Origin of the sequence: Brevundimonas sp. UBA7506 (genome assembly GCF_002479495.1) — a bacterium.
Lineage (GTDB): Bacteria > Pseudomonadota > Alphaproteobacteria > Caulobacterales > Caulobacteraceae > Brevundimonas.
In genome coordinates this window covers 137,776-193,926 of record NZ_DLNQ01000010.1, presented here as the reverse complement: position 1 = coordinate 193,926, position 56,151 = coordinate 137,776, and the positions used below count along the sequence as shown (strand labels likewise).

The following is a 56,151-nucleotide window of genomic DNA, read 5'->3' as shown; positions in this document are numbered from 1 at the left end:
ACTGGTCGTCTTCCGGTTCACCCCCCAGGTTACGCACTTCGGATTGGAGTTGACGGCTCAGCTCTTCGCGTCTGTCCGCACGATCCTCGAACATGATCTTGAGTTCGGGATTGCTCGCGCCGTCTGCGGCGTGTCGATAACCATGAACACTGTCCAGGGTCGTTTCGATCAGATCATTCAAGGTTTTGACGGCTTGTCCATTGTCGACGTGCATTGAGGCGATATCCTTTGCGTAACGGCCAGATAGAACCTTTCATGTTGCGTCATGTTCCGTGATTTCTTCTGGAGCGGCGCCTGGAATGCGGTCTGGCGAGGAAACGACCGGCAAGGTTCGCATTGCTCGTGGGCGGAGGTCCGTTACGCCTTGGCCCAGCTTGGCGGGGGACGCCGGACTCGCTGCGCGAGCGGACCGAACATGCAGCTCGCATCTGCGTGCACTCCTGGTCACAAGGAACCCAAGGTAAAGCCTGTGGTTCTCTCTGTCGGGTTGGCGAAGGGGCGGTCGTGCGAAGACGCTTGACGATATTGGTGTTGAGCGTGGCCGTCCCCGCGGCTGCGGCCCTCGGTCTCCTGGTCGGCCTCAATGTGCTCGAGGCGCGTCGCGCTCATGAACGCGCGCTTCTGGCGACGGCTCGATCAGTATCGACCGCCATAGATATGGATGTGGTGCGAAAGCTTGACGCCGTCGACGCGATCGCGAGTTCGGACGCCTTGGCCGCCGGGGACTGGAGGCGCCTCGGAGAGCGGACGAGTCGGCTCGGGTTGGGGGAGGGCATAGAGCTGTCCGTGGTTGACCCGGGAGCGGCCCACGCCCTCCATATGCCGGTCGGCGAGACGCCGGCCGAGCAAGCGGTCCCGATGACGATCCGCCCGGAATATGAAATCCGGTTCGGGGCGCAAGGACGGGCCAGAGTGTCCGATCTGCATGGGGCTTTCCGATCCGAGGCTCCTGGCATTGCGATCGGGTCCGCCCAGCAAGCCCCGGAGACCAAACCGGCGGTTGTCCTGATCGTCCCTCCAACCCGGTTTCTGGACGTGATCACTCGCCAACCGGTTTCAGAATCCGCCCTGGTCACCCTCGTCGACGCCCGGCGCCGCGTGATTGCACGGTCTCGAGACCACGCCGTTCATCTGGGGGCGTCCGCCACGCCGGCGATGATCGCTGCAATGGCGGCCGCGCCGGAAGGCGTGGTGGCCAGTCGTTCGTTGGACGGCGATCCGACTGTCGTAGCCTACACCCGATCAGAGCTGTCCGGTTGGACAACCATGGTCGTGGTGCCGCGCTGGTCGTTGGAAGCGCCCATCTGGACCAACGTCCTGGGAGTCGGCGCGGTGTTTCTCCTTCTCGGCGGGTTGAGTCTGGTGGCGGTGCATAACCAGTCCAACGCCATTTCGCGTGAACTGGAAGCTCTGGAAAAGGACGCGGCTGCGCTGGGAGGCGGAGGGATCGTGCCGCCTCGCCAAGGGCGCATCGCGACCATGGCCAAGGTTCAGAAGGCGCTCAGCTGCGCCTCGGTCGAATTGAGCCGACGTGACGAAAGACAAACCCTCCTGATCAACGAGCTCAATCATCGGGTCAAGAACACCTTGGCGACCGTCCAGGCGCTTGCGGCGCAGACCTTTAGAGGGGCGGAGCACGAAGCTTGCCGCAAGTTCGAGCGAAGGCTCTCCGCCCTGGGTCGGGCTCATGATCTGCTGACGCAGGCGGCCTGGACGGAAGTCGAGATGCAGGATGTTTTCGCGCGTTGCGGGGAAAACCATGAGGGACGAATTCGCGCCCGCGGCCCTTCCGTCATGTTGCGGCCCGAGGCGGCGCTGGCCCTTTACATGTGCGCCCACGAGCTCACCACCAACAGCCTCAAGTACGGCGCGCTGGGCTCGGAAACCGGCAGCGTAGAGATCGGGTGGTCGCGTGAGGAGGATGGGGTCGTCCAGCTTGTCTGGCGCGAACGCGGAGGGCCTGTCGTGAGCCCGCCTACGCGCGAAGGGTTCGGCACGAAGCTGATGGACAGATTGGCGCGGCATGAACTGAACGGCAGGCTGGAAAGGGAATACCGACCGGCTGGACTGGTGGCGCGTGGACGATTCCGCCTGTCCTCGGACAGCCGGTTTCGTTCCGACCTCTGACCGCCAGGACTTCGGCGCGCGCAGCGACGCTCATCTTCCTAACCTATGTTGAGGACGCCTGGCCCTTTACGTGATCATGAAGACCGATCCCTCCCCGGGTCTTGCGTCGAATGTATTGCAGCGACGTTTGATGATCTGTTGATGGAGAGGCGATCAAGTGGCTACGGCGATCATTCTTCGCTGCCGACGCAAGCAGCCCGGCTGTGGCCTTCGCATCTGGTACGAGTACGCGCCGATCGTCGACGGCAGCGCTAGGAGGCGGCCCAATCACATGATGGCGTCAGCGGATAGCGCCGCAGATCTGGCTCGACGTTCCGGGTTCAGCGTCGACGGCGATGTCATGGATGTTCAGGTCTGAGCTGGGGCGCTGATGGAACGCTTGCGACGCGGTCTGCTGATCTTCGTGGTTCTGGCGACCACATTCTTCATTGGCGTGAGCATCAGCGTTCTCATCTGGAGCTTGCAGGCGATCTGATGAGGCGGCCCAGGCCATAGCTTGACTGTTTTGGCCGTTCGACCGACGGCGCGATGCAGGAGCGAAGGTTCGTGTCATTCTGTGGTGAGGATGAGGCTGAACGTCGCGAGAATCTGGAGCGATCCGGCGGCCCACAAAATTCCAGGCAGGCGCGCGGCGTCGGCCTCACTTTCTGATCCGTCTGTTCTCCGGCACGCGGGAGATCGAATTGCTATAGGTGCGCGGAGGAGCCGCGCGCCGCGTCGGCCCGCAGTATCGAGTGCGCCCATGACCATTCCGACAGATCTGACAGACGCCCAGCCGGCCCCTAATATGGCGACCTCGCCGCGGTTTCTGATCGGGATCGTCGGCGCCGTGGCCTTCGCCCACCTCCTCAACGACCTCATTCAGGCGGTCCTGCCGGCCATCTATCCGATGCTGAAGACGAAGTTCGCCCTGAGCTTCACCCAGATCGGCGTTGTCGCCCTGGTCTATCAATTCACGGCTTCGCTGCTTCAACCGTGGATCGGCTTCTATACGGACAAGCATCCCAAGCCCTATCTACTGCCCTGCGGGATGTTCGCCACCCTGATCGGGATCGGCTTGCTGGCGACCGCCGGCGGCTTCACCATGCTCCTGGTCGCCTCGGCGGTGATCGGGGTGGGGTCCGCCACCTTCCACCCGGAAGCCTCGCGTGTCGCCCGTCTCGCCTCCGGCGGACGGTTCGGCACAGCGCAATCGACCTTCCAGGTCGGCGGCAACACCGGGTCCGCCATCGGGCCTCTGGCGGCCTCGCTGATTATCCTGCCCCTGGGCCTCACCGCCGTGGGGTGGCTGGCGGTCGCTGCGGTGACGGCGATCTGGGTGCTCTTTGGCGTCACGCGCTGGCGTATCCGCAACCCTCACGCCATGGTCGCGGCCAAGACCCTGAGCGAAGGCCCCCAGCTAAGCCGGGGCCGGATCATCGGCGCCCTGGCGGTTATCGCCGTGCTGATGTTCGCCAAATTCATCTACATCGGCGCCTTCACCAACTACTTCACCTTCTACCTGATCGAGCGTTTCGCCCTCTCGGTTCAGGATTCCCAGTTCCACCTGTTCGCCTTCCTGGCGGCCGTGGCGGCGGGGACCTTCGCCGGCGGCCCGATCGGCGACCGGATCGGCCGCAAGGCCGTGATCTGGCTGTCCTTCCTCGGCGCGGCGCCCTTCGCCCTGCTGTTGCCCTACGTGGATATGGGGTGGACGACCGTCCTCTCGATCGCCATCGGCTTCATCATGTCCTCCGCCTTCGCGGCCCTGGTCGTCTATGCGCAGGAACTCGTGCCGGGCCGTGTGGGCCTGGTGTCGGGCCTGATGTTCGGCCTCATGTTCGGCATCGGCGGGATCGGCGCGGCGGGCCTCGGCCTGCTCGCGGACGCCAACGGCATCGTCTGGGTCTACAAGCTGTGCGCCGTACTGCCGCTTCTGGGCCTGGTCACCGCCCTGCTTCCTGACGTGAAGACGTCGGGGGCGGTGGGTTAGGCCTTGCCCGCAGAGGCGGCCGGGCGGGAACTGGAAGTCATAGGTCCAGGGGGACGCGTCTTTCCCTCTATCGTGTCCGATGCCGTGCGCCCCGCGCTTCCACCCATGGCGTTCAGGGCCCCCTGCGCCTCGGCGCAGCGAGGACGGCCTCGCTTGTTAAGGGCGGTCGCCGGGCTGGGGCGTGGTGGTCGTGACGACGGCCGTGCTGCTGGACGGGGGCGTCACCACCGTCTGACGCTCGACGACGACCGGCTCGGAAGCCCGCGCTTCGGCTGCGCGCGCCTCAGCCTGGGCGCGGATCGCTTCAGCGCGAGCCGTCGCGCTTTGGGCCTGTGCGATCGCCACGCTGTCCCGAGTGCTGCTGAGCTGGTTCTGAGCCAGAGCGGCCTCTGCCGTTTGCCTCGCATTGTCCGCCGCTGCTTCTGCCTGGATGACGCGCAATTCGGCGTCAGTGGGCGCAGTTGCTGGACGCGTCAGGAAATAGATAAGGCCGAAGACGACTGCGGCGAGAAGAATGCCGACAACCCACCACAGAGCTATATTGGTTTCACGTTCGACGATGATGGTCTCCGGCGCGCGGCGGATCGTGCTGCCGATAGGCGCGATCACATTCGGGTCGTCACGTTTGAAATCGTCCACGGCTTTCCTCCTGATTGCTGCGATCAAATGGCGCCGCGGGACCTATGGTTCCGCTTGTTTTCCAAAAGTCCCAACGACCGGCCTCTGTCCTGAGAGAATCCCGGTCAGCACGCCGTCTCATGGTCGGGCCAGTGTCCGCGATTTTTTGTGAGAAAACTCGCCCAGCCTGTGATGAGTTCGCTTCCGAACTCTGGAACCTCAGGCGTTCACGAGCCGTTCGAGCCAGACAGCGCCGGCTGTTCGAGCGGCCTGCCGGCGATAAGCGCCGCTCGTCCCCTATCGAGTTGAACCCATCCTTCCCCCTCGCCCTGATCGGCGAGGGGCTTTTTTTGTCAGTTCGCGCCAGTCAAAATCCATGAGGACCTGGCCCTTAGGGAGACGGCGACTTCCCGGGCAAAGGCCCGGTGGGCCTCATTCTCGTCGAGTATCACCCGACCGGACCTGTTCCGACCGCTGGTCACCCGGTAGCAGGTCTGTTTCCGTTGGCCGTCAGCCATGCGTTTGACACGCGTCAGCTTCACACCGGCCTGGGCGCGGATCAGCTTCTTCATAGGAACCTCCTCTCCCTGGAGTCAGGCCAGGGCGGCGGCTTTGGTTCCCGCCCTGGCGGACGAGCAATCCTGACATCAATCGGGCCTGAAGGGCGCGTGGCGAGCGCCAAGGGAAGACATCTGGACGGTTGCGGCGCTTCGCAAGGGAACAAGCCTTCCATCCTGCGGTTACCCCTTCGCACTTCCCCAGAGGAATGCAGGTCGGTCCGGCGTCGTGCTCAGCCAAACCCCGTACGCACCGGACCGACTAATTCTTCTTCCCTCGCTCATTGTCCGACCAAAGTTTGGATCACAGCCATTCTTGAAGGCGGCTGGGGCGCAGCTCCCGCGCCGGTCCGTCGTGCGGTGAAGGCCGAAGCGGTTTTTGTGCAACCGCCTCGGCCTTGACCGGAAAAGACCGGTCCTTTCGGATTAGGCTCGGCGTTCAGGACGGACTCTGCTGGCCCTTGCCGCGCTGTTGTTCCTGAAGATCGCCTTCCGGCACGGCGCCGGCCGGTATCTTCGTCAGGTTTCCGTTTTCGTCCGAAAGACAGTCGGCGGCCCTCTTGTAGCCGCTCTGATCCAGGGTGGTTTCGCGAGCCGCCTGTTTCTGAAGGCTGTCTTCACCTTGGCCGAGGCCGCTGTCGTCGGCTTTCCCGGGCTGGGGACGGGTCGGGTCGCGGTCGGGATCAGGCCTGGATTCAGTCACCTTCCATCTCCTCAGTCCGGGTTTGCAATGGGCGGGGTCATGGGCGATCGACGATCCTCATCGGGGTCTTCGCCCTCCGCCTTGGACGTCTCCCGCCGCGCCTGAGATTGAAGGCTGTCGTGATCCTGAGGGTCGTCGTTCGGACCGGCGTCGGCCGGCGCGCTTTCATTGGGTCGGGTATCGGTCACAACGGCGCTCCTTCAGCTTCCAGAGCCAAAGCCGTCAGGGCCGCCAGCGCCGGCGGCGCCTTCGCCGCCCGATGCGGGCGCCGGGTCGTCCTTGCCCGGCTGGCGCTGGGCCTGATCGCGGAGATGCTCGCGCTGTTGCGGGTTTTCATCCGGCTGGGGCGTATTGGTTTCCGGATCCTGTTCGCGGTCCGCGTTGGGTTGGACGTCGGTCATGTCGTTACTCCTTCTGGGTTGCAGGAAGGGAAGCGGCTGCGGAAACGGGCGTTCCTGCACTGGCGTTTCACGATAAGTTTGGACGTGGCCGGGAACCCGGCGAGGCGGAGGTCTGCGCGGCTGCGCGGCGGACAAGAAAAAGGCCCCGGCGACGACCGGGGCCTCTTCGGCGGCGTGACTGAAGCGCGTCAGAGTCGCGGACCGCGCCCGCGCAGGCCGCCGACGACCAGGGAGACCACGAACAGGATGACGGCGATGACGGCGATGAACTTGGCGATCTCGAACGACATGCCGGAGATGCCGCCGAAGCCGAGCACGGCCGCGACCAGGGCGATGATGAAGAAGATGATGGCCCAACGAAGCATGGAACGGTCCTCCGGAGTCTGTTGATGGAGGTCAAGCTCGACACCTCCCTGCCGATCATTCGACGTGCGACCAACGCGCCCTGGATTTGACTGTTCCATCCTGGCGGATGCGCCGGCCCGCCGCGCAAGCCTGCGCAAATGCGACGCGGGCTTGACGCATGGCCGCGGGCAGGGACCTATGGGTCCCCATCGCGGCGAGCTCCATGCGTCACGGAATTCGTCTACGAGCGAGGAGGACCGACCCTCATGGCCGTCCCCTGTCCTCGGAGGATGGAGTGGCTCCAATGGAGAAGCGCCCGGCCCCGGAGTACTCGGCCCATGTAGACGACTGGGTGGTGCGGCGGATTCGACCCGCAAGGATTGAGGAGAGCCCGAAGTCGATTGATCGGCGGGCGGCCGCCTATCTCAGGGTCTCGACGCTGCGACAGCCTACGTCTCTGGCGCTCCAGCGGCGGGAGCTCCAAGGCTACGCCCGGAGCGAGGGCTTCGACATCGTCGCGGTGTACGAAGATGTCGGGAAGAGCGGCATGACCTTGGAGAAACGGTCAGGCTTGAGCCGTCTTCTCTTCGACGTGGTCACGAAAAGGGCGAACTATGCCCACGTTCTGGTCCTCGACATCAGCCGATGGGGCCGCTTTCAGGACCCTGACGAGGCGGCGCACTACGAGTTCGTCTGCCGAAGTCACGGCGTCTCTGTAACCTACTGTCGCGACCTGGTGGGGGGCGGCCCTCCGGCCCAACTCGCCAAGCAGGTCAGGCGCGTGATGGCGGCGGACTATGTCCGGCAGATTTCGGACAGGACGCGCAGAGGAAAGCGGGGGGCTGCGGAGGCGGGCCGCGCGCCGGGCGCGTGGCCCCGGTACCTTGTGGACCGGCAGATTATCGAAGCTGACGGGACGTGCGGACCTGTTCTGAGGTGCGGCGGCTTTCGCTCTCATCCGCTTCAGTCCTTGCGCCTGGTTCCCGCGACCGGGGAGCGGTCCCAGACTGTACGGCGCATTTTCCAGATGTTCGTCGAAGGCGGCAGGTCGATGGCGGATATCGCATCGATCCTGTCGGAAGAAGGGATCTTCTGGACGGACGGATCGCGTTGGACGCGTCGCCGGGTCGCCAGAATCCTTCGCGACCCGCTGTCGAAGGGACTGCAACACTATGGCCGTTCCCGAACCGTACTGGGCGTCCGCGGACCGGAGTTGGACAGCGGCCGTTGGGGAGAAATCCAGGTCTTCGAGGGGATCGTGTCGGAGGAGATGTTCGAGGCGGCGCAGGCGCGATTTAGAGCGCTCGACGGCCGATATGCCCATACCCGGGAGGAACTGGTTTCCGGGCTGAAAGCGCTCCTTGACAAGGAAGGAAGACTTACCGCCGCCCTGATCGACACCTGCCCCGAAATTCCAAGTGCGAGACGCTACATGTCGCGTTTCGGCACCCTTGCGGAGGCGGAACGATTGGCCGGCTACGTCAAGCCGCGGGTTTCGCGGGGTGCGGCGCCGGATGGAAAGCCCCTTTCGCGGGCCGCCATCCTCGAGGGGCTGCGTCGACTGCATCAAGACAGGGGGAGGGTGAATGTCTCCCTGATACAGGCGGATCGTCGTCTTCCATCAATCGGTTTGATCCGAAAGACCTTCGGCACGGTTACGGCCGCCTATCGCGCGGCAGGCCTGTGATGGAGGAAGATCCGTCTTGCGGCATGGATGATCTTCCGGCCAGGCTGAGACGCCATTTCGGGCGGGACGCCGACGGCGCGGTCGTCCTGTCTCCAGATACGTCCCGGCCTGAGCGAAAACCGGCCCTCGCTGCGCAATACCTGCGTATGTCCACAGACCATCAGCGCTACTCCCTGGGAAATCAGCGCGCCTTCATCGCGGGCTTCGCGGAAAGCCGTGGGATCGAGATCGTCCGCACCTATGAGGATGCAGGAAGAAGCGGCGTGACCGTCGACAAACGCCCCGGCCTCCAGCGCCTCCTGTCGGAGGTTCTGTCAGGGAAGGCTCCCTTCTCGACCATTCTCGTTTTCGACGTCAGTCGTTGGGGCCGGTTTCAGGACGCCGACGAGGCGGCGCACTATGAGTTCCTGTGCCGAGAGGCCGGCCTCTCCGTCATCTACTGCGCGGAGCTCTTCGCTGACGACAGCTTTGGCTCGGTCTTCAAGCAACTCAAACGGGTCATGGCTGGAGAGTACAGTCGGGACCTGTCTGCCAAGGTTCGCGCCGGGCGCCGGGCGAAGGCGGCTCGAGGCCGCGCCCTGGGCGGCGGCGCCGTATACGGCTTTCGGCGCCAGGTGGTGAACGCGGACGGGAGCGCGGGACCCATCCTTCAGGAGGGACAATGGAAGTCGCGGCCCGACCAGGAGGTCCGCTACATCTGGGGGCCGCCGGAAGAACTCGCAGTCATACAGCGAATTTTTGAGTGGTTCGTGCATGAGGCCCGCAGTCAGGCGGGGATCGCGAGACTTCTCACACAGCAGGGCGTCATGTGGCGTGATGGAACCCCCTGGAACGGTGATCGCGTACAGAAGATACTCAGACGGGAACTGGTTGTCGGCTTCCAGGCCTACGGGAAGTCCAGGGTTGAGCTGGGAAAGCGCACGATTGCTGTCGATCGCTCGCAATGGACCTACGTCCGGGTTCTTGAACCCATTGTGGACGTGGATACCTTTGTCGCGGCCCAGGAGCGGATGGGCGCGCTGAAGCGAGGTCACGGCAAGACTGAAGAAGAGATGGTCCGCGAACTGGCTTGTCTTCTGGCGCGTCAGCGACCCACGCTTGAGGCGATAGCCAAGGCTGAGAACATGGCCTCGCCCACGGTCTACCGCAGCCGCTTCGGCTCCATGAAAGCAGCCTATGAGCGCGTCGGCTTTCGCTACACGGGGTATCGTCGCGGGCTGAACCCGGACGGGACGCCGCTTGATCGCGACCAGACCATCGAGGCCTTGCGCGCTCTCCACAAGCAGCACGGGCGGATCTCTCTCAAGCTGATCAAGGCGTCGCCGGGGATTCCAGGCGATAACCGGATAAGGACGATATTCGGGTCCATCGCCGAAGCCTATGAAGCGGCAGGTCTCCCCGTGGGGCCTCGTGTAGGACGCCGTCGCGCCCCCAAGTGAGCGATGGGAAGGCGATCCGCACAGGGCGAGGCTTGACGGGTGAGATCTCCTCGCCGCATCCTCCTTTATGCAGCCCGAGGTGTGCGGCGAGCCTTCCCGTCAATGACGGCGCAACAGGGATCGACCTGACCCTGCAGACATGTTTCGCCAGGCCGGTCGCGCCTCGTCTTCGGGAAATTCCGTGACCAGAGGCGACCATGCTCCGCCTCGGCCCGGCTGGCAGGGCGACTGCGGAACCGACGGAACGCCCGCCCGAAGAGGCGAAGGGCGCTAAGGGCTCCGCCCTCGCGCGGGCCAGGGTGAAGCGGCTGCGCCGCCGGATCGGCCGGTCTCCCCAGCCTTCCGCGCGGCCAGCGTCGCCAGGGATGTCACACCTGTGAGCTTGTGCAGGCCGGGTGATCCCCCTCCGCCCGATCCGCCCTGGCCCTTGCTACCCCGGTCTCGCCGACGGGCAGGGTTTCAGGCGCGCCTTTCGCGTGCCTGCAACCCTTGCCCAGAGGAGGCAGACATGACTGCTCATTCCATCCAGACGCTCGCCATGGCGGCGACTGACGTCGCCGCCCCGGACCTGCGCGATCCGGCGGTTCAGGAACCGGCGCACGGCGCGGAGATCGTGGTTCCGCTGAACCGGTTGAAGGCCTCGCCGAGGAACGCCCGGAAGGTGAAGCATTCCGAAGCGGCGATTGAGGCGCTGGCGGCGTCGATCAGGGCCAAGGGGGTGTTGCAGCCGCCCGTGGTCGAGATCGAACGCTCGGCGAACGGCGCCGGGACAGGAAACTATCTCGTGACCATCGGGGAGGGGCGGCGGCAGGCTCTGCGGCTTCTGTCCAGGAGAAAGGCGATCAAGCGCACCCATCCGGTCAGGGTGACGGTCGATACCGACAATGACGCCCACGAGATCAGCCTCGATGAAAACATCACGCGCGAAGCCATGCACCCGGCCGATCAGTTCGAAGCCTTCCGCAAGCTGGCGGAAGACAGGGGTTACGGCCCGGAGGAGATCGGCGCGCGTTTCGGGGTCTCCGCTCAGGTGGTGCGACAGCGCCTGCGGCTGGGCGCGGCGGCGCCGGAACTGATGGACGCCTATCGCGAGGGAAGGATCACCCTCGACATTCTCACCGCCTTCTGCGTCAGCGAGGATCAGGACCGCCAGCGTCAGGTGATGGCGCAGATGGGACCCTATCCCTCCATCTACGCCATTCGTCGCGCCATGACCGAGGCCAAGGTCCGCGCCGACGACCGGCGCGTCGGTTTCGTGGGGCTCGAGGCCTATGAGGCCGAAGGCGGCGCTGTGCTGCGCGACCTCTTCACTGAGGACGGAGGCGGCTGGCCGGAAGACCCGGTCCTGCTGGATCGGCTGGTCGGCGAGAAGCTGACGGCGCTCGTCGAGGACGCTCGCCAGCGCGAAGGCTGGAAATGGGGCGGGGTCTGCGCCGAGTTTTCGGAAGCGGCGGGCTTGGGGCGGGTCTATCCGGCGGCGGTGGTCAGGTCCGAGACGGAGGTCGCGGAGATGGCGGCGCTGTCGGAGGAGTATGACCGGCTCATCTCGCAGGCCGATGCGGTGGAGCTTCTGCCGCCCGAGACGGACGCCCGACTGGAGGTCATCGACAGGGCCTTGCAGGCCTATGGTCCCGACTACGATTATACGCCCGAGGCCAGGGCGCGGTCCGGGATCATGGTCATGCTCGGCCATGACGGTCTCGCCCGCTTCGAGCGCGGTCTGGTTCGGGCCGAGGCCGCTGCTTCGGCGCCGCCTCCGCCGTGGGAAGAAGAGGCCGGGAAAGACGAGACCGGCGACGCCCGCGACGATCCCGAGGACGACCGCCCGGGTTCCAGAAACGATGGGGTGGAACGGGACCCAGAACGGGCGCCCCTTTCCGATCGCCTGCTCATGGACCTGACGGCCCACAAGACCATGGGTCTCAGGGATGCGGTTCAGGCCGATGTCGCCGCCGCCCTGGCGACGGTGGTTCACGCCATGGCCTTGCAGGTCTTCTATCCCGGTTACGGCGACTTCACGCCCCTGCAGTTGCGCCTGTCCGTCGGAGGGCTGGAGCGCTATGCGCCGGGGGTGGGCGACGGTCCGGCGGGGCGGCGCGTGGCCGACCGTCTCGAGGCTTGGGGCGCGCGGCTGCCGGAGAGGGCCGCTGAGCTCTGGGCCGTGATGGCGCCGATGAACCGCTCCGAGCTTCTCGACCTTCTCGCCTGCTGTGCGGGCGCCGGTCTCCACGCGGTGCGCGATCCGCATGATCGTCGACCCGGCGCATGGGCTCAGGCCGAGACGCTGGCGACGGCGGTCGGATTGGACATGACGGCGACATGGTCGGCCACCGCCGCCAGTTATTTCTCCCGCGTCAGCAAGTCACGGGTGGTGGAAGCCGTTTCGGAGGCGGCAGGTGCGGAAGAGGCCGGGCGTATCCTCGGCCTCAAGAAGGCCGACATGGCCGACGCCGCCGAACGACTGGTGGAAGGACGCGGCTGGTTGCCGGTCGTCCTGCGCGCTTCCCCGCCCGCCGTCCTTTCGGAAGCAAAGGAGCCGGCCCCGGTCGATACCCGTACCTCGGATTTCGAGGAAAGGCAGGGCGGCTGCGCCTTTGCAGCGGAATAGGCGAAGACGGGAAATGGCCGCGCGTCGGATGGGCGCGCGGCCGACCGCCGGGGCGAGCAACTGCGCCCGATGGCCGCCGGGACCGCGAGTTCACGCCGCGAGATGCTTCGCTCGCAAAAGCGCGGCCTTGCCCCGCCATCGAAACAGCCGCGCCGGGACCGAAAGCAGGTCCGGGGTGACGGGGCGGCGGATTAGTTCGCCGCCGGGACCGCCGACTGAGCCGCCTCGCCGACGTTCTCCGCAGCGGCGCCAACGCTCTCGGCAGCGCCCGCGATAGCGTTGGATTCAACCCTCTCGCTCTGGCTCATATTGAGCAGGAAGTAGGCGATGACGCCGACCACCAGCAGGCCGAGAATGAGAGCGACGACCGCGCCCATGCCGCCGCTCCTTCTTTCCGAGACGACGGTCGGGCCGTCGGTCGTCGTGGTCCGTTCGACGGAGCCGTCCGGGTGTTGAACAGTGCGTTCGGTAGGCATGCTTCTGTCTCCTCCGTGAACCTGTTCAAGCGGAGCAAGACCTGACGAGTTCCTTAAAGCCAAGCCGCCGAGGATCATGAAGGGCGCTCCGACGTCAGGTGAAAGCCGACGGGGCATGCCTGGCGGCGGTGGACGGTCGCGGCGTCGCTCCTCGACGAGGCGACCGCCCCGCCCTCGCTCAGGGTGATCGGAGGCGACGTATCGGAAGTCCGTCTCGGCCGACGGCCGCCCCGGCTGTGTCGGGAACCGAACACTGGGGGTGGGGTTAGTTCAACACCCTGTGAATCCAACCCCTGTTCGGAGGCGCCCGTGCCGAGGGATACGGCCAACCCGCTGCTTGAAAAGATCGATGCCTTCCTGACAGAGGCCCTGGCGGAGCGCGACCCAGGCGCGCGCGCGCGGCTGTTGGGCAAGGCCGGCTACTGGAACGAGATCCTGGCCAAGGCTGAAGGGCGACCCTGCCGCAGTCGTCCCTGAGCGCGCCCGCTTCAAGCGGTCGCCGGAGCCCGCCCGCCGCCACGCGTGCTTGCCGGTTCGGAGACGGGACGCCTTCATCCGGGTCCGCGGTCTTGTCGCGACGTCCCTGATCAGGCCTGAAAACGCCTTGCCGAGAAGGGACCTCATCTGCGTCCATGCAGGTTGAGCCGTCGGCTAGACGAGACGTCCTGACGCCTTGTCTTTGCGATCCACGCGCGGCCGCGGCGCCCCGATGTTCGACCGCATTGCGATGGCTCCCCCCGTCAGGCGGCCTGATCAAGATCGCACGGGAGGGCCAGACCATCCCGGGGAAAGCCGAGCGCCGGATTGCTGAGCACCTTGATGAAGCGCTCGCCTTGGTAAAGACAGATGGTGTCAAAGCCGATCCAGAGGGCTTCGACAGCATCGAGGGCCTTGATCGCAGAAGCATCGTCTGCGGCGTCCAGGACGCAAATCTCCCGCGCCGGAACCCCGGGCATGTTAACGATGCAGAAGTATGAATTCACGCCACTTTCCTCGAACTGGCGCATCAAACGAGACAGGGGCTCCGCGGTTCCGGCCGATTCTTCTGATCTCTCGTTTTTCGCTGCGGACCGTCGGCCGTTCGACGGGGCCGGGGGCGAACGGCGTCGGATAGGGGCGAACCTTCCCTTTTGATCGTCCCGCCTCGATCATCTCGGTCACCTTGACCGCGACTTCACCTTGACGGCGTCCAGGGACAGGTCGGGAATGTAGATGTCCCGGGCCCTGGGCCTGCGCGCATCCGGGGCGCCGCCGCGGCGGACTTCGTCGCCGCGTCCATGGGGCAGGGGGAAGGCGTCGCCGTGATCGCCGACCGAGGCCAGGAGGTCGGCGCCGTCGTAGAGCCTCGTGGCGACGATGTGGACCACCTCTCCCTCCTTCTGCACCTTGCCGTCGACGATCAGCAGGCTGGAGCCGAGGACGATCCGCCTCTGTTCTTCATAGAGACGGGGCCAGATCACCAGGTTGGCGATGCCGGTCTCGTCCTCGATGGTGATGAACATCACCCCTTTGGCGCTGCCCGGCTTCTGACGGACCAGGACCAGGCCCGCGACGCGGGTCAGACGCCGGTCCCGCATGGCCGTGCCGTCCGCGCAGGTCATGACGTGACGCCTCTCCAGCGCGTGGCGCAGGAAGGTCAGCGGGTGGTCACGCAAGGTCAGGCCGATATGGTTGTAATCCTCCACGACATCCCGGCCGGGCGTCATGGCGCGAAGCGAAGGGGGCGGCTCGGGGACCTCGGGTCGATGGGTCTGGTCTCTTTCATCGGCGGCGGCGAACAGGGGCAAGGGGTTGTCGCGCAGGGCCTTCAGCGCCCACAGGGCCTCGCGGCGCTCCAGGGCGAGCGACGGCCGAAAGGCGTCGGCCTCGGCCAGTTTCACCAGGCTCGAGACCGGGACGCCGGCGCGACGCCATATATCGTCAGGCGAGGTGAAGGCGCGATCCTCCCGTGCGGCGACGAGCCGGGCGGCCTCGCCATTGGAGAGGCCTCGGACCATCCGCAGGCCGAGCCGGACGGCGAAGCCCTCGCGGGTCGGCTCCAGGCTGCAATCCCAGCGGCTGGCGTTGACGCAGACCGGTCGGACCTCCACACCGTGCTCGCGCGCGTCGCGGACGATCTGGGCCGGGGCGTAGAAGCCCATCGGCTGTGCGTTGAGCAGGGCGGCGCAGAAGACGTCCGGGTGGTGGCATTTGAGCCAGGAGGAGGCGTAGGCGATCAGGGCGAAGGAGGCCGCATGGCTCTCCGGGAAGCCATAGGAGCCGAAGCCCTCCAGCTGGCTGAAGGTCCTGTCGGCGAAGTCGGGGGCGTAGCCGCGCTCGACCATGCCCCTGATCAGCTTGTCCTTGAAATGGCTGACCCCGCCGGTGAACTTGAAGGTGGCCATGGCGCGCCGCAGCTGGTCAGCCTCCGAGGCGGTGAAGCCGGCGCATTCTATGGCGACCCGCATGGCCTGTTCCTGAAACAGGGGAACGCCCAGGGTCTTGCCCAGAACCTTCTCGAGCTCCGGCCTGGGATAGACGACGGGCTCCCGACCCTCCCTGCGGCGCAGATAGGGATGGACCATGTCGCCCTGGATGGGACCGGGGCGGACGATGGCCACCTCGATGACCAGGTCATAGAAGGTGCGCGGCTTGATGCGGGGCAGCATGGCCATCTGGGCCCGGCTCTCGATCTGGAAGACCCCCAGGGTGTCCGCCTTGCGGATCATGGCGTAGGTGCGGGGGTCCTCGGCCGGGATGGACGCCAGATCGAGATGGACGCCCTTGTGCTCGGCCAGGAGGTCGAAGCCGCGCTTCATGCAGCTGAGCATGCCCAGAGCCAGGACATCGACCTTCATGAACTTCAGGGCGTCGATGTCGTCCTTGTCCCATTCGATCACCTGGCGATCCTTCATCGCCGCCGGTTCGATGGGAACCAGGTCGTCCAGGCGGTCATGGGTGAGGACGAAGCCTCCCGGGTGCTGGCTCAGGTGACGGGGAAAGCCGATCAGCTGTCGCGACAGGTCGAGGGCGAGGCGCAGCCGACGGTCCTGAAGGTTGAGGTTGAGTTCCTCCGCGTGCCGATCCTCGACGCCGTCGCTTGAATAGCTCCAGACCTGGGAGGACAGCGACCTGATCAGGTCTTCGCTCAGCCCGAGGGCCTTGCCCACGTCGCGCAGGGCGCCGCGCGAGCGGTAGCGGATCACGGTCGAGCACAGGGCGGCGTGGTCGCGGCCATAGGTCTCGAAGATCCACTGCATGACGATCTCGCGCCGCTCGTGCTCGAAATCGACATCGATGTCCGGCGGCTCCTTGCGCTCCTGACTGATGAAACGCTCGAACAGCAGGTCGCTGCGCTCCGGGTCGATGGAGGTGACGCCCAGGACAAAGCAGACGGCGGAGTTGGCGGCCGATCCCCGGCCCTGACACAGGATCTCACGGCTGCGCGCGAAGCGGACAATGGAATGAACCGTCAGGAAGTAGGGCGCATAACCCAGGTCGGCGATCAGTCGGAGCTCATGCTCCAGGAGCTTGCGGACCTTGTCCGGCAGGCCTTCGGGGTAGCGGCCCGCGGCCCCCTGCCAGGTCAGACGCTCCAGGGCCTGTTGCGGCGTCAAACCGGGCAGCCCGGCCTCATGCGGATACTGATAGGCCAGTTCGTCCAGGGAGAAACGGCAGCGATCGGCGATCTCGAGGCTTCTGGCCAGGGCTTCGGGGTGGCGATGAAACAGGCGGTGCATCTCCCGGGCCGGTTTCAGATGCCGGTCCGCAGATCGCTCTCGGCGGAACCCGAGGCTGTCGATCGTGCAGCCTTCCCGAATGCAGGTGAGCACGTCCTGGAGGATGCGCCGGTCCGGATGATGAAACAGGACGTCATTGGTGACGACCGTCTTCACCCCTGCGCCCTCCGCCATCATTGACAGCTCATGCAGCCGCATCTGGTCCCGGGGACGGCGTTGCAGGGTCAGGGCGAGATGGGCCTCCGCCGCGAAGACGGCCCGCAGCCGCTCAAGTCGGCGCCGCGTGACGTCGTCCGCGTGGTCGGAGACCAGGATGGCGATCAGGCCCTCGGCATAGGCCTCCAGGTCCTCCCAGCCCAGAAGGCACCGGGCCTTGCCCCCGCGCCGCTTCCCCAGCGACAGCAGGCGGCAGAGGCGGGCATAGGCCGGCCGATCCATGGGATAGACGAGGATGGCGCTTCCGTCGGTCAGCTCCAGTCGGCAGCCGACGATGAGCCGGACTCCCGCAGCCTTGGCGGCCTCGTGGGCGCGAACCATGCCGGCCAGGCTGTTGCGGTCAGTGACGGCCAGGGCCTCGATGCCGCAGACCGCCGCCTGATGGAACAGCTCCTCACAGGCGCTGGCGCCGCGAAGAAAGGAGAAGTGCGAGGCGCACTGGAGCTCGACGTAGCGGTGGTCGGTCATGCCCGATCGCGCCGAGCCGGAGGAAGGCGGACGGTTCTCGCTGCTGCGCGGGGAGGAGCGAGTCGCGTTGCAACATCCGCCGGCCGGGGGCGTTGGCCACAGGCATGCGGATCGCGACCTATAATGTGAACGGCGTCCGGGGACGGCTCGGGGTCCTGCTGCGCTGGCTCGCCCTGCGCCAGCCGGACATTGTCTGTCTGCAGGAGCTCAAGGCTCCGCAGGAGGCCTTTCCGATCGCCGCCCTGGAAGCGGCGGGCTATGGCGCCGTCTGGCAGGGACAGAAGAGCTGGAACGGCGTGGCCATCCTCTCGCGGGGCGACACCCCGGTCGAGACCCGACGCGGCCTGGCCGGAGAGGCCGACGACCTGCAGAGCCGCTATATCGAGGCGGCGGTGAAGGGGGTGATCGTGGGCTGCCTCTACCTGCCTAACGGCAATCCCGCGCCCGGTCCCAGATTCGACTACAAGCTGCGCTGGTTTGAACGACTTGCAGCGCGGGCGGAGGCCTTGATGGACAGCGACGCGCCCGTGGTTCTGGCGGGCGACTATAACGTCATGCCGACCGATCTGGACGTCTACGCCCCCGAACGTTGGCGCGACGACGCCCTGTTCAGGATCGAGGTGCGCGAGGCCTATGCCCGCCTGCTGGATCAGGGCTGGTGCGACGCCTTGCGCGCCCTGCATCCGGATGAGGTCGTCTACACCTTCTGGGACTATCTGCGAAACCGGTTCGCCCGCAACAGCGGCCTGCGTATCGACCACCTCCTGCTGAGCCCGGCGCTCCAGCCTCGTCTGCGCCGCGCCGAGGTTGATCGGGAGGTGCGCGGCTGGGAGAAGACGAGCGATCATGCGCCCGTTTGGATCGAGGTCGCCGACGAGACTGTCCGGCCCAGGGCGAAACCCTGACGCTGCTGCGGGGTTGGTCGGGAGGCCTTCTTCTTGCGGAACCCCCATATGAACATTTCCGACTTCACGGGCACGACCCCCGAATACCGCCCCGAGACCTTTCTCAGCGCCCGCCTCGAGGGCTGGGGCGTGCTGGAGCGCATGACCGGCGGTCTGCAGCAGCGCTTCACCGTGGCGGCGCGCGGACACTTCGATGGAAGCGAACTGGTCTTCACCGAGACCTGGACCTTCTATGACGGTCATGTCGATACGCTGAACTGGTGCATCCGGCCGCTCGGCGATGGTCGCTATAGCGGGCGCGAGGATCGCGTCGACGGCGAAGCCGAAGGCGACCAGGCCGGCTGCGCCTTTCATTGGCGCTACAGTCGCGACGTGCCTCAGAAGGACGGGACCTCGACCAGACTGAATTTCGACGACTGGTTCTATCGCATCGACGAAACCGCGGTGATGGTGAAAGGCGTCGCGGGCCGCATGGGCCTGCCGTTCGCCACCGCCCATGTCCTCTATCGTCGCCTGGAGGGCTGAAGGATTCATCCGAACTTCCCGTGGATGAACCAGGTCTGGGGACCGGTCCGGGCGTCCTCGCCGTCGCCCGCGCGGAACAGCCAGAACCGGTCGCCTCCGTCGTCCTCCACCTGGAAATAGTCGCGCACGGCCCACATCTCGGCGTCGCTGCGGCCCCATTCCCCATGGATGCGTTCGGGACCGTCCGCACGGCGGATGCGGCGGCGGACGCCGCGCCAGGTGAACCAGGCCGGGGGATTGTCCGGGAGCAGGGCCAGGGTCTCGACCGGTTCAGGGGTGGGGAACAACCGGATCGGGCGAGGCCAGTCCGTGCGCCAGCTGGACGCCTCTGTCCCGCCGAGCGGCGCGGCGCGGCGCACCGAGCGCTCGGGGACGTCGCTCTCGACCGACGCCACGCTGTAGAGGCGGCGGGCGCCGACGCGGTTGGCCAGGACATCGACCAGACCCGCCACGTCAGGGTTCTCGCTGTCGCTCAGGCCGGTTGAGCCGGGTCGCCAGTCCAGCGGCAGGGTGATGGAAGCCGCGAGCGTCATGCGCTCGATGCCGAATCCCGGGTTTATGGTCTCTATCTTGTCTCGCAGCAGGCGTGACAGCCGATCCCGGTCACGCACCGGGCGGGCCAGCCCCACCCGCACCGCCTCGACGCGATGGTCGACCCTGTGGCACAGCCAGTCGAGCCGGCGGGCGCCCAGACCGCACCGCTCGAGTTGGAGACAGAGATCCTCGACCATCAGGCCGACTTGATGTGAGAGGGTTTCGGCCGCCCCGATGGGCTCGGCGAAGCGGCGCTCGGCGCGCGGCTGCTCCGCTTCGATCACGGGGATGATCGGCTCGAAGACCCGGCCCAGGGCCTGGTCGAGCCTTAGCCCGGCCTCGGGTCCGAACCGCAGGGTCAAGGGGCCGCGGGGCTGCCGTTCCAGATCCAGAACGGTCTCGAAGCCCATGCGGCGCAGTCCATCGACCAGGTCCGGATCCAGACGCAGGCAGGCCAGGGGCAGGGGGCCGAGCCTTCGACCGACCTGGCCTTCGGCCACGACGGCGGGTCCGGAGGAATAGCGGGCGACCGCCCAGGCCGCCCCGTAGGCGGGGGCGATCACGCCCCGGGCCTGTACGCCTGCCGCCGCCAGTCGCGCCTCCATGTCGGCGATGAGCTCGGCCTCCCCGCCCTTGAGATGGGCCGCCCCCGTGGCGTCGATCGCCAGACCGTCGGGGCCGTCCGCGGCGCAGACCGGGGCGTAGAGGCGAAGCGCCCAACAGGCGAGGCGTTCAAGGGCTGCGGCGTCGCCCAGGGGATCGGCTGCGAAGGACGAAAGTCCGGGCGCGAGCGCGTGAGCCTGGGTCGCCGCCATGCCGGGCCGCAGGCCCAGGGCTCGCGCGATAGGGTTGCAGGCGGTGAGAAGGCGTCGGCGCCGATCCCGTCCGATCAGAACGATCGGCGCCTCAGGCGGCGGCGCGGCCTCGCCCAGCCGCCGGCGCAACCGATCGATGGGCCAGTTCGGCAGGTAGAGAGAGACGACCCTTTTCATCACAGGCTTCCAGAGAGAAATCGGCGCAGCCGCCTGACCGGCAGCGGAGCAGTTCCACGAGCCAGCGCGGCCGACCGACGCCGGGCGCAGGCAGGGGCGAGGAGGGTTGGGGCGTGATCCGCCAGCGGGTCGCAGCCGCCGTAGGCTGGCCGAAATCCGCCGCTTCGGCGGCCCGTCGCCATCGACGAATGGCCAGGCCCGTCACCCCCGAAATCTCGGCGGCCAGTTGCAGACGCCGCGATGCGGTCATTGACAGCCTGGCCGTCTCGGCGACCACGGCGGCGAGCCCCCCGTGGCGCAGTCCTTCCTCGAAACAGGCCAGCAGACTCGTCTCGTCCGCGGCCTCAAGACAGATCAGACGCCCCGGGTCGAGGCCGGCTTGTTGAAGGGCCGGGGCGAAGAGGTCGGCCCGGGTGACGCACCACAGGACCGGACCTGACAGGCGGGCCGCGATTCCCGCAGCGAAAAGGGCCGCGGCCGCGCCGTCGACCGCCCCGTCTCCGCCCCCGGCCACCTCGTGAAGGGCCCCCAGGATCAGCCCGCCCTGGGGCAGGGCGGCGTCGAGAGGGGCGACCCCGAAAGGCAGGACGCCGGCGGATCGGCGATCCCCGGTTTCCAGATTCTGGATACGGGCGCGCAGTTCGGCGAGCTCGGCTGCAGGCCGGATTGACATGAGGGCCTCCTTTCCGAGGTCTGAAGTTCCTGTTTTGTTCTGGTTCTCAATTCGGTCCGGAGTCAACGGTCCCTTGCGGCGCCGCTTTGCGAATCCCTGTGAATCCTTTGCGGCTCTCCCGCGCCGCCGGGCGGAACAGGGCGTCAAACCGGGTCAGAGGAAGCCGAACGGGGTTTGGGGCGTTGGAACGGGACCATGTGCAACAACTATCGCCTGCATGTTCCCGTCAACCAGTTGGCGGCGCCCTTCAGCGATAGCGGCCGGACGCTCGCCATGCCCGAGGGTTCGCCGAACCTTGAGCCGAAAGACTACCGGATCGGCGATCGCGCGCCCGTCGTCCTCGCCGGGGAGGGCGGCCTTCGGCTGGTGACGACGCCCTGGGCCTGGAAGGGGCCGACCGGAAAGCCGGTCTTCAACTTCCGGTCCGAGGGCCGGTCCTTCGCCGGATCGACCCGCTGCCTCATCCCCGCCGACGGCTTCTACGAATTCACCGAGCCGAAGGTGGCGGGCAAGAAGACCAGGTGGTGTTTCACCCTGATCGACCAGCCCTGGTTCTGGATCGCCGGGGTAATGAAAGACGGCGCCTTCGCCATGCTGACGACAGAGCCCGGCCCGGACGTGGCCCATTATCACGACCGTCAGATCGTCGTCCTGCCGCCAGGGGCCGGCTTGCCCTGGCTCGACCTTTCCGCGCCGGACGAACGGATCCTCAGACCAGGTCCCGCGGGCTCGCTCTTCGTCGAGCGGGTTTATCCATAGGAGCAAGGCTTGGCGGCGACCCGACTCAGATTAACCGCTGCACATGACCCCTGATCAGCTGACCGCCGCCCTCGACGCCATGCAGCAGGCCGCCGGGGACGACGCCCAACGGATGCCTGGATTGATCGCCGTGAACAGCGCGGAATGGTGCGACAGCCTCCATGCGGTTGAGCACGTCGCCAGGACCCTGGACGAAGGCATTCGGCATCGAGGGATCAAGATCGTGGTCTCATCCCTGTTCGAAACCAAGGTCCTGACCCGCGCCGAAGCCGCTGATCGCGGCGAGCCCTATTTTGGCCTCACCTCCGCGGACTGAGGCTCGACGACCGGCCAGGCCTGGCCGGGTCCCGCGGTCAGGCCGGTTCAAGAGCGATCAGGTCATCGCCGCGGACCTGCACGCAGACTGGCTGCGCCTTTGAAGGATGGAGTGAAGGGATGCGGCGGCGAGGCGGCGTCGCCATGCGCTGGACGGCTCCGCAGTTCAGCCGTCGCTCAGTCCTTCTCGCTTCTGCAGCCATAGCCGGGAGCGAAGAGGACCGCCGCAAATTCGATGGGTCCTGACGTTGCCGAGGGCGCCCGCGTCAGGCTCGGCGGGCCGCCATTCCGAGCTTTCACCTAGCGGCGCCCGCATCTGAAGTCCGGCAGGATTGGACGTCGATTCTCAAAACGGCCAGGTCGGAGCCTTGCTTCCGAGGGGCAGGGAAAGACCGAAACCTGCTGGGCGCCTGGCCAGGTGCTTCCGTCCAGCGGCCGGTCTTCCGTCCTTCGCGCCATCCGGCGCGGCCTCTCCGTGAGGCGGATCTGACCGGGACCGGTCGGCTGGCGCAACCGTCAGGACGACTTTCTTCCCCGGCCTGCGGCCTTCCTCGCGAAGCAAGAAAGACGGTCCCTCCGGTCCTCCGCTGCGCTGCGGGGTCTCGCTGCGCTCGCCCTGCGCGCCTTCCGGCCCCGGCCTCCCGATCGCCATCGAGGCCGCGACAGGCGTGGCCCGAAGCAAAGGAGAGACTGACATGGCCGCTATCGGATCCTTCATCGCCCAGGGCGACGGCTACACCGGTTCGATCAAGACCCTGACGCTCAATGTTAAACGTATTCCACATCAGTGATCTCCACTTCACAAGCGAAGTAAGCGGTCAGCTCCGTGACGCTGCGGTAGCGTCGGTGCGCTCAATCTTGGACCTAGCGTCAGCGCTTAAGGCCAACGGGACCCTGGGTGGAAAGCCCTGTGTAGTCATCACTGGCGATATCGTTCAGAGCGGGGGTGTCAGCCCGGCGAGAGAGGTCTCAGATTTCGACGCGGTTCAAAGTGAACTGTTGGAACCGCTGCTCAAGGTGCTTGGGATCGACCCAGACCGCGTGTTCTTGGTGCCAGGCAATCATGAGCTGGACCGCGAGGCCGTCGCAGAAGATGAGCGTCTCGTGCAAGGTCAGTACGTTGCGCAGAAAATCTGTGAAGCTGATATCGAGCGTGATCTTGGCAAGAAGCTTTCCGCGTACTTGGCATTTGTCGATCGACACGGCTATCAGTCAGTAACAGCCGCCCAGCCTAGGTTGGCGACTTTCGAGTGCGACGGCCAACAGATCGTTTGCCTCAATGGTTTGGCGGGCGCGTACAGTCGCAAAGGAAGCGGCGATAAGGGGGAGCTGTTTGTGTTGGCTTCCGAGCTAGCTGGTAGCTTCTCTGCGATCAAAAAGCATGCGGTCGTCCTCACCCATCACCCACTCTCGTGGTTTGCCGACAACTGCGGAAACGACCTGAAAGAGTTTCTCTCCGCTCGCCAGTGCCGACTGTTCACTGGTCACATTCACGACCGCGGGGTGGAGTGGACTGAGACCTCGAAAGGCGACTTCGCAACAGTTCAAGCTGGAGCTTCGGCGGAAGTCGGAGTCCCATATCAAGTGGCAGTTGCTTGGCTAACCTCCTCCAATAGCGTTGCTGTCAGGCACTACTCTCTTGATCCACGGGTTGGAGGCTTCGATCTTACTCCAGCCTCATCGACCAATGTAGCGCCCGCAAAGGCGCGTCAGTTCTGGGAACGAACGGAGGCGTTCTTCGAGCCTAGCGTCATTGATCAGGCTGCGGAGGCGGCCAGGGAACGGGCCAACGAAGAGCTATTCGCTGCATCCGGCCGACGAGAGACCAGCTTCGTCCCACCAGACGTCACCCGTTTCCCCGCGGATCAATTCAGCAGCAAGCGCACGAACGTGTCCGCTTTTGAGGCGGACGTAAACAATCGGGTGATCAGTGGTGACGAATTGAGCGGGAAGAGCTCATTTCTCTATTATCTGTGCGCTCGTCGTAATGGCACCGACTTCGAGGACGGGCGTAAAATTGCGCTCGTCGTCGACTACAGGCTCATTGAGGCCCACCAAGATCTTGGGGAAACCATCTACCGCCGATTGGTCGCGCTTGGGCTTTCTCGTAATCAAGCCGAATATCTCGTCTCTGTTGGGAAGGTCGAACTATTCTTCGACAATTTTGATCCCAATATATCGTTGGCGCTCAGCATTTTTCAGCGGTTTTTTAAAGACCATGCCGGTTTGCGTTGGACCATCGCCACGCGCGGCGGCCAGAAATATATGCCGTCACGCGCTCCGGCTGCTTTCAGCAAGGACGGGGTAACCTACTACCAACTCATCGACACCACCCTTCCGACCGTTCTGCGCATGATTGAAAATCACGAGAGCGGTCGCGCGGTTGAACGGCCGCGAGCCGTCGTTGAGCAAGTCTTTAGGTCTATCAACAACCTGCGCGCCCCGAGAACCATATTCTACGTAAATAGTATGGTTGACGTGTTTCTGTCGGATGCCTCTGTTGAGCCGCTAAACCGTTATCTACTGATTGAGAACTTACTTTCGGAACGGATCCGCGCGGCACACAAAGAGATAATGCCGCACCAGCCCGTAGACATGGAGATGCTGGAGACGTTCATCGGACTGATCGCGTATGAGCTTATGCAGCGGGAGGACGCATATTTAACTAAAGCAAGATTCTACGGGCTCGTGGCGGATTTCGTTGAGCGTAAAGGCATCCAGACGAAGAGGTTCGATCCCGATGTCATTCTCAACATCCTCATCAAGAGTTTCGTTCTACGAGATTACGACGTTGGGTATGGCTTTATGATGCTTAGTATCGAGGATTATTTCCTCGCCAAGCATATGGGGAAAGATGCGGCGTTCAGATCCTCGATTATGTCGACTGACGGGCTTTTGACCTACCCATCGGTCGCTGAGTTCTACGTTGCGCAAAACCCCAGCGATCGCCCCCGCATTGACGAGATCCTGACGCTCATTGACGATTTCCAAGCCGAAGTAGCTCCCATTGTCGATGAAATCCGGGAAAGCGCTACGTTGGCCGTGCGTGAGGCACATCCTGGAAGCTCGCTCGCCATCCAGGACGGTATCATGGAGCGGCTGGGCGAGATTCAGAACGCAGATGATCCTACGTCCTTACGGTTTGAGGAGCCGAAATCCGTCGGCCGCACCAAGCGGGTTCGGTTCGCTGTCGAAGAGCGTGGGGCCGTCTTTCTGCAGCTTTGTGCATCCATTCTCGGGGTCACAAGGACGTTGGATCAGTCCGAACGGATAGAGATCTTCGGCAGGTTGAGGGGCGTCCTGCTGACCAGCCTACACAGCCTTCCTATGATCGCTCAGCACTTGGCAGATGGTGGTGAGATCGCGTTTAGAGGCAACTCGCTCAAAGCGGACTATGTCGGTGACTTAGCGGTGCCTGAGAACCGATTTTATTTGATCCTGCGAAGCATGATGTACAGCCTTTACAAGAATTTTGCGACGTGGTCGGGAAGTCCTAGTTTCTTCAATGCAGCTCATGCTCTTAGAACGCAGGAGGAGAGCGAGCTGGTTAGGTCGGCGCTGTTTGCACAGAACATCGAAGCGGATCTGTCGGAGGCCCTCGCCTTTATTCCGGACATCACGTCTGACGTTGACAGCCTGCTCTTGAAGGAAGTTCTGGTGCGGCTGTACGTCGATGCGATGACGCTGGTTCCCTTGGAAAGGGCAGATGAAGCGCGAGCGATAGACCGGTTGGTTGATGTTACAGTTGAGCTAAATCCACCGAAGGCGAGGGATGAGGCAGGGATTCTCAATTACAAGACAAAGCTGAGAAAGAACTACAGCGAGCGTATAGGATTCAACGCATACGTTGGACGGCTGGTGAAGCCTCCAAGGTAACTGATTGGTTTGCTAGGCGGGGTGCGGAGATAGAAAGAGTCGCTTCGTAGGACAGATGCGTACGGCCGTTCATGGCGCAGTCCAGACAAGGGCCTCTTGACCCTATAGCCGCTACAGGGTGCATGACGCGCACATGGCGAATTGCTGTGGTGACACCCTGTGCGAAACGGATCGGCCTCCCGAGGGACGCTGGCGATTGGCCCTGTGGCTGGCGCTGGCGATCAACGCCGGGATGTTCGCGGTCGAGGGCGTGGCGGGCCTGCTGTCGGGATCGGCGGCGCTTCAGGCGGACGCGCTCGACTTTCTGGGCGACGCCGCCAACTACGGCATCAGTCTGGGCGTCGTGGGTCTGGCCTTGGTCTGGCGAGCGCGTGCGGCTCTGGTGAAGGGCGCGACCATGCTGATCTTCGGCGGTTGGGTGGCGGGCGCGACCCTGTGGGGCGTCTGGCGCGGCGAGACGCCGGCGGCCGAGGTGATGGGCGTCATCGGTCTGGCGGCCCTGATCGCCAATGTCGTGACCGCCGTCATGCTGTTCGGCTTCCGCAAGGGCGACGCCAACATGCGTTCGGTGTGGATCTGCTCACGCAACGACGCCATCGGCAATCTGGCGGTCATGCTGGCGGCAGGGGGCGTTTTCGGCACCGGCACGCGCTGGCCGGACCTGGTGGTCGCCGCTGTCATGGCGGGGCTGGCGTTGCAAGGCGGCTGGCAGGTGATCCGCCACGCTCGCGCTGAACTGAAGCTAGTGCGTACGACGCCAGCGCGCCGTCCCTTCGAGGTCGAATCTCGGCACAAGCCGGTCGCCTGATCCTCAATTCCTTTCCTGCTTCCTGATCGCTTCGGAGCCTGCGTGTCCTCTTCCTTCGTCTCACTTCGTGGCCGTCACCTGATCCTTGCGGCGGTCGCCGCCATTATGTCTGGCGCCGCATCTCCGGTTCTGGCGCAGGAGACCCACGACGACGACCATCACGACGAGGCGACCGAGGTCGAGGACGTCATCGTCCAGGCGACCCGCTCCGGCCGACGCATCCAGGATGAGCCGATCCGCGTCGAGGTCATCGGCCGCGAGGAGATCGAGGAAAAGCTGCTGATGACGCCCGGCAACATCGCCATGCTGGTCAACGAGACCGGCGGGGTGCGGGTGCAGACGACTTCGCCCGCCCTGGGCGCCGCCAACATCCGCATGCAGGGGATGAGCGGGCGCTACACCCAGCTTCTGGCCGACGGACTACCTCTGTATGGCGGGCAGGCGTCGTCGCTGGGCGTGTTGCAGATTCCGCCGACCGACCTTGGTCAGGTCGAGGTGATCAAGGGCGCGGCCTCGGCCCTTTACGGCCCCTCGGCGCTCGGCGGGGTCATCAATCTGGTGTCGCGTCGTCCGGGCGACGAGGCCGAGACGGAAATCCTGGCCAACATCACCAGCCGCGACGGGCAGGACCTGACGGCCTACGCCTCGGCGCCCTTCAAGGGCGCCTGGGGTCAGTCGCTGGTCGGCGGCTATCATCGTCAGAGCCGTCAGGACCTCGACGGCGACGGCTGGAGCGACATCGCCGCCTATGAGCGCTGGTCCCTGCGCCCGCGTCTGTTCTGGCAGGGCGAGAACGGCGGCGAGGCCTTTGTCACCGTCGGCGCCATGACCGAAACCCGCAGCGGCGGCACCGAGCCGGGTCGCGTCGCGCCCGACGGCCGCCCGTTTGTTCAGGCCCAGGACACCGACCGCTTCGACGCCGGTCTGGTCGCCAGCCTGCCGGTCGCGTCAGGCACGCTTCACCTGCGCGCCTCGGCCATGACCCAAGCGCACGACCATCAGTTCGGCGACGTCTTCGAGAAGGACCGTCACGATACCGGTTTCATGGAAGCGGCCTATGGGTCCGAGATCGGCGCCACGACCTGGCTGGCCGGGGTGGCAGTTCAGGCCGACGGCTATGACAGCCAGACCTTCTCGGACTTCGACTACACCTACACGGTCCCCGGCGTCTTCGCCCAGGTCGAGCATGAGGTGACGCCTGAACTGACGCTCGCCGGCAGCGCCCGGTTCGATCAGCACAGCGAATACGGCGGCCAGTTCAGCCCGCGCCTGTCGGTCCTCTATCGCCCCAATCGCTGGACCGTGCGCGCCTCGGCGGGTCAGGGCTTCTTCGCCCCGACGCCCTTCGTTGACGTGACCGAGGCGAACGGCCTGTCGCGACTGGAACCGCTGCGCGGGCTGAAGGAGGAGGTCGCCCGGACCGCCTCGCTGGACGTTGGCTATCGCCACGGACCGATCGAGGCCAACCTGACCCTGTTCGGCTCCGACCTGGACGACGCCGTCCGCGCCGTGGACGAAGGGCCGGAGCGCATCCGCCTGATCAATGTCGACGGCGTGACCCGCACGCGCGGGCTGGAGGCCCTGCTGCGCTATCGCCGCGCGCCCTTCACCCTGACCGGCAGCTATGTCTTCGTCGATGCGACCGAGCCGGAAGACGACGGCCTGTCGCGTCGTGACACCTTCGTCACGCCACGCCACACGGCTGGATTCGTCGCCATGTGGGAAGAACACGACCGGGGCCGTCTGGGGCTGGAAATCTACTACACCGGCAAGCAGGCCCTGGAGGACAATCCCTGGCGCAGCGAAAGCCCCTCCTATCTGGAGGTCGGCCTGCTGGGCGAGATCATCCTGGGCCGCTACAGCCTGTTCCTGAACGCCGAGAACCTGTTGAATGAACGCGTGACCAAGCATCATCCCCTGCTGCTGCCGCAGCGCGCCAACGACGGCCTCTGGACGACCAAGGCCTGGGGGCCGACCGACGGCTTCACCGTCAATGGCGGTGTGCGCATCCGCTTTGGCGGCGGCCACTGACAGAACCGGAGGCGGGCGTGACGCTGAGCATCGGCGAACTAGGGCGGCGGACCGGGACCAAGGTCGAAACCATCCGCTACTACGAGCGTATTGGCTTGCTGACCGCGCCCGCCCGCACCGAAGGCAACTACCGCGCCTATGGCGAGGAGGAACTAAACCGCCTCTCCTTCATCCGCCGCGCCCGCGACCTGGGCTTCTCCATCGAGCAGGTGCGCGATCTTCTCGCTCTATCGGATCGCCGCGATCAGTCCTGCGCCACGGTGGACGAGTTGACGCGCGCCCATCTGGTCGAGGTCGAGCGCAAGATCGCGGATCTGGAGGCCCTGCGCCGCGAACTGTCGGCCCTGCTGTCGCAGTGTCGGAAGGGGACGATCTCGACCTGTCTGATCATCGAGGCCCTGGGGCCAGTGCAGGCCGAATAGATGTCGGCATTCAGGCGGAGCGCCAATGTCCGCAAATGGCGCAGGAGCGACTCCGGAGATGGCTCACTCGCTTGCGATAATTCTCAAAGGCATGGCGCGCGTTTCAAGCAGATAGGTCTCCGCGCCGGCGAGCAGATGAAGACCCTCCTCGCCAACTGCCCTGCGCGATAGGCCGGGCTGTACAATTTTCACGTCGTATTCGTACCGGTAGTCCTGCCAACCTGACTTTAGCTTCTTTAGGGAGGCGGCCGTGCCCTGTTCGAAGCGCGACGGCACCCCTCGCTCCAAGCGGAGCCTTTCGCGCTTCAGCATGTGCTGGAACATGCGATTGGGGCGGTCCCGCCAGCGAGCGGATTTCTGCGCCTGGCCGCAGACCTCATAGAGATCCTTCACGCGCGCCCCGGGAGCATCGTTGCTGGAGTATTTGCAGTGGTAAAGCGTGACGTAGACGACACTCTCAGTCACCCGGATGGCGACGACGTCCGCGATCTCACCCGCGCCGTCGTCATCAAAGATGATGTCGTAGGGCGTTTCGTCCGCGATAAGGGTTTCAATCACCAGCCGCTGGACAGAGTCTGCCCGCTTGGAGGGGCCTTGGGATTCCGCGCGAATGTCGGTCTTGCTCCAGTCCCAGGTGTCGATCTTCTCAGGTGGATACGGTGCAGGAGTCTGGCCTTCGGGCAGCACGTAGAGGTGGCTGTAGATCAATAGGGACCCGTCCCCAAAATCGATCTGCGGCGAGTCGTCTGCGAAGGCCTCCGACAGCGTTTGCAGCTTGCTACCGATCTTGATCGTCGCGCGCGGTCCCTTCGTTTGCGGGTAGCGAGCCCCTCCCTCGCTGAAGACCAGATCAAATTCCGCAGCCTGCGTGTCGTTGCGAACGATGAAGCGCAAGGGACCGGACCGGCTATGGTCTGCCAGCTCGATATCGCACTCCGTGAGAAGAGCGATTTGGTCGCCAAAGGCGATTTCGACCCTGTCTTCGAGCTGGGTGAGCAGTGACTCCGGCCAGTGGATTGCGACCGGCGGAACCGCCGGGCGTTCGCTGATCTGCCGGGGGCGCATTGCGCTCCTGAACACGCCGTCCGTGGTAATCCCAGCGTCGGTGACCGAGCGACCGATGTCCTGACACCAGTCCACCCAATCGGTCAGGTCCCTGACGCGGGAGATTGACCAGAATTTTCCCTTGGCCGAACAGCCACGAGCTGCCGGCGCGCCGTCCAGGAAACCCGTCCCGAAAACGTTGTTCTTGATGCGGGCTTGTGACTTCGCGTTGTCGAGGCCCTCGGCAACGTCGACCCCCATGTACATTGAATAACGAACGCCGCGTCCTTGGTGGTGGGTCAAACCGAGATTGCGGAGGATAAGCCGCTTGAAGCCGGCGAGGCTGCGGAAGACGTCCTCGCCTTCGATCCGCCGCGCATCCTCGCCGCAGACGGCCTTCGCGAGGCGGTCGAAAGTCCCTTTAACGGAGCTGCTTACGTAAAGCAGACGAGTCGACGCGTCCCAGTGCATCATGTGGAGGTCCCACGTTACGTCGATCGCGTGCTGAGCGCTTGTCCAAGGCGCCTGTTCTTCCGCGCGGGTGACGAAGATAGCTACGCCCTGATGGGGATTCACCTTCATGCCGAGGAACACGCCGGCGTCGTGGAGATCCTCGGCGCGGAAGGGATCCCAGTTGACGCACGAAGTCCTATAGACCACCGCGTTCATCTTGGGCTCGAGGGTCTGCAAGGGGATGTCGTTCAATGTGCCGACGAAACCCCTGAACATCTCGGCCCGACGGACCTGACGCTCAATGCGTGCTGAGCTCAGCGCCTCGACCAACGCGTTCCAGTCGGCATCTTCGGCATAGAGTTTAGCGAGGGAGCGATCGATGTCGTCGACGCCGGTATTGGCGATGACTGTGGCGTCGCCAAGGGTGGGGTCCTGCCGCGTGAACCGGCCGACAAACTGGATCGTCACTGCGACACTCTTGTGGTGATCGTGCAGCGCAGCGATCTTTAATTCGGGGAGGTCGAAGCCCTCGCCCAGCATGTCGACGCAGACGATGATTCTGCTGTTGAAACTGCGAAGCGCGGCGAGATTTTCCGACCGCTCACGCATCGACTGTTGGCTGTGGACGATCACCGGCCGGTGCTGCGGATAGATATCCGAGTAGAGACGGTGCAGCTGCTTCGCGCGATCGATCGTGTTGCAGCGTGCCATCGCGAGATGGTTCAGCCCGGCACCGAGATCGGCTTCCAAGGTGCCGCCGACCTTTTGCGCGATAGCTAGGTCCGCGTCATCACGCTCAAGCCCGAACACGGCCTCAAAGCGGATGGGTTTGAAGTAGCCTTCCTCTTGCGCCTTCTTCAGCGGGTACGTGTAGATGAACTCACCATCCACGCGCCGACCGTCCTCACGGAAGGGTGTGGCTGTGAACTGGACGACCGGGATTGGGGGGCTTCGGTCAGCGAACAGCCGACGAAACTCAGTCCAGGTCCGCGCACCAATGTGGTGCGCTTCGTCGATGAACAATGCGTCCGCTCGTGCTGCCATCCGCTCTTGGACGTCCGCATCCGCTCGACCCGCGACGTGCATAGTGGTCACCATGACGTTCGCCCGATTAAAGATCGCGTCGACCTCTGCAACGGAGCTTGGAATATGGGACAGGCGCAACACCACCGGGTGGATGGCAGCGTCGTCCAGGCAAGCTTGGGCCTTAAGCACGCCGAAGGACTCGAACTTGCGGCCGATTTGGTCCCTAAGCGCGTCGGTGGGCACCACGACAAGAAGACGCTCGAATCGCTGCCGGGCGTTGAGCGCCAGCATCGTTTCCGTCTTGCCGGTGCCAGTCGGCATCACGACTGTCGCAGGTTGCGTAGATCGCGTCGCGTGCGCCAAAGCGGCGTGGAGGGCGCCAATCTGGGGTCGCCTGAGGCCGGGAGCCGCCGGCCGTCCGACAGCCGCGGGTCGACTCTCTCGCAGATGAACTGCGTCTTCCCATGAGAGTGTGACTGCGCCGAGACGCGCCTGCATCTCTTCGTCACTCAAGGAAGAAGGGTCCACGGGTAATGGAAAAAGCCACCGACCGTCGCCCCGTTCGAGGATCGCTGCGACGTCGCCGGCGTGAACAGCGCCTGGCGCTAACAGGACGAGATCGGCTTCGAACTTGGTGGATGTCTTGGAACCGACGACGACCAGTGTTTCGCCTGAAGAAAGGTTGGCCTTGAATCCGCTGGTGCGGCGAAAGGTGAATGGCTTAAGCCGGCAGTCGATCTTCGTCTGGGGGCGTGCTTGTTGGCGAATGGGGCTGCCCAGCAACCTACCCTCAAGTGCGAAGACCGGGGGAAGGTCGAGAGTGACGTCCTCCGCAAAGAGATCGTCCTGCTCGATCGGATCAGCGCTGATCGGCCGTCCCATGGGTAGCGCGTGGCAAGAGTGAATCCGACATCGAAGGTGGCACGTGCATCGAGCGTAGCGTCACTGGAGTCGTTTACCTGCTCAAGCGAGCTTTTTTCGCCAAATAGCGATTAGCGCGAGGAGACCCGCTTAGTCGCAGGCTAATGTCGGCTTCTGGCCGAGACGCGAGTGTCCGCACATGGCGCGAGGCGGAGCTAGCAGAATTGTCGACCAAAACGTCTACCAAGGGCGGTGCCCGTACTCTCCTTCCAGATGCGTCGAAAAGGCAGCATCGGTGAGTCTGGCCTTACGGTGAAAGTGCTTCTTGCACTCCTCGAGCAAACCTAACGTGAGCCGTGCCTGTCCTGTAGAGTTCTTGATCCAAGGCATGTTGTTCGGGAGATCGAACCCATGCGCGATCGTGTGCCGGATTCTAAGCCAATCATCCGTCCGCGTAGCGTAGGCAGCCGCGTTCCAATCGCGAGTGGAGACCTGCCACACCCAGCAACTGCGGGGGTCAAAACCAAACGATGACTCGAACAACCTCCGCACATTCTGCGTGTTGGGCGTGTTCAAATCTCCAATGGCCTTTCGGACGGCTGGTTTCCGGAATGCGAAACTCGCGCGTGCCCAGTGTGGGGGCGGAGGGGCACCTTGCACTGGACCCGCGACTTGGTTCTCGATCCAGTCGAGCGCGTCAACGGAGACCTTTTCAACGTATGCCTGCCAAGCCGCCACGGTCAGGACGACGCCGGATCGGTGCAGGGCGTCCTGCCTGTGGCGGCGGCCAGCGCCAGTCTGCAATCGACCATGGATTTCGATAAGCTGATCTACTGATCCGAGTAATGTTTCGAAGCTGCCAAAAGCGTTTGACGCCATCTTCCCCGCCCTGTCAGAAACTGGCGTTCTTCAATAGTCCGCTTTTGGGCTGCATGCCAACGTCCGGTGTTGGCGCGTCGGCGACGTAGAACGGGCTCGTGTCGAAGCGTCTTTTACTGGTCGATTTGGAGCGTCCGCACCGAAAGGGACAATCGTCCGGTGGTAATCCTTGGTGACGCCACCGCGTTCGGCGTGCACAACCTCAAGCTGGGAGGTGCCGATGTCAGATGTTCAGACTGGAGAAGTGCGGGTGCCCTTAGGCCGGCACGCGGAAGTGTCGTTTCGGTCGTGGCGACAAGTTGCCAAGTGGCTGGAGGAAACCGAAACCGCCTGGCGATGGCTCTCTGGGGCACATGGGCCAGATCCTGCAAACTTGGCGCACTACCTTCCCACGCGACTAGCCTCCGCCAAACAGGAGGTCACGAACGCCATGGAGGGGAAGGCCCTCCTCCAGGAGGCCGCCTCTATCTTCGCCCGCCACCTGAACGACAACTACGCGCCGCCCCACCCCGGCACGGATGCCGCCAGGCAAATTTTTGAGATCAGAGACTTGGCCGGCGAAGAGGCTGCCAAGTTTGCTTTCGCCTTGAGCCAAGAGCTGGTTTCATTTGCGAACATAGGCACCAACCAACAGTGGCGAGGTGCCTCTCTGGTCCTGAACCCCGAAGTCCTGTTCGCGGCGGGCGAGGCGGAAAGGTTCAAGCGGGAGCGGACCAGTTACCGAAATGCCGCCGCCAAACTATTCGACGACGTCAGAGAACGGGAGAGCCTTCGATCAGAGGAATGGAAGGGGGCCGTTGAGACCGCCGCCAGCACCGCGGCGACTTGGTCGAAAACATTGACCCGGCGGTGGCTCCGCACCTCTTTGAAAGCTCGCGCGCGAGAGCGGTCGGCGATGGCTAAGCTCCACGCGACTGACGTGACGTTCACGGAAAAAATGGCGCTCAAAGCTCCAGTGGAATACTGGGAAAAGAAAGCAGCTAAGCATAAGGCCTCGGAAGGCGTCATGCAGGGTTGGCTTTGGGTGTACTTCCCATTGGCGTTCATCTGTCTAGTGGGGATGTTCGGGGGCGTCGGCTTCTACCTTCTGACGACTCCGACGACCTCTCTTCCGCCGGGTCTGACGGTTGTTGCCTCAGCGGGCCTAGCCACGTCTGCAGGGATGCTTTTCTGGATCGGGAGGCTCCTGACCAAGCTGTACCTGAGCCAGCATCACCTCAGGCAGGATGCCGAAGAACGCGCCACGATGACGACGACGTACTTGGCTCTGACCGAGGTTTCAGCACCTGGCGATTCTGACCGACAGATCGTATTGAACGCGCTCTTTAGGAGCACTCCGGACGGAATCGTGAAGGAAGAGGGTGGCTTAGACCCTAACCTTGCCTCAGCCCTCGGTCGTTTCCTGGCACGTTAAGAGGCGTTCATCGGAGCCCCCCCCCTGAACATCCGCGACGGGTCGGGATCGGGCTTTCAGCGTAGCGCGCACGAACGTCCGCTAACTAGGCAGGCCTCAATGTCTGCATCTGGCGCGTTTCAGCCTCTTCTCGGCTAGCCTGTAGTCACGTGCGTCAGCTTGTCTGGGTTGCGGACGATGTAGATGGCGCGGATCCGTCCATCCTCGAGATCCAGCGCGGTCGTCTGGAGACGGCCGTCCGGGTTGTAGCTGACGTAGCCGGGCAGGCCGTCGATGACGGCCGTGCGGACCAGGGTCGGCCGTTGTCGCGGATTGCTTGAAACATGGCTGAACAGCCGGAGGACGTTGTCGATGCCGCGCACGATGTTGCGGAACGCCGACACCTTGCCGCCGCCGTCAGCGTGAATCTCGACGTCCCGAGCGAGGAGACCCGCCAAGCTCGCCGTATCGCCGCCGTGCGCGGCCTCGAAGAAGGCGCGCGCGATCCGGTCAGCTTCCGCGGCCCCGAGCGAATAGCGGCTCCGCTCGGCTTTGACGTTTCTGCGGGCGCGGGACGCCAGCTGCCGAACCGCGGCTGGCTCTCGATCGAGCGTGGCGGCGACATCCTTGAGCGGCACCTCGAAGATGTCGTGCAGAAGGAAGGCCGCGCGTTCGAGCGGCGACAGACGCTCCATGGCCAGCATAAGGGTCACCGTGACGTCGTCGGCGATCGTCTCCGCCGGATCGAGCGCCTCCACCAAGGGGTCGGGGAGCCACGGCCCGACATAGGTCTCTCGGCGCGCCCGGGCCGACTTCAGGCGGTCGAGGCACAGGCGGGTGATGATGCGCGTGAGATAGGCAGCGGGCGCTTCGACACTCAGGCTGACGCCTGTCCACCGGAGCCAGCCATCCTGAACGACATCCTCGGCCTCGCTCAGCGAGCCGAGCATCCGGTACGCAAGACGAAGCAGACGCGGGCGTTCCGCTTCGAAAGTTTCGGTTTTCGAGTCCGTCGGCGTCATCGCGCAGCATTCCTGGTGGTCGTGTAAGGATGACGATCGAACGGCCTGAGATGTGACGTGCCCGCAGTGCGGCCGTCCGGATGTCACATCCCGCCGGCCTGCCTCGTCAAGTCTTCACCGCGCCGATGGACGGCGCAGAATGGAGACCTCCCATGACGACGATGACCCGCCTGACTTGGCATTCCGTGGCGCCGGAGGGCGCGAAGGCCCTCTACGGCGTCCACCACTACCTCATGACCGGGACCAACCTTCCGGAAGAACTGATCCACCTCGTGTTCCTTCGGGTGTCGCAGATCAACGGCTGCGCTCATTGTATCGACCTCCACACGCGGGACCTTCTGAAGACGATGCCAATCGACAAGGTCGTCCTGGTCCCTGTGTGGGAGGAGGTCCCGCACCTATTCCCCGAAACCTATCGGGCCGCGCTGGCCTGGGCGGAGGAGGTGACCCGAGTCAGCGAGACCCACGCGTCGGACGAGGCCTATGCCGCTGCCAGTGCGACGTTCGAGCCGAAGGACCTGGTGGACCTCACCATCGCCATCGCAGCCATGAACGCGTTCAACCGCTTGGGCGCGCCGTTCCGTTTGCCGGTGAAAGCGCAACCCTGATTGCGAACGCGGCGTCCCTGCTCAGGGGCGCCGCGACCTTCCCGAGAGTCCGATGACCGGCTTGACGCCAATGTCCGCTCCTGGCGCTTGTCTGACGTCAGGGTGCCTGCTCAAACGCGAGCAAGCAGGCACCGTCCCAAGCTGATAATGCTGTCTGCCGCATCAAACGACGGGGTGATTAGTCGTGCCTATTTAGAGAAGATCGCTGGTCTTTGGGGATGGTGCGAGATTCAGATCAGCCCCATCCTGGGGATGATCTCTCAAGCCGTCTTCGTCCAGTTCATCGAGTTCAGCAGCTTCAACGAAAATGATGGTCTCGCCTGGACGAAGGTGGCTCTGAACGGCGTCTCGTGCGTCATCGGCGCTGAGGGCTTCTGTCCGGATCAGCCGCGAGGAGCCGTCCTCCGCGCCGAGGGTCACTTCAAAAACCGCCGCCATGATGACTCCGTATCTTAGTGGTCTTGATCTGCAACGCTTCTAAGATGGCCGGCGTTGCGCTCGTGACGATCTGTCGCCCTATTCCGGCGGTGCAGCCTTATCGCCCTCGACGCGGTCGCGATAGACGGCGGCGCGGGCCAGCAGGATCAGGGTCACGGGCGTCGTGACGGTCAGGAAGACCCCGATGAGCAGGTCGCGGAGCGCAAGCCGCCCCTCGGTCAGTGACCAGAAGGCGACCGAGGCCACGACGATCAGCGCCATGCCCAGGGTGGCTCCCAGAGTGGGCGCATGAACCCGCTCATAGAAGCGTTTCAGAACCACAAGGCCGACGGAGCCGATCAGCGCCAGCAGGCTGCCGAAAACCGTGACGGCGACGATGGTCCAGGCCGCCCACAGCGGTAGGTCGGAAGGGGTCATTCGATCACCTCGCCACGCATCAGGAACTTGGCCAGGGCGACGGTGGCGGTGAAGCCCAGCATGCCGATGATCAGGGCCGCCTCGAAGTAGAGGCTGACCCCGCTGCGCATTCCCTGAACCAGGATCAGCAGCATGGCGTTCAGATAGAGGGTGTCGAGACCCAGGACGCGGTCCTGCGCGCGCGGCCCGCGCATCATGTGCAAGGCGGCCAGCAGCATGGCCAGCAAAAGCATGGCCTGGGCCGCGCCCAACCCCCAATAGAGAACGGCGGAGGCGGTCATGGGAAGATCTCCAACAGCAGGCGCTCATAACGACCCTTGATCAGGTCGATCCAGTCTTGCTCCTCGACCAGGTCGAGGACGTGCAGCAGCAGGCGCCCCGATGGCCGGTCATATTGGACCCACAGGGTGCCGGGCGTGCTGGTCACGATGATGGCGAGCACCGCCAGGCCGTAACGGTTGCGCAGGTCCAGCGGCACATGGATGAAGCCGGAAACACGCTGACGTCTGCGCCGCCCCATGATGATGATGGCCACGGCGTAGTTGGAGCGCACGACATCGACGGCGACATAGCCGGCCAACCGCAGGATGGCGCCCGGCGAGCGGACTCCGGATCGGTCGGGCTCCAGCCGTCGCATGACCTGGGGTATGGCCAGAGCGGCGATCAGGGCGACAAGGACGTCGCCCGCCGAAATGGGCCCGCTCAGCACAAGCCAGCTGGCAAACAGCCCCAGGGCCAACAGGGGGTGGGGCAGGAGGGCGCGGATCATGCGGCGTCTCCCAACACGGCGCTGATATAGGCCTTGGGCGAAGCCAGCCATTCGCCGGTCTTCTCGGCATAGGTCAGTCCGGCGGCGGCCCCGGCGCTCAACCACAGACAGCACAGGACCAGGCCGCCGATGGCCAGGAACTCGGGACTGCGGACCTTCGGCGCCACGGCGTCCTCGCGCCAGAAGCCCGCAACGCCGAACCGCGTCAGGGCGATCAGGGCGGCGAAACTGGATAGGGTCAGCACCCCGACCAGGGCCCAGCTGGCGGGCGACAGGGCGCCGTCGCCGGACAAGAGGGCGACGAAGATGCCCAGCTTGCCCGCGAAACCGGCAAGGGGCGGCAGGCTGACGGTCACCAGGGCGGCTAGGATGAAGGCCCCGCCGAGGAAGGCGGTCGAGGCCGGCAGGACACGCCCGACCTCTTGCACGTCGTCGGCGGCGAAGGGGTCGTCATATTCGTCGTCGAAGACCGCATCCTGGGGCGACGCCGCCACGTCCTCGCCGCGCGCAAGAATCTCGGCGATCAGGAACAGGGTCCCAGCCGCCAGGGTGGAGGCCGCCATGTAGAAGAGCGCGCCGCCGACCGCGTCGGGCACAGCCGTCCCCGCTATGGCCAGGACCGTGCCGGAGGAGACCATGACGGCATAACCAGCCGCCCCTTCAAGGCGTCGCGCCGCCACCATGCCGGCGGCGCCGAAGACGACCGTGGCCGCGCCCGCCACCAGAAGCCAGATATTGCCGAACCCGGCCGAGGCGCCGGCGTCGGCGCCGAACAGCAGGGCGGCCAGGCGCAGGATGACATAGACCCCGACCTTGCTGAGGATGGCGAAGACCGCTGCGACCGGGGCGCTGGCGGCGGCATAGGCTCCCGGGAGCCAGAAGCCGAGCGGCCAGGCCGCCGCCTTGACCAGGAAGGCCACGCCCAGGATGGCGCAGCCGATATGGAACAGGGCGCGGTCATGGTCCGGGATGGCGGCGACCTTGCTGGCGATGTCCGCCATGTTGAGCGCACCGGTCACGCCGTAGATCAGGCTGACCCCGATCAGGAAGAACAGCGACGCCGTCAGGTTGATGGCGACATAGCCCAGTCCGGCCCGCACCCGCTTTTCGCCCGACCCATGCAGCAGAAGGCCGTAGGAGGCGGCCAGCATGACCTCGAAGAAGACGAACAGGTTGAACAGGTCCCCTGTCAGAACGGCTCCGTTCACCCCCATGACCAGCAGCAGGTACAGGGCGTGGAAGCGCGGTCCGGCCCGGTCCCAGCGGGCGTAGGAGAACAGCAAGCCGCCGGCCGCCAGCGTGGCTGTCAGCGCCAGCATCAGGGTCGAAAGCCGATCCGCCACCAAGGTGATGCCGAAGGGAGCGGCCCAGGCGCCGAGGTTGTAGATGCGGGCCGTGTCGTCGCCCGCGGGACCGCCGACGGCTGCTTCGTGCAGCAGGGCATAGGCCACGCCGACCAGAGCGACCAAGCACAGCAGGCTGATCAAGGCCTTCAACCCATAGCGTTGCTCCTTGAGCAGCAGCATGGCCGCCGCCGCGATCAGCGGCAGGACGACGGGCGCGACGATGAGGTGGTCCTGCCAGTCGGTCATTCGCCCGGCTCCCGTCCGTCGATGTGATCGCTTCCGGTGATGCCCCGGCTGGTCAGCAGCACCACCAGGAACAGGGCGGTCAGGGCGAAGCTGATGACGATGGCGGTCAGGACCAGGGCCTGGGGTACGGGGTCGGCATAGGCGGCGGGATCAACCGGCCCTTCGCCCTTCAGCACAGGCGGCGCGCCCGCGCGCAGGCGACCCATGGCGAAGATGAACAGATTGACCGCATAGCCGAGCAGGGACAGGCCGATGATGACCTGGAAGGTGCGCGGGCGCAGCAGCAGCCAGACGCCGGCGGCGGTCAGCACGCCTATGCCGAGAGCGAGGACCAGTTCCATCAGACGCTCTCCTCATCAGTGGTCGCGGGCGAGACGGCGCGCGGTTTGCGGAGGGACTGGTGAGCGATGGCGACCAGCATAAGGACCGTCGCCCCCACCACCAGCAGGGCCACGCCTGCGTCGAACACGACCGCGGACGCCAGCGGCGTCTTGCCGATCAGCGGCAGGTCGACATAGGTGAACCAGGAGGTCAGCAGCGGATAGCCGAACAGCCTGGACGCGACCCCCGACAGGGCCGCGATCAGCAGCCCCCCGCCGATCCAGACCAGGGGCCGAATCTCCAGCCGTTCCTCAACCCAGCGGGCGCCCGAGGCCATGTATTGCAGGATGAAGGCGATCGACAGCGCCACCCCCGCCGCGAAGCCGCCGCCGGGCAGGTCATGCCCGCGCAGGAAGAGATGCAGCGCCAGCAGGATGATGAAGGGGAAGAGCCAGCGCATCACCACGCGCGGGATCAGCATGGTCTCGGATAGGGTGTCCCCCAGCTCGCGATCCTCGCGGCGATCATCGCTGTGGTCCTGGTGCTGCTTCTGCTCGGTATGGCCGAGACTGTCCGACGCCGGACGGAAACGCCGCAGCAGGGCCCAGATCGTCAGTCCGACGATGCCCAGGACCGTGATCTCACCCAGGGTGTCGAAGGCTCGGAAGTCCACCAGCAGCACGTTCACCACATTGCGCCCGCCGCCTTCGGAATAGGCGTGATCCAGGAAGTAGCGAGCCAGCGGCGACGCCGACGGCCGGGTCATGACGGCGAAGGCGACCAGGGCCACGCCGGCGCCGGCGATGATCGCGATGACGAGGTCCGTCACACGCCGCCAGCGGGCCTTGGCTTCCTGTTTGGGCGAAGCGAGGTCGGGTAGGCGTTTGGGCAGCCAGCGCAGGCCGAGCAACAGCAGGACGGTAGTGACGATCTCGACCAGCATCTGGGTCGTGGCCAGGTCGGGGGCCGAGAACCAGACGAAGGTCAGGCAACTGACCAGGCCGGCCCCTCCGACCAGGACCACGGCGGCCAGACGGTGATACTTGGCCTGCCAAGCGGCGGCGATCGCGCAAGCGCCGCCGATGATCCACAACAGGGTGAAGCCCAAGCCGGGACGATGAACCGTCAGCCCGGCCTCATCAAAGCCGAGGCCCGCCATGCCGCTGGCCAGCGCCGCCGCCAGCATACAGGTCAGGATGATGGCCCGCAGGCGCGCCTGCTGTCGTGTGGCGCCGAGGCGACGCACGATCCACTCGGCGCCGCCCTTGAAGGCGCGCATGACCCGGTCATAGGCGCGGGCGCCGTTGAAACGTCCGACCACCCAGGGGCGCTCGCTGGCGTTGATGCGCGGACCCAGCAGCCTGTAGGCCACGACGCCGCCGATCAAGGCGATGGCGCTCATCACCAGCGGCAGGTTGAAGCCGTGCCAGACCGCCAGACTGTAATAGGGGACGTTTTCGCCCAGCACCGAACGGACGGCGACGGCCAGAACCGGGCCGATGGTGATGGCCGGAAGAACGCCGACGATGATGCACAGGCCCACCAGAACCTCGATCGGGAAGCGCATCCAGCGCGGCGGCTCATGCGGGGTCTCGGGCAGATCGACGGGCGGCGGGCCAAAGAAGGTCTGGTGAATGAAGCGCACCGAATAGAGCACGCTCAGAAGGCTGGCGACCGTGGCCAGAACCGGCAAGGCCAGGTTCAGGTGGCGCCCGCCGGTATGGGCGATCGCCTCGGCCAGGAACATCTCCTTGGACAGAAAGCCGTTCAGCAGGGGCACCCCGGCCATCGCGGCGGCGGCGACGATGGCCAGGGCCGCCGTGACCGGCATGGACCGCCTGAGACCGCTGAGCTTGCGCATGTCGCGCGTGCCGGTCTCGTGGTCGATGACCCCTGCGGCCATGAACAGGGAGGCCTTGAAAGTGGCGTGGTTGACCGTGTGGAAGATGGCCGCCACGGCCGCCAGCGGACTGCCCAGCCCCAGCAACAGGGTGATCAGCCCGAGATGGCTTATGGTGGAATAGGCCAGCAGGCCCTTGAGGTCGTTCTGGAAGACGGCGTTCCAGGCCCCGAACAACAGGGTCGCAATCCCCGCAGTGCTGACGATGACATACCAGGCGTCGGTTCCCGCCAGCACCGGCCACAGGCGGATCATCAGAAAGACGCCCGCCTTCACCATGGTCGCCGAATGCAGATAGGCGCTGACCGGGGTCGGAGCGGCCATGGCGCGGGGCAGCCAGAAGTGGAACGGGAATTGCGCGCTCTTGGTCAGGGCGCCCGCCAGGATCAGAAGCAGGGCGGTCAGATACCAGGGGCTGTTCTTGATGATCTCGCCCGACGCCAGCACCGCGTCCAGATCGAAACTGCCGACGATGCGGCCCAGCACAACGACCCCGGCCAGCAGGCACAAGCCGCCCGCCGCCGTAACGGTCAGCGCCATCCGCGCCCCGTCGCGGGCCGACGCGCTATGGTGCCAATAGCCGATCAGCAGGAAGGAAAAGAGGCTGGTTAGCTCCCAGAAGACGGCCAACTGGATCAGGTCGCCGGCCATGACCATGCCGGTCATCGCGCCCATGAAGGCCAGCAGGAAGGCGAAGAAGCGCGGGACCGGATCGTCGGCCGACATGTAGTAGCGGGCGTAGAGCACCACGAGGGCGCCGATGCCCTGCACCATGATTGCGAACAGCCATGCCAGACCATCCATCCGCAGGGTGAAGTGGACGCCGAACGTGGGCATCCAGGGCGTGGACCAGCGCACAGACTCTCCGCTGGCGACGGCGGGGAAAAGGGCCACCAGGCAGAGCAGGCCCGCCAGAGACGTCAGCCAGGCCAGTGCTGCTGCGGCGTTCCGGGCGCGTGACGGCAGAAAGATCGCCATCATTGCCGCCACAAAGGGCGCCCCGAACGGAATGAGCAGCAGCAGGGTATGGGGCATGCGTGACGGAGTTCCTGTTGCGGGGCGTTGCTAGCCTAGAGAACGGACCGCATTAGAACTATAGGCTGATCTGCGGCGATCTGACCCGCAAATATCGTGAATTCACAGGTCGCTAGCGCGCCTTCATTCATGACTTATCTATAGAGTCCGAGGTGGTGCGACTCTCAGACTGTTTTTCATGCGGCTGCCAAGAGTCCTCATTTTGGGCCGCGCGCCAATGATGGCTCAAGGCGCATCCGGAACTCAATCGAATGTGCTTTTAGGCGAAACCTGCCTTCCGATTCAGAAAGATCACGCAACCGATCAGTGCGAGCAGCGGGCTGAGGCCGATCAACACCAGAAAGGCGGCTCGCCGGCCGATCACGCCGCTGACCATCGTGCCGACGGGAATGCGGATCGAAAGAGCCAGTGGCGTGCCGACAATGGCCACGGCGATGGCGCGGCCCTTGAGGTGTTTGGGCGCCTGCTCCGATTCATGGCGCCGGTGATCGGACGACTGACACGCCGGATCGAGGACGTCTGACATCGGCAGACCATGAGAGGGCGGCCCTCAGGCCGCCAGGGCTTCGTCGGCAGGGCCGAAGAACTCATAGTGGATGCGATCGGCGGGCACCCCGATGGCGACCAGCTCGGAGACCAGAGCCCGCAAGAAGGGGCGGGGGCCGCACAGGTAATAGTCGGCCTCGTTCACCGGGGTCTCCGAGGCCAGCCAGGCGCCTGAGATCCGACCCGTCCGTTCGTGAGCGGCCAGGTTCGCGGCCTCCGGTACGCTTTCGTAGAAGACAGTGTTGCGGCTGGCGGGAATGGCTGCGGCGAGCCGGCGAACATGATCGCCCATGGCGTGGGAGGCGACATCGCGCGCGCCGTGAACATAGTGAACCCCGGCTTGCGGTTGTCGGGCCGCCAGCGTCTCCAGCATCGAAACCATGGGGGTCAGGCCGACGCCGCCAGACAGGAGCACGATGGGTCGTTGCGGATCCTCCGGCAAGAAGAAGTCGCCCGCCGGCGCGCCGACCTTGAGAATTTTGCCGGGCCGGGCGTGTTCGTGGAGCCAGGTCGAGGCGAGACCATGCGGCTCCCGCTTCACTGAGATCCTATAGGTCTCCCCGTTCGGCGCGGAGGAGATCGAATAGTTGCGCTTGATCGGCGAGTGCCCGGGCAGGTCAAGCCAGAAGGTGAGGTACTGCCCAGGCTTGTGAGCCAGCACCGGTCCGCGATCGACCGGCCGCAGGATGATGGAGGTGATGACCGAACTCTCGGGTTGGACTTCCGCCACCTCGAAGGCGCGCCAGCCGTTCCATCCGCCTTCGGCGGCGGCGAGGTTCTCGTAGAGGGCCGCCTCGCGTGTGATGAGGATGTTCGCGAGGAACCAGTAGGCCTCGCCCCAGGCAGCGAGAACGTCTTCGGTCGCAGCCTCGCCCAGGACATGGCCGATGGCGCCAAGCAAGGCGCTTGCGACATGAGGGTAATGGTCCGGCATGATCTGCAGCCCGACGTGTTTCTGCGCAATGCGTTCAACTGCGGCCGTCAGCGCGCCGAGATTGTCGATATTGGCGGCATAGGCGAGGATGGCGCCTGTGAGCGCCCGGGGCTGGGAGCCAGTATCGCCATGGTGGGATTGATTGAAGAGATCGCGGATTTCCGGATTTTGGAACATCCGGGCGTACATCTCCCGGACAATGTCCAGGCCATGGGCCTCAAGGGCTGGAACTGTGGCTTTGACGATCGTGACCGTCCGCTCGCTGAGGGCTTGCGACATCAGTAGGTGTCCTCGGTAAACTGGAAACTGGAAAACGCGGTCGTTCAGGCCGCAGGATTGTCGGCGGCGTGCCCAAGCCGGGTCAGGTCGGCAGGACACGCGCGGCGCTTCATAGATGTCCGCGCATGTGAGGGGGCAGACGGCTCGACGGAGAGGCGAGGCTTCAGGCCGCAGTCTTCCAGGTCGGCTCCAGAGCAGCGTGAGGCGGGCAGGGCGCCACGGCCTGGACGGGCAATCCCCCGAGCTCGTTGGCGTAGCCGTGGTTGACGTCCCGGTGGTGGGCCTCGTCCGCGCGAACGACGAGGACGACGTCGCGCAGGGTCGCAGTGTCAGGAAGGCTCCAGTAGCGTTTGGCGATCTCTGGGGCCGGTACATTGGGCGAGCGCCCTTCGTCGATTTCGGCGAGGTAGTGGGTGTAGCTGATCACCGCTTCTTCCTCGAAATAGCCGACCACCCGGTGGGCAGTCTTGTTGGATACGAGATAGAGACCAAAGAAGAAAAGGTAGAAGACCCACTGGACCGAGACGATGACGAACCGCTCGAACAGCGTCGGCTTCGAGATCTCGATAAAGGTCATCAGGTGCATGCGTTCATTTTCGGCCTCGTCCATCAGGGTCTTGATCCAGCCCCGGTCGTCGCACATCCGACGCAGACAGCTCAGATGGTTGATGGTGGCGCCGACCATGCCGGGCACGGCCGCGACCGTTTCCAGCACGACAGCGCGATGTCCGTATCGCTTGGCGAAGAAGGTATCGGCGCAGAAGCGCAGCAGCTTGGTGAAGCCGAAGGCGACGCGGTCCGACAGTCCCTTGGGCTGGTGGTGGACGGAGAGATCGACGAGTGGGGCGCTCATGGCCTTGGTCCTTGAAACCGGGGTGTCCCGGGCCGGTTCGTCCGGCGAAAGAGGATGAGGCCGATGTAGAAGGGGCGGCCTGAACGCGGTATCCGGGTCTTGACCCTAGGGGAAATTCCGGAGGCGCGGCCCATTGGTGAACAAGGATAGAAAGCGGACGATGCGCGTCTTTCATTCGTCTTCTCCCCTTGTGAGGCCGTCTTCGCCTTGGCTCGCGGTCGCCACGGTTCTCATACTGATCCTCATGGGCGCGTGGGCGCGAGCAAGTCTGCCGTCCCTCTTCGACGTCCGGTTGTCCTTTCTGGTCTTTGTGCCTGCCGTGGTGGCGGGCTCAGCCTTGGGCGGCGTCTGGCCCGGCGCCTTGGCCGCCAGCTTGGGCGTCGCGACGGGACTGCTTCTGGGGGACGGTCAGCCGCATCTTGCGGAAGCCGTGCTCTTCCTCGTCGTCGCGGGCGCCGTGACCTGGGGAGGCGAGTGGTTCCAACGGGTTCTGAAGGAGCTTTCCTCGCGCGAGACCCATCTACGGTTGATTCTGGATACCGTGCCTGACGCTATGATCCTTATCGACGAGAAGGGGGCCATGCGAGCCTTCAGCCCCACTGCAGAACGGCTGTTCGGCTGGACTGCGGCTGAAGCCATCGGGCAGAATGTCAGCCTGTTGATGCCCGCCCCTCATCGCGAAGCGCACGATAGCTATCTTGAACGCTATTACCGGACCGGAGAGCGCCGGATCGTCGGCGTAGGGCGCGTCGTGGTCGGGCGTCGCAAGGACGGGTCCGACTTTCCTCTGGAACTCGCCGTCGGGGAGATGCGGACCAAGGAGGGACGTTTCTTCACCGGGTTTGTGCGGGATCTGACGGAACGCCAACAGGCTGAGGCCAGGATGCAGGAGCTTCAGGCAGACCTGATCCGGGTCTCGCGTCTGACGGCGCTGGGCGAAATGGCGTCAGCGCTCGCTCATGAGCTGAACCAGCCGCTGACCGCCATCACCAACTATCTGAAGGGCGCGGGGCGACTGCTTCGAGCGGAGAATGCGCCGGCCGATCGCATTTCCGACGCCGTGGACCGGGCGGCTGACCAGGCGCTGCGCGCCGGCGTGATCATCCGGCGCCTGCGAGAGTTCGTCGCCCGGGGAGAGACTGAAAGGCGGATCGAGAACCTGCATTCGCTCATCGAGGAGGCCAGCGCACTGGCGCTGGTCGGGGCGCGCGAACACGGCGTTCAGGTGCGGTTCGCCCTCGATCCGTCCGCTGACCTCGTCATCGCCGACAGGGTTCAAATCCAGCAGGTACTGCTCAATCTGATCCGAAACGCTATGGACGCCATGCAGGACGGCGGGACACGAGACCTGGCCATATCCGCCTCGGCGCTGGATGAGGATCATGTTCAGGTCACGGTTTCCGACACGGGGGCGGGGATTGATCCCGATGTGGCCGCCCAGTTGTTCGAGCCCTTCATTACGACGAAGCGGACCGGCATGGGGGTTGGGCTTTCGATATCGCGGACCATAATGGAAGCCCATGGCGGGCGCCTGTGGTTCGAGGCCAACGCCGCTGGAGGCGCGGATTTTCACTTCACGCTTCATCGCGCCCGACTTGAGGAAGAGCTCGCATGACAAACGCTCCGATCATGCACGTCATCGACGACGACGCCGCTGTGAGGGATTCGATCGCCTTCCTCCTGAGTACAGCCGGACTATGCGTGCAAACCCACGAGTCCGCCGTCGCCTTTCTCGCCGTGAAAGACCGACAGCCCGGGTGCATTATCACGGATGTCCGCATGCCTGACATGACCGGGATAGAGCTAGCGCGCCGATTACAGGCGGACGGTTCCGGGGAACCTGTAATCGTCATCACTGGCCATGCCGACATGCCTCTGGCCGTGGAGGCGTTGCGCGCAGGCGTGGTGGATTTCATTGAAAAGCCGTTCGACGACGAGGTCCTGCTGGCCTCGATCCAGCGTGCGGCGGATCGAGCGGGCGAGACGGCGTCGGCCGAAGCCGAGAAGCGGATGCTGGCGGCGCGTCTCGACGCCCTGTCAGGACGGGAACGCGACGTGCTCGCAGGATTGGTTCAGGGCCACGCCAACAAGGTCATCGCTTATGATCTCAAGATCAGCGCGCGGACCGTGGAAGTCTATCGCGCCAACCTCATGGCCAAGATGCAGGCCGGAAGCCTGTCCGAACTCGTCCGGATGTACCTCACGGTTCATCCCTGACCGGATGCCAAACTAAAGCGGCTTCAACGCTGTTGATGGGTTTTTGGATATCTCTAGCGCGGGCAGACGGGGCCAAGGCTGAATGTCTCCTCTGGGGCAAGTGGTCCTGAGGTCGCCGACGGGCCGGACGTCCTTTCATGACGCGTTCTAGTCAGTGAGCAATGCCGACAGGCAGGTGCGCTTTGTCGTGCTTGCCGACACGCTGGATCAGCGACTGCGCAGCCTCGTTCATGCCGATGAGACGCACCTCCGCGCCCTGACGGCGATAGCGGAACACCACCTTGTCCACGGCGACGACGGCCGTGAGGTCCCACAGATGCACGTCGCTCATGTCGATCTCGACGCGAGTCGGCTGGCTATGATGCTCGAACGAGGCGGCGAAGACGTCGGCCGAGCCGAAGAACAACTGGCCGCTGACGTGATAGCGCAGCACGCCGGGCTCTGGCGTCTCGATTTCCTGCACGACGATGGTCTTGCCCAGCTTCCGCATGAAGAAGATAGCCGACAGGATCACGCCCAGCACCACGCCCTTGGACAGGTCATGCGTGACGACCACCGTGATCGTGGTGGCCAGCATGACGATGGAGGACTGGACAGGGGTTGAACGCAGGGTCAGCACTGATTTCCAGTCGAAGGTTCCGACCGAGACCATGATCATCACCGCCACCAGCGCAGCCATCGGAATGCGCGCCACCCAGTCCTGAAGCACTAGGATCAGGAACAGCAGGAACAGGCCCGCCCACAGGGTCGACAAGCGCCCGCGCGCGCCGGAGGTCACATTGATGATCGATTGGCCGATCATGGCGCAGCCCGCCATGCCGCCGAACAGGGAGCCGATGAGGACCTGGACGAGGTGAAGGCTGACATCGGCCCGGACGTCTTCACCATTTAGGGCGATGTCGCGAGGCTCGCCGACCTGGTTCGAGCCCGCGTGAGCCCATGCTATTTTCGGTCGGGAGTAGGTTCTGTTCTCAAATGGCGCGTGGGGCTGGAAACGCCCGTCGCGGCGAGCGACGAAACGGCCTTCGACGGGATCATCGACGCCAATGCGAAAAGCGCTCACGCTGTCAGTCCGATGCTCACAAATCCGGCAGCGCCTGATCAGCCCGCCCCCATGAAGAAAGGGCTTTCGATCCCGCGCGTTTGAGGAGCTCAAGCTGATCGCCGACATGAAACAGCGCAGGGCTCGCGATTGTCTCCATTTCCTTCCAAGTGACCGGCGCCGCTACGGGCGCGCCCTCCCTTGAGCGCACGCTGTAAGGCATGACGGCCGTAGCGCCGCGCTGATTGCGGAGATAATCGACAAAGATGCGACCCTTGCGTTGGGCCTTCGGCAGAGCGGCCGTGAACTTGGCCGGCTCTGCCTGAGCGACCGCAATAGCCAGACGCCGGGCGAAATCTTTCACTTCAGGCCATTCGGCCTCGGGGGTCAGCGGCGCGATGACGTGAACGCCCTTGCCCCCGGTGACCATTGGAAATGTCTCCAGTCCGATAGTTGCGAGTATATCGCGAAATCGAAAAGCGGCGGAACGCACGGCCTCGAAATCGAGCCCGACGTCCGGGTCGAGATCGAAGACCAGGCGGTCGGCCTTTTCGACGTCTTCGATCCGTGCGCCCCAGCCGTGGAACTCTATGGTTCCCATCTGGACACAAGTCATCAGACCTTCCGGCGTATCTATATAGAGGTAGGGTTCAGTCTCGCCGTCCTTCTCCTCGATCGCCACATGGCGCACGGCCTCGCCGAAGCTTCCGGCGTCGTGCTTCTGGAAGAAGCACTTTTTCGATCGGCCCTGGGGACATCGCACGAGGCTGATCGGACGAGATGCGACCCAGGGCAGCATGATAGGCGCAACGGCGGCGTAGTAGTCCGCCAGCTGACCCTTGGTGATCTGACACTCCGGAAAGAGGATCCGTTGAGCGTTGCTGATTGGCACGGTCTCACCAGCCGGCGCCGGTGTCTCCAACGCTGGCTTCTCGACAACGACCGCCTCGGGCCTCTTGTCATCCCGCAGGCCGAGATAGCTCGGGTGGCGCAACGTGCCTTCGTTGGTCATTTCAGTGAAAGCGATTTCCGCCACCAGCCGGGGGCGGAGCCAATGGGCGTCCCGAACCTCGGCGCGGGGGGCCTTGACGGTGGGACTGTCCTGTTCGAGCGGTCTCATGACCTCCAGGAGCCGCTGCAACTCCATCGTATCGAAGCCTGTGCCGACCTTGCCTGCATAACGGAGGGCGCCATTCTCGTTTACGGCGAGGATCAAGGAGCGGAAGGCGCGCGACTTGTCTGAAGGAAGCCATCCCGCCACGACAAACTCCTGACGCTGGATACACTTGGTTTTCACCCAAGCCGCCGAGCGTGCGCCGACGTACCGGCTGTCGGCCAGCTTCGACACCACCCCCTCAAGGCCGTTTGCGCAAAAGCTGTTCAACAACTTTTCGCCATTGCCTCGAATATGATCGGAGTAGCGGAGCCGTCCCGGCCTCTTTGGAAGCAGGCCTCGCAGGATAGCCTTGCGCTCAAGCAGCGGGCGAGACGTCAGATCTTCGCCATTCAGCGCGAGAAGATCGAAAGCGACATAGGCGATCCTGCCTGGCTCGCCCTTCAGAGCGCCTTGCAACGTCTGGAAGCTGGAGCGCCCTTCGGCGTCGAACACGACAGCCTCGCCGTCGAGCACCGCGGAGTCCACCTTCAGGGACGCAGCGGCGTCGACGATCCCCGAAAACTTCTCCGACCAGTCAAGTCCGGAGCGCGTAAAGGCTCGAGCGCGACTTCCGCCGACGACGACCTCCAGCCGGTAGCCATCGTACTTCATCTCATGCAGCCAGCGATTTCCTCCTGGCACGGCATCGACGAGCGTGGCGAGCTGCACGGGACGAAAAGCGGGCAGGGCGGTCGTGGTTTTCGGTCTGGACCGCACGGAGCGTTCCGCGGTCATGGCTTGTGCCCGCCTCGGGCGGGTCTGGTTTCCTGGCTGCCCGTCTGATCAGGGATGTTCGCAAACGAATGGAATGGGCGTCTAGGCGATCTCGCAGCGATCAAGTTGCGTCTAGGCATGGAAGGTCCTTTCCATGACGCAACGCACCTCCCGAAGGAATGGCGCCAACGGCCTTGCTATGGACGCTGTTCGTGGTGCGCAGAAGCCGGATAGCTGACCGTCCCGTCGGGATGAAGGATAGCACCTGCCGTCAATCGAGCCTTCTCCAGCCTGCCGTGTCCCATGATGTGAATGACGGTCTCGCCCCGAGCGAGAAGATTGTCGGCGATGAGCCGTCGATGACACCGCCACCAGACCGCTTCAGAGCACATGATCGCACTAGGCTGGCGCCGCCCCGTTTCGATCAACAGCTCTAACCCGGCGCGGAACGGGGCGGAGAGAGCGTAATCGGCGTAGTTGTGGAAGCTCTTGTTCTCCCAGTAGCCATTTATGCCGTCGGCCACATCTCCGATCCGACCCCGTCTTCCTCCGAGTTTGACATTGTGGTCGTAGGATATCTGGCGCTCCGCCAGTCTGTGGGGAAGCGTTTCCTGGTTGAACTGAGGGTTGGCTCTGGACCTCGGAATCTTCCGGACATCTACGACCTGCAGAACCTGTGTTCCCTGCAACAGGGCGACGAATTCCTCCAGGCTGCGGTTCGAGTGCCCGATTGTGTAGAACGGCAGCGTCATTCTCGACGTCGCACATAATCCAGCGCGGTCCCCTTGTGAGCGGCGATGTGATCAGTCCTGTCGCTCCTGATCTCATATTGAGGTTCTGCTCTGGAAGCGCGGTGAGTGTGACCCTTGTATTCGAAGTCGCGTGTATGAACTCGAGTGATCCGGCCAGTTACTCGCCCTGCCTCGGAATTCCAGATCACATGATCTCCGACATCGAACGTCTTGGGCATTTTGATCTCCGTCAGGAGACAATCTGACCTGGTCGATTTCGTTCCGGCACATGAGGGAACGTCGGAGCGCCGGCGGCGTGAGCCATCATGCTGATGAGCAAAACGGTTTTGATCGCGCCGTGTCGAACCAGGCGACACGATCGCGGGAAGCCTCCATCAGGTTTTTCCAACCTTCGGATGACGGCGGTCGGGGCGACTGAGCGATGCTAAAGAAAGCGGATCATGCGATAGTTGCGGAAGATCTGGCCGCGGAGTTCAACGTCCTGTTCCTGGACCACCTCGAATCCGCTGCGTTCAAAGAACGGCTTTGCCGTGATGCTCGCGTCCGTACATAAAGACGACAGATTTTGTTCGCGAGCCTTGAGCAGGATGTGGTCCATCAGGCTCTTGGCGACGCCTCGGCCCTGATGTTGGCAATGGACGAAAAGCATATCGATATGGCCTGTCGGTCCGAGGTCGCTGAAACCTGCAATTCGATTCATGTGTTCGGCGATGAACGTCGGCTTACGCTCAAGACGTTCGGACCACTGGACCAGGTTAACCGCTACCGGCGCCCAGGCCTCGATTTGAGCCGGGCTGTAGTCACGATTGGCGACCTTTCTGACCGAGCCATTGAACAGCTCGACGACAGCGGTCAAATCAGCCGGATCATACGGACGAATTCGGATCGAGTTCATGCGACTGCATTTGGCATGGTGAGGGTTTCCAGCCAAGCTTTACGCCGGACCAGCTTCCGTGACCGGCGTGCCGCTCATGCCGCCAGACCCGCTGCAATGAGATGAAGGGATTCGGGACGAAGGTGCGTATACCGTCGGAGCATCTTCCAGTCCTTGTGGCCGGTAACAAGCGCGACCTGGTGGATCTGGAAGCCCGCCTCGAACAGGCGACTTGTCCCTTCATGGCGAAGGTCGTGAAAATGGAGATCGATGATGCCGAGCGCTTTGCAGGCTCTCGTGAACGCGGTGCCGGCTGATCGGTGATTGAAAGGGAAGATGCGGGCGTTCGCGTTTGTCTGCGAGGAACGCCGCTCTTCAATGAGCGCCACGGGGTCAAAGCCGCTGACTGAAAGAAGTGGAATACGCTGGTCGTTGCCCGATTTCTCGCGAGGGTCCTTGCGATCGCGGATGGTCAGCATCTTGGTCCGCGCTGCGTAGTCATCCCAGACGACCTTGAAAATCTCTTCCTGGCGCATCGCCGTCGCGACCGCGAAGCGAATGATGGCGCCCATGGGAATGGTTTGACGAGGCTTGTCCTCGAAGTGGCGGATCAAGCGCTCCAGTTCTTCATTGCTGGGGCGGCGATCCCGCTCGACGCCCTTGCCAATCAAGCCAAGGCGCTTGAGGGCGAGGCGGGCCATATCAATAGCCTCAACCGAGACAGTCAGGCCGTGAACCGCTGCGGCATGGGAGAGGATGAGCTTGATCGCGCCGATGTCGATGCTCAGCGTCATGGGGCCGGCGCCTTCGGTGGCGCGTCTCCGACCGAAGTCGATGAACAGTTGTCGATCCAGTTGGGCGATCTTCTTCCCGCCCAAGCGCGTCTTCAGCATCTTGAGCGTCGCCGCTTTCGATCGCCTGGGCGCCTTCCCGACGGACTTCATGTCGTGGATGTGCAGGTCGATGAGCTCGCCAAATGTGCGCAGCTTGGCCGAACGAGACGGAGTGGGAACTTCTCCGCGATCGATCCGTCCCTCGGCTTCGGTCGCCCACCGCCGGGCGTCATCGCGTTTGAGGAAGGTCTCGCTTATATAGCGACCCTTCCGTCTTACCTGGACCCGCCACGTTCCTGACGGGAGTTTCGAGTAGGTCGCCATTTCGTGTGCGCTCTTTGTGCACTGAGGTGTCGAAAACCCGGAAAAAACGTCGCATCACGTCGCAAATTCGAGTGCACACGCCGCCTTCCAACTTTTTGATCTTACTGAAAAAATGCCGATAAATCAAGCTCATAGGCTGTCCGTGGCGCCCATGATGGACTGGACCGACCGCAACTGCCGGGCGTTTCACCGTGCGCTGAGCAGTCGGGCGCTGCTCTATACCGAGATGGTCACGGCCCCGGCGGTGATCCACGGCGACCGCGAGCGGCTGCTGGGCTTTGACGCGGCCGAGCATCCGGTGGCGCTGCAACTGGGCGGGTCGGACCCGGCGCAACTGGCCGAGGCGGCGCGGATCGGCGAGGCCTATGGCTATGACGAGATCAATCTGAACGTCGGCTGCCCGTCGGATCGGGTGCAGTCGGGCAAGTTCGGCGCCTGCCTGATGCGCGAGCCGGAGCTGGTGGCCGACTGCATGGCGGCGATCAAGGACGCGGTCGGCGTCCCGGCCACGGTCAAATGCCGCATCGGCGTCGATGATCAGGACCCCCTGGTCAGCCTGTTCGCCACGGTGGACGCCTCGGCGGCGGTGGGCGTCACCAGCTTTGTCGTCCACGCGCGCAAGGCCTGGCTGAAGGGCTTGTCGCCCAAGGAAAACCGCGACGTGCCGCCGCTGGACTATGATCTGGTGCGGCGTCTGAAGCGCGAGCGGCCGCATCTGACCATCTGCATCAACGGCGGGATCGGCGATCTGGACCAGGCCCAGGCGCATCTGGATGACACGGATGGAGTGAAGTTGGACGGCGTCATGCTGGGCCGCGCCGCCTATCACGAACCGGCCCTGCTGGGTCAGGTGGATCGCCGCATCTTCGGCATGGATGTCGAGGACGTCGATCCCTTCGCCGCCATCGAGCGCTATCGCCCCTACATGGCCGGGCGGCTGGCCGAGGGGGCGCATCTGGCCAGCATGGCGCGGCATATGCTGGGCCTGATGCACGGCCGGGCCGGAGCGCGGGCCTTCCGCCGCATCCTGACGGTCGAGGGCGTCAAGGCCGGGGCCGGGCTGGAGGTCGTGGACCGTGCGGTCGAGGCCGTGCGCGAGGCCGAGGCGCGGCAGGCGCGGCTGGGCGAGAACGAAGAAGCGGCCTGATCCCCTTTCCGGGATGACGCTGTCGGGTTGCACCGCTATGCCCAAGCCATGAGCGCTCTGCCCCTGTCCGAACTTCTGATGATGGCCGCCGCCCTGGTCGCGGCGGGGGCGGTGGCCGGGGTGATCGGCGGTCTGTTCGGGGTCGGGGGCGGGACGGTGCTGGTGCCGGCGCTCTTCTATGCCTTTTCGGTGCTGGGCGTGGGCGGGCAGAGCAATCTGCACGTCGCCATCGGCACCTCGCTGCTGACCATCGTGGCGACGTCCTTGCGGTCGCTGGCGACGCATCGGGCGCATGGGGCGGTGGACGAGCAGGTGTTGAAGACCTGGACGCCTTGGGTGGCGTTCGGCGGGCTGGTCGGGGCGGCGATTGCGGGCTTTACCTCGATGGAGGGACTGGCCGTCGTCTATGGCGTCTGCCTGCTGCTGATCGCCATGCAGATGGGGCTGCTGCCCGAACATGTGACCTTGAGAAAGGACCTGCCGACCGGCTGGGGACGGCGCGGCGTGGGCACGGGCATTGGCCTGCTGTCGGCCATGATGGGCGTCGGCGGCGGCAGTTTCGGCGGCATGACCATGACCCTGTGCGGGCGGCCCATTCATCAGGCGGTGGCCACCGCCAGCGGCTTCGGTCTGGCCATCGGGGCGACGGCGGCGCTGGGGTTCGCGGTCTTCGGCTGGGACGCGCCGGGACGGCCGCCGCTGTCTCTGGGCTACGTCAACGTGCCGGCGGCGGTGATCATGGGGCTGCTGACCGCCTTGACCGCCCCCTATGGCGCGCGATTGGCGCACCGGCTCAACCGTAAGGTGCTGAGGAGGGCCTTTGCGGTCTACCTGCTGCTGACCGCCCTGTCGGTGGTGTGGAAGGCGCTTTGAGAAACGCCCATTTCGCCTACGTAGATTTCCGGGGTCAGACGATAAGGCTTTGGCGAACAGCGCGCGGTTAGGGAGAGGCTGTAGTCTTCCCCCCGAGCGTAGAAAATGCTGCAGAACCTGTCCGTACCCAAGAAGCTGATACTGTCCTTCGCCGCCGTCATTGCGGCCTGCGGGACGGCGACCATGGTGGTCCTCTGGGCCGTGACGGTGCTGCAGCGCGCCGACGCCGCCAACGCCGCCTCCGCCGACATGTTCAAGGCCTCGGACCTGGTACTGGCAGCCGCGGTCGAGCAGCAGAACGCCATGCGCGCCTATGTTGCGACGCGCGACGCCGACTTCATTCCCAAATACGAGGAGCCGGGCAAGGTTCTGGTGTCGCGGCTGGCCGATCTCGCCGCCGCCGACGTCGACGCCGCCTATGGCCAGGAGCAGGCGGCGCTGAAGGGGGCGGTCGACGCCTTCCACCAGAGCGCCGACGGCCTGATCGCCCTGGCCCGCGACCCCGCCACCCAGCCCCAGGCCGTCGCCGGACTGGAAGCCGGCGCCCGCCTGTCCGACATCCGCGCCGCCATCACCTCGATTCAAGACAAGGAGGCGGTGGTCGCCGCCGAAAACGCCGAGGCCAAGGCTGTCGCTTACAAGGGGGCATACTGGAGCTTCGCCATCGGCGGGG

The 56,151-nt window shown here is 64.6% G+C and carries 53 protein-coding genes (1 of these 53 only partly in view); 21 read left to right on the top strand and 32 right to left on the bottom strand.

The features are described from left to right. On the bottom strand, nt 1–214 hold the 5' end (the start) of the coding sequence (locus B3K53_RS09865) for a ferritin-like domain-containing protein (RefSeq protein WP_292084060.1). The gene continues 239 nt to the left of window position 1, outside the view; 214 of the gene's 453 nt are visible here — the first part of the coding sequence; its start codon is at nt 212–214; its stop codon lies beyond the left edge, outside the window. A 323-nt stretch (nt 215–537) separates the two neighbouring features. Here B3K53_RS09865 and B3K53_RS09860 point away from each other — a divergent pair, with 323 nt between their 5' ends. Further along, nucleotides 538–2,127, top strand: coding sequence for a sensor histidine kinase (locus B3K53_RS09860; RefSeq protein WP_292084265.1), 1,590 nt, complete (start codon nt 538–540; stop codon nt 2,125–2,127). 280 nt (nt 2,128–2,407) lie between these two features. Here the strand turns inward: B3K53_RS09860 and B3K53_RS09855 are convergent, their stop codons facing one another. Further along, nucleotides 2,408–2,620, bottom strand: coding sequence for a hypothetical protein (locus B3K53_RS09855; protein ID WP_292084059.1), 213 nt, complete (start codon nt 2,618–2,620; stop codon nt 2,408–2,410). A gap of 249 nt (nt 2,621–2,869) precedes the next feature. Between B3K53_RS09855 and B3K53_RS09850 the strand changes: the two genes are divergently transcribed. Beyond that, a complete protein-coding gene (locus tag B3K53_RS09850) occupies nt 2,870–4,099 on the top strand; it encodes an MFS transporter (protein ID WP_292084058.1) in 1,230 nt (409 codons plus the stop codon). Nucleotides 4,100–4,255: 156 nt separating this feature from the next. On the opposite strand, the gene B3K53_RS09845 is transcribed toward B3K53_RS09850, so the two are convergent. From B3K53_RS09845 to B3K53_RS09820, 6 genes are all read right to left on the bottom strand, one after another. Further along, nucleotides 4,256–4,765, bottom strand: a complete 510-nt coding sequence (locus B3K53_RS09845) for a hypothetical protein (RefSeq protein ID WP_292084057.1) — start codon at nt 4,763–4,765, stop codon at nt 4,256–4,258. Nucleotides 4,766–5,070: 305 nt separating this feature from the next. Continuing rightward, a complete protein-coding gene (locus B3K53_RS09840) occupies nt 5,071–5,289 on the bottom strand; it encodes a hypothetical protein (protein ID WP_292084056.1) in 219 nt (72 codons plus the stop codon). A 424-nt stretch (nt 5,290–5,713) separates the two neighbouring features. Further along, entirely contained in the window at nt 5,714–5,977 is a 264-nt protein-coding gene (locus B3K53_RS09835; protein ID WP_292084055.1) for a hypothetical protein, read from the bottom strand. 11 nt (nt 5,978–5,988) lie between these two features. After that, complete coding sequence (locus B3K53_RS09830) at nt 5,989–6,165, bottom strand: hypothetical protein (RefSeq protein ID WP_292084054.1); 177 nt, start codon at nt 6,163–6,165, stop codon at nt 5,989–5,991. A gap of 12 nt (nt 6,166–6,177) precedes the next feature. After that, the gene (locus B3K53_RS09825; RefSeq protein WP_292084053.1) at nt 6,178–6,378 is read right to left on the bottom strand and encodes a hypothetical protein; all 201 of its coding nucleotides are present in this window, start codon (nt 6,376–6,378) and stop codon (nt 6,178–6,180) included. A gap of 188 nt (nt 6,379–6,566) precedes the next feature. After that, nucleotides 6,567–6,743, bottom strand: a complete 177-nt coding sequence (locus B3K53_RS09820; protein WP_292084051.1) for a DUF1328 domain-containing protein — start codon at nt 6,741–6,743, stop codon at nt 6,567–6,569. Between the two features lie 284 nt (nt 6,744–7,027). Here B3K53_RS09820 and B3K53_RS09815 point away from each other — a divergent pair, with 284 nt between their 5' ends. The 3 genes from B3K53_RS09815 to B3K53_RS09805 all read left to right on the top strand — a co-directional run bounded on the left by B3K53_RS09815 (nt 7,028) and on the right by B3K53_RS09805 (nt 12,457). Then, complete coding sequence (locus B3K53_RS09815; RefSeq protein ID WP_292084050.1) at nt 7,028–8,410, top strand: recombinase family protein; 1,383 nt, start codon at nt 7,028–7,030, stop codon at nt 8,408–8,410. A gap of 23 nt (nt 8,411–8,433) precedes the next feature. After that, nucleotides 8,434–9,849 (top strand): recombinase family protein, encoded by a 1,416-nt coding sequence (locus B3K53_RS09810; RefSeq protein ID WP_292084049.1) that lies wholly within the window; start codon nt 8,434–8,436, stop codon nt 9,847–9,849. Between the two features lie 508 nt (nt 9,850–10,357). Then, complete coding sequence (locus tag B3K53_RS09805; protein WP_292084048.1) at nt 10,358–12,457, top strand: ParB/RepB/Spo0J family partition protein; 2,100 nt, start codon at nt 10,358–10,360, stop codon at nt 12,455–12,457. A gap of 191 nt (nt 12,458–12,648) precedes the next feature. Here B3K53_RS09805 and B3K53_RS09800 read toward each other — a convergent pair whose 3' ends face one another. Further along, nucleotides 12,649–12,933 carry a hypothetical protein gene (locus B3K53_RS09800; RefSeq protein WP_292084047.1) on the bottom strand — a complete coding sequence of 95 codons (285 nt, stop codon included), beginning with the start codon at nt 12,931–12,933 and terminating at the stop codon, nt 12,649–12,651. 309 nt (nt 12,934–13,242) lie between these two features. Between B3K53_RS09800 and B3K53_RS09795 the strand changes: the two genes are divergently transcribed. Beyond that, nucleotides 13,243–13,410 (top strand): hypothetical protein, encoded by a 168-nt coding sequence (locus tag B3K53_RS09795; RefSeq protein ID WP_292084046.1) that lies wholly within the window; start codon nt 13,243–13,245, stop codon nt 13,408–13,410. Nucleotides 13,411–13,673: 263 nt separating this feature from the next. Here the strand turns inward: B3K53_RS09795 and B3K53_RS09790 are convergent, their stop codons facing one another. Continuing rightward, nucleotides 13,674–13,940, bottom strand: coding sequence for a hypothetical protein (locus B3K53_RS09790; protein WP_292084045.1), 267 nt, complete (start codon nt 13,938–13,940; stop codon nt 13,674–13,676). A 150-nt stretch (nt 13,941–14,090) separates the two neighbouring features. Further along, nucleotides 14,091–17,336, bottom strand: coding sequence for an error-prone DNA polymerase (locus tag B3K53_RS09785; protein ID WP_292084044.1), 3,246 nt, complete (start codon nt 17,334–17,336; stop codon nt 14,091–14,093). 104 nt (nt 17,337–17,440) lie between these two features. Here B3K53_RS09785 and xth point away from each other — a divergent pair, with 104 nt between their 5' ends. Continuing rightward, a complete protein-coding gene (gene xth, locus B3K53_RS09780; RefSeq protein WP_292084043.1) occupies nt 17,441–18,241 on the top strand; it encodes an exodeoxyribonuclease III in 801 nt (266 codons plus the stop codon). 48 nt (nt 18,242–18,289) lie between these two features. Next, nucleotides 18,290–18,766, top strand: a complete 477-nt coding sequence (locus B3K53_RS09775; protein ID WP_292084042.1) for a DUF3833 family protein — start codon at nt 18,290–18,292, stop codon at nt 18,764–18,766. A gap of 5 nt (nt 18,767–18,771) precedes the next feature. On the opposite strand, the gene B3K53_RS09770 is transcribed toward B3K53_RS09775, so the two are convergent. After that, entirely contained in the window at nt 18,772–20,292 is a 1,521-nt protein-coding gene (locus B3K53_RS09770) for a Y-family DNA polymerase (protein ID WP_292084041.1), read from the bottom strand. Further along, nucleotides 20,207–20,965 carry an ImuA family protein gene (locus tag B3K53_RS09765; RefSeq protein WP_292084040.1) on the bottom strand — a complete coding sequence of 253 codons (759 nt, stop codon included), beginning with the start codon at nt 20,963–20,965 and terminating at the stop codon, nt 20,207–20,209. Before B3K53_RS09765 ends, B3K53_RS09770 begins: the two co-directional genes overlap by 86 nt. Nucleotides 20,966–21,160: 195 nt before the next feature. Between B3K53_RS09765 and B3K53_RS09760 the strand changes: the two genes are divergently transcribed. The 6 genes from B3K53_RS09760 (at nt 21,161) to B3K53_RS09735 (ending at nt 29,176) form a co-directional block, all read left to right on the top strand. Further along, nucleotides 21,161–21,724 (top strand): SOS response-associated peptidase, encoded by a 564-nt coding sequence (locus B3K53_RS09760; protein WP_292084039.1) that lies wholly within the window; start codon nt 21,161–21,163, stop codon nt 21,722–21,724. A gap of 43 nt (nt 21,725–21,767) precedes the next feature. Beyond that, nucleotides 21,768–22,040: a hypothetical protein gene (locus B3K53_RS09755; RefSeq protein ID WP_292084038.1), complete on the top strand. Its 273-nt coding sequence runs from the start codon at nt 21,768–21,770 to the stop codon at nt 22,038–22,040. Nucleotides 22,041–22,804: 764 nt separating this feature from the next. Then, a complete protein-coding gene (locus B3K53_RS09750; protein WP_292084037.1) occupies nt 22,805–25,915 on the top strand; it encodes a metallophosphoesterase in 3,111 nt (1,036 codons plus the stop codon). Between the two features lie 196 nt (nt 25,916–26,111). Further along, the gene (locus B3K53_RS09745; protein WP_292084036.1) at nt 26,112–26,723 is read left to right on the top strand and encodes a cation transporter; all 612 of its coding nucleotides are present in this window, start codon (nt 26,112–26,114) and stop codon (nt 26,721–26,723) included. A gap of 42 nt (nt 26,724–26,765) precedes the next feature. Then, nucleotides 26,766–28,754 carry a TonB-dependent receptor plug domain-containing protein gene (locus tag B3K53_RS09740; RefSeq protein ID WP_292084035.1) on the top strand — a complete coding sequence of 663 codons (1,989 nt, stop codon included), beginning with the start codon at nt 26,766–26,768 and terminating at the stop codon, nt 28,752–28,754. 17 nt (nt 28,755–28,771) lie between these two features. Further along, a complete protein-coding gene (locus B3K53_RS09735) occupies nt 28,772–29,176 on the top strand; it encodes a MerR family transcriptional regulator (protein ID WP_292084034.1) in 405 nt (134 codons plus the stop codon). 63 nt (nt 29,177–29,239) lie between these two features. Here the strand turns inward: B3K53_RS09735 and B3K53_RS09730 are convergent, their stop codons facing one another. Both B3K53_RS09730 and B3K53_RS16215 read right to left on the bottom strand, forming a co-directional pair. Beyond that, entirely contained in the window at nt 29,240–32,581 is a 3,342-nt protein-coding gene (locus B3K53_RS09730; RefSeq protein ID WP_292084033.1) for a DEAD/DEAH box helicase, read from the bottom strand. A 219-nt stretch (nt 32,582–32,800) separates the two neighbouring features. After that, nucleotides 32,801–33,439, bottom strand: coding sequence for a HEPN domain-containing protein (locus B3K53_RS16215; protein ID WP_409515794.1), 639 nt, complete (start codon nt 33,437–33,439; stop codon nt 32,801–32,803). A gap of 220 nt (nt 33,440–33,659) precedes the next feature. Here B3K53_RS16215 and B3K53_RS09720 point away from each other — a divergent pair, with 220 nt between their 5' ends. Then, the gene (locus B3K53_RS09720) at nt 33,660–34,853 is read left to right on the top strand and encodes a DUF6161 domain-containing protein (RefSeq protein WP_292084031.1); all 1,194 of its coding nucleotides are present in this window, start codon (nt 33,660–33,662) and stop codon (nt 34,851–34,853) included. A gap of 134 nt (nt 34,854–34,987) precedes the next feature. On the opposite strand, the gene B3K53_RS09715 is transcribed toward B3K53_RS09720, so the two are convergent. Continuing rightward, nucleotides 34,988–35,854, bottom strand: coding sequence for a sigma-70 family RNA polymerase sigma factor (locus tag B3K53_RS09715; RefSeq protein WP_292084030.1), 867 nt, complete (start codon nt 35,852–35,854; stop codon nt 34,988–34,990). Between the two features lie 152 nt (nt 35,855–36,006). Here B3K53_RS09715 and B3K53_RS09710 point away from each other — a divergent pair, with 152 nt between their 5' ends. Next, the gene (locus B3K53_RS09710) at nt 36,007–36,462 is read left to right on the top strand and encodes a carboxymuconolactone decarboxylase family protein (RefSeq protein ID WP_292084029.1); all 456 of its coding nucleotides are present in this window, start codon (nt 36,007–36,009) and stop codon (nt 36,460–36,462) included. 192 nt (nt 36,463–36,654) lie between these two features. On the opposite strand, the gene B3K53_RS09705 is transcribed toward B3K53_RS09710, so the two are convergent. From B3K53_RS09705 to B3K53_RS09660, 10 genes are all read right to left on the bottom strand, one after another. After that, nucleotides 36,655–36,900 carry a hypothetical protein gene (locus B3K53_RS09705; protein ID WP_292084028.1) on the bottom strand — a complete coding sequence of 82 codons (246 nt, stop codon included), beginning with the start codon at nt 36,898–36,900 and terminating at the stop codon, nt 36,655–36,657. Nucleotides 36,901–36,978: 78 nt separating this feature from the next. Further along, nucleotides 36,979–37,317, bottom strand: coding sequence for a monovalent cation/H(+) antiporter subunit G (gene mnhG / locus B3K53_RS09700; RefSeq protein WP_292084027.1), 339 nt, complete (start codon nt 37,315–37,317; stop codon nt 36,979–36,981). Further along, nucleotides 37,314–37,598 carry a K+/H+ antiporter subunit F gene (locus B3K53_RS09695; RefSeq protein ID WP_292084026.1) on the bottom strand — a complete coding sequence of 95 codons (285 nt, stop codon included), beginning with the start codon at nt 37,596–37,598 and terminating at the stop codon, nt 37,314–37,316. Before B3K53_RS09695 ends, mnhG begins: the two co-directional genes overlap by 4 nt. Beyond that, the gene (locus B3K53_RS09690) at nt 37,595–38,086 is read right to left on the bottom strand and encodes a Na+/H+ antiporter subunit E (protein WP_292084025.1); all 492 of its coding nucleotides are present in this window, start codon (nt 38,084–38,086) and stop codon (nt 37,595–37,597) included. The genes B3K53_RS09695 and B3K53_RS09690 overlap by 4 nt, the downstream gene beginning before the upstream one ends. Beyond that, the gene (locus B3K53_RS09685; RefSeq protein ID WP_292084024.1) at nt 38,083–39,678 is read right to left on the bottom strand and encodes a monovalent cation/H+ antiporter subunit D; all 1,596 of its coding nucleotides are present in this window, start codon (nt 39,676–39,678) and stop codon (nt 38,083–38,085) included. Before B3K53_RS09685 ends, B3K53_RS09690 begins: the two co-directional genes overlap by 4 nt. Beyond that, nucleotides 39,675–40,019 carry a Na+/H+ antiporter subunit C gene (locus B3K53_RS09680; protein ID WP_292084023.1) on the bottom strand — a complete coding sequence of 115 codons (345 nt, stop codon included), beginning with the start codon at nt 40,017–40,019 and terminating at the stop codon, nt 39,675–39,677. Before B3K53_RS09680 ends, B3K53_RS09685 begins: the two co-directional genes overlap by 4 nt. Then, nucleotides 40,019–42,934 carry a monovalent cation/H+ antiporter subunit A gene (locus B3K53_RS09675; protein WP_292084022.1) on the bottom strand — a complete coding sequence of 972 codons (2,916 nt, stop codon included), beginning with the start codon at nt 42,932–42,934 and terminating at the stop codon, nt 40,019–40,021. Before B3K53_RS09675 ends, B3K53_RS09680 begins: the two co-directional genes overlap by 1 nt. Nucleotides 42,935–43,193: 259 nt before the next feature. Beyond that, nucleotides 43,194–43,460 (bottom strand): hypothetical protein, encoded by a 267-nt coding sequence (locus tag B3K53_RS09670; protein WP_292084021.1) that lies wholly within the window; start codon nt 43,458–43,460, stop codon nt 43,194–43,196. Nucleotides 43,461–43,484: 24 nt separating this feature from the next. Further along, on the bottom strand, nt 43,485–44,693 hold the full coding sequence (gene hmpA, locus B3K53_RS09665) for an NO-inducible flavohemoprotein (RefSeq protein ID WP_292084019.1): 1,209 nt from the start codon (nt 44,691–44,693) through the stop codon (nt 43,485–43,487). A gap of 163 nt (nt 44,694–44,856) precedes the next feature. After that, nucleotides 44,857–45,546: an alternative oxidase gene (locus B3K53_RS09660; RefSeq protein WP_292084018.1), complete on the bottom strand. Its 690-nt coding sequence runs from the start codon at nt 45,544–45,546 to the stop codon at nt 44,857–44,859. A gap of 136 nt (nt 45,547–45,682) precedes the next feature. On the opposite strand from B3K53_RS09660, the gene B3K53_RS09655 reads away from it, so the two are divergent. After that, nucleotides 45,683–47,161 carry a PAS domain S-box protein gene (locus B3K53_RS09655; protein WP_292084264.1) on the top strand — a complete coding sequence of 493 codons (1,479 nt, stop codon included), beginning with the start codon at nt 45,683–45,685 and terminating at the stop codon, nt 47,159–47,161. A gap of 14 nt (nt 47,162–47,175) precedes the next feature. After that, nucleotides 47,176–47,763, top strand: coding sequence for a response regulator FixJ (gene fixJ / locus B3K53_RS09650; protein WP_313412990.1), 588 nt, complete (start codon nt 47,176–47,178; stop codon nt 47,761–47,763). 151 nt (nt 47,764–47,914) lie between these two features. Here fixJ and B3K53_RS09645 read toward each other — a convergent pair whose 3' ends face one another. The 6 genes from B3K53_RS09645 to B3K53_RS09620 all read right to left on the bottom strand — a co-directional run bounded on the left by B3K53_RS09645 (nt 47,915) and on the right by B3K53_RS09620 (nt 53,458). Beyond that, nucleotides 47,915–48,826 (bottom strand): SulP family inorganic anion transporter, encoded by a 912-nt coding sequence (locus B3K53_RS09645; RefSeq protein ID WP_292084016.1) that lies wholly within the window; start codon nt 48,824–48,826, stop codon nt 47,915–47,917. A gap of 16 nt (nt 48,827–48,842) precedes the next feature. After that, nucleotides 48,843–50,696 (bottom strand): DNA ligase D, encoded by a 1,854-nt coding sequence (ligD, locus tag B3K53_RS09640; protein ID WP_292084015.1) that lies wholly within the window; start codon nt 50,694–50,696, stop codon nt 48,843–48,845. A gap of 176 nt (nt 50,697–50,872) precedes the next feature. Then, nucleotides 50,873–51,427 carry a DUF488 family protein gene (locus B3K53_RS09635; protein ID WP_292084014.1) on the bottom strand — a complete coding sequence of 185 codons (555 nt, stop codon included), beginning with the start codon at nt 51,425–51,427 and terminating at the stop codon, nt 50,873–50,875. Continuing rightward, entirely contained in the window at nt 51,424–51,645 is a 222-nt protein-coding gene (locus B3K53_RS09630; protein ID WP_292084013.1) for a DUF2945 domain-containing protein, read from the bottom strand. Before B3K53_RS09630 ends, B3K53_RS09635 begins: the two co-directional genes overlap by 4 nt. Nucleotides 51,646–51,851: 206 nt before the next feature. After that, nucleotides 51,852–52,322, bottom strand: a complete 471-nt coding sequence (locus tag B3K53_RS09625; protein WP_292084012.1) for a GNAT family N-acetyltransferase — start codon at nt 52,320–52,322, stop codon at nt 51,852–51,854. A gap of 74 nt (nt 52,323–52,396) precedes the next feature. Continuing rightward, nucleotides 52,397–53,458, bottom strand: coding sequence for a site-specific integrase (locus B3K53_RS09620; RefSeq protein ID WP_292084011.1), 1,062 nt, complete (start codon nt 53,456–53,458; stop codon nt 52,397–52,399). Nucleotides 53,459–53,570: 112 nt separating this feature from the next. Here B3K53_RS09620 and dusA point away from each other — a divergent pair, with 112 nt between their 5' ends. From dusA to B3K53_RS09605, 3 genes are all read left to right on the top strand, one after another. Beyond that, nucleotides 53,571–54,605 carry a tRNA dihydrouridine(20/20a) synthase DusA gene (dusA, locus tag B3K53_RS09615; protein ID WP_292084010.1) on the top strand — a complete coding sequence of 345 codons (1,035 nt, stop codon included), beginning with the start codon at nt 53,571–53,573 and terminating at the stop codon, nt 54,603–54,605. Between the two features lie 48 nt (nt 54,606–54,653). After that, complete coding sequence (locus tag B3K53_RS09610) at nt 54,654–55,478, top strand: sulfite exporter TauE/SafE family protein (RefSeq protein WP_292084009.1); 825 nt, start codon at nt 54,654–54,656, stop codon at nt 55,476–55,478. A gap of 105 nt (nt 55,479–55,583) precedes the next feature. Next, nucleotides 55,584–56,151: CHASE3 domain-containing protein (locus B3K53_RS09605; protein WP_292084008.1), on the top strand; the 568-nt coding region annotated here is incomplete at its 3' end.

What these genes read in the sequence shown, in the direction of transcription:
- B3K53_RS09855 (WP_292084059.1), bottom strand. Translation starts at nt 2,620, where the DNA reads ATGGCCTGGGCCGCCTCATCAGATCGCCTGCAAGCTCCAGATGAGAAC.
- B3K53_RS09850 (WP_292084058.1), top strand. Translation starts at nt 2,870, where the DNA reads ATGACCATTCCGACAGATCTGACAGACGCCCAGCCGGCCCCTAATATG.
- B3K53_RS09840 (WP_292084056.1), bottom strand. Translation starts at nt 5,289, where the DNA reads ATGAAGAAGCTGATCCGCGCCCAGGCCGGTGTGAAGCTGACGCGTGTC.
- B3K53_RS09825 (WP_292084053.1), bottom strand. Translation starts at nt 6,378, where the DNA reads ATGACCGACGTCCAACCCAACGCGGACCGCGAACAGGATCCGGAAACC.
- B3K53_RS09820 (WP_292084051.1), bottom strand. Translation starts at nt 6,743, where the DNA reads ATGCTTCGTTGGGCCATCATCTTCTTCATCATCGCCCTGGTCGCGGCC.
- B3K53_RS09815 (WP_292084050.1), top strand. Translation starts at nt 7,028, where the DNA reads ATGGAGAAGCGCCCGGCCCCGGAGTACTCGGCCCATGTAGACGACTGG.
- B3K53_RS09810 (WP_292084049.1), top strand. Translation starts at nt 8,434, where the DNA reads ATGGATGATCTTCCGGCCAGGCTGAGACGCCATTTCGGGCGGGACGCC.
- B3K53_RS09805 (WP_292084048.1), top strand. Translation starts at nt 10,358, where the DNA reads ATGACTGCTCATTCCATCCAGACGCTCGCCATGGCGGCGACTGACGTC.
- B3K53_RS09800 (WP_292084047.1), bottom strand. Translation starts at nt 12,933, where the DNA reads ATGCCTACCGAACGCACTGTTCAACACCCGGACGGCTCCGTCGAACGG.
- B3K53_RS09790 (WP_292084045.1), bottom strand. Translation starts at nt 13,940, where the DNA reads ATGCGCCAGTTCGAGGAAAGTGGCGTGAATTCATACTTCTGCATCGTT.
- B3K53_RS09785 (WP_292084044.1), bottom strand. Translation starts at nt 17,336, where the DNA reads ATGACCGACCACCGCTACGTCGAGCTCCAGTGCGCCTCGCACTTCTCC.
- xth (WP_292084043.1), top strand. Translation starts at nt 17,441, where the DNA reads ATGCGGATCGCGACCTATAATGTGAACGGCGTCCGGGGACGGCTCGGG.
- B3K53_RS09775 (WP_292084042.1), top strand. Translation starts at nt 18,290, where the DNA reads ATGAACATTTCCGACTTCACGGGCACGACCCCCGAATACCGCCCCGAG.
- B3K53_RS09770 (WP_292084041.1), bottom strand. Translation starts at nt 20,292, where the DNA reads ATGAAAAGGGTCGTCTCTCTCTACCTGCCGAACTGGCCCATCGATCGG.
- B3K53_RS09765 (WP_292084040.1), bottom strand. Translation starts at nt 20,965, where the DNA reads ATGTCAATCCGGCCTGCAGCCGAGCTCGCCGAACTGCGCGCCCGTATC.
- B3K53_RS09760 (WP_292084039.1), top strand. Translation starts at nt 21,161, where the DNA reads ATGTGCAACAACTATCGCCTGCATGTTCCCGTCAACCAGTTGGCGGCG.
- B3K53_RS09755 (WP_292084038.1), top strand. Translation starts at nt 21,768, where the DNA reads ATGACCCCTGATCAGCTGACCGCCGCCCTCGACGCCATGCAGCAGGCC.
- B3K53_RS09750 (WP_292084037.1), top strand. Translation starts at nt 22,805, where the DNA reads ATGTTAAACGTATTCCACATCAGTGATCTCCACTTCACAAGCGAAGTA.
- B3K53_RS09730 (WP_292084033.1), bottom strand. Translation starts at nt 32,581, where the DNA reads ATGGGACGGCCGATCAGCGCTGATCCGATCGAGCAGGACGATCTCTTT.
- B3K53_RS16215 (WP_409515794.1), bottom strand. Translation starts at nt 33,439, where the DNA reads ATGGCGTCAAACGCTTTTGGCAGCTTCGAAACATTACTCGGATCAGTA.
- B3K53_RS09720 (WP_292084031.1), top strand. Translation starts at nt 33,660, where the DNA reads ATGTCAGATGTTCAGACTGGAGAAGTGCGGGTGCCCTTAGGCCGGCAC.
- B3K53_RS09715 (WP_292084030.1), bottom strand. Translation starts at nt 35,854, where the DNA reads ATGACGCCGACGGACTCGAAAACCGAAACTTTCGAAGCGGAACGCCCG.
- B3K53_RS09710 (WP_292084029.1), top strand. Translation starts at nt 36,007, where the DNA reads ATGACGACGATGACCCGCCTGACTTGGCATTCCGTGGCGCCGGAGGGC.
- B3K53_RS09705 (WP_292084028.1), bottom strand. Translation starts at nt 36,900, where the DNA reads ATGGCGGCGGTTTTTGAAGTGACCCTCGGCGCGGAGGACGGCTCCTCG.
- mnhG (WP_292084027.1), bottom strand. Translation starts at nt 37,317, where the DNA reads ATGACCCCTTCCGACCTACCGCTGTGGGCGGCCTGGACCATCGTCGCC.
- B3K53_RS09695 (WP_292084026.1), bottom strand. Translation starts at nt 37,598, where the DNA reads ATGACCGCCTCCGCCGTTCTCTATTGGGGGTTGGGCGCGGCCCAGGCC.
- B3K53_RS09690 (WP_292084025.1), bottom strand. Translation starts at nt 38,086, where the DNA reads ATGATCCGCGCCCTCCTGCCCCACCCCCTGTTGGCCCTGGGGCTGTTT.
- B3K53_RS09685 (WP_292084024.1), bottom strand. Translation starts at nt 39,678, where the DNA reads ATGACCGACTGGCAGGACCACCTCATCGTCGCGCCCGTCGTCCTGCCG.
- B3K53_RS09680 (WP_292084023.1), bottom strand. Translation starts at nt 40,019, where the DNA reads ATGGAACTGGTCCTCGCTCTCGGCATAGGCGTGCTGACCGCCGCCGGC.
- B3K53_RS09675 (WP_292084022.1), bottom strand. Translation starts at nt 42,934, where the DNA reads ATGCCCCATACCCTGCTGCTGCTCATTCCGTTCGGGGCGCCCTTTGTG.
- B3K53_RS09670 (WP_292084021.1), bottom strand. Translation starts at nt 43,460, where the DNA reads ATGTCAGACGTCCTCGATCCGGCGTGTCAGTCGTCCGATCACCGGCGC.
- hmpA (WP_292084019.1), bottom strand. Translation starts at nt 44,693, where the DNA reads ATGTCGCAAGCCCTCAGCGAGCGGACGGTCACGATCGTCAAAGCCACA.
- B3K53_RS09660 (WP_292084018.1), bottom strand. Translation starts at nt 45,546, where the DNA reads ATGAGCGCCCCACTCGTCGATCTCTCCGTCCACCACCAGCCCAAGGGA.
- fixJ (WP_313412990.1), top strand. Translation starts at nt 47,176, where the DNA reads ATGCACGTCATCGACGACGACGCCGCTGTGAGGGATTCGATCGCCTTC.
- ligD (WP_292084015.1), bottom strand. Translation starts at nt 50,696, where the DNA reads ATGACCGCGGAACGCTCCGTGCGGTCCAGACCGAAAACCACGACCGCC.
- B3K53_RS09635 (WP_292084014.1), bottom strand. Translation starts at nt 51,427, where the DNA reads ATGACGCTGCCGTTCTACACAATCGGGCACTCGAACCGCAGCCTGGAG.
- B3K53_RS09630 (WP_292084013.1), bottom strand. Translation starts at nt 51,645, where the DNA reads ATGCCCAAGACGTTCGATGTCGGAGATCATGTGATCTGGAATTCCGAG.
- B3K53_RS09625 (WP_292084012.1), bottom strand. Translation starts at nt 52,322, where the DNA reads ATGAACTCGATCCGAATTCGTCCGTATGATCCGGCTGATTTGACCGCT.
- B3K53_RS09620 (WP_292084011.1), bottom strand. Translation starts at nt 53,458, where the DNA reads ATGGCGACCTACTCGAAACTCCCGTCAGGAACGTGGCGGGTCCAGGTA.
- dusA (WP_292084010.1), top strand. Translation starts at nt 53,571, where the DNA reads ATGCCGATAAATCAAGCTCATAGGCTGTCCGTGGCGCCCATGATGGAC.
- B3K53_RS09610 (WP_292084009.1), top strand. Translation starts at nt 54,654, where the DNA reads ATGAGCGCTCTGCCCCTGTCCGAACTTCTGATGATGGCCGCCGCCCTG.